This is a genomic window from Oceanobacillus alkalisoli (genome assembly GCF_021556485.1).
In the GTDB taxonomy this organism is placed as follows: domain Bacteria; phylum Bacillota; class Bacilli; order Bacillales; family Amphibacillaceae; genus Oceanobacillus; species Oceanobacillus alkalisoli.
In genome coordinates, this window is the sequence record NZ_JAKGBW010000014.1 from 57,672 (window position 1) to 109,749 (window position 52,078).

Annotated in this window: 43 protein-coding genes and 3 pseudogenes; 8 read left to right on the forward strand and 38 right to left on the reverse strand. The window is 38.2% G+C overall.

Annotation, left to right across the window (positions count from 1 at the left end):
- Positions 1 to 97: 97 nt before the first annotated feature.
- The 13 genes and pseudogenes from LZD48_RS13470 to LZD48_RS13530 form a co-directional block, all read right to left on the reverse strand.
- A complete protein-coding gene (locus tag LZD48_RS13470) occupies positions 98 to 1,879 on the reverse strand; it encodes a hydantoinase B/oxoprolinase family protein (protein WP_235763250.1) in 1,782 nt (593 codons plus the stop codon).
- Between the two features lie 2 nt (positions 1,880 to 1,881).
- A complete protein-coding gene (locus LZD48_RS13475; RefSeq protein WP_235763251.1) occupies positions 1,882 to 3,954 on the reverse strand; it encodes a hydantoinase/oxoprolinase family protein in 2,073 nt (690 codons plus the stop codon).
- 418 nt (positions 3,955 to 4,372) lie between these two features.
- Positions 4,373 to 5,704 (reverse strand): cytosine permease, encoded by a 1,332-nt coding sequence (locus LZD48_RS13480; RefSeq protein ID WP_235763252.1) that lies wholly within the window; start codon positions 5,702 to 5,704, stop codon positions 4,373 to 4,375.
- Between the two features lie 225 nt (positions 5,705 to 5,929).
- On the reverse strand, positions 5,930 to 7,351 hold the full coding sequence (gene hydA, locus LZD48_RS13485) for a dihydropyrimidinase (RefSeq protein WP_235763253.1): 1,422 nt from the start codon (positions 7,349 to 7,351) through the stop codon (positions 5,930 to 5,932).
- Between the two features lie 275 nt (positions 7,352 to 7,626).
- The gene (locus tag LZD48_RS13490) at positions 7,627 to 8,874 is read right to left on the reverse strand and encodes a Zn-dependent hydrolase (RefSeq protein WP_235763254.1); all 1,248 of its coding nucleotides are present in this window, start codon (positions 8,872 to 8,874) and stop codon (positions 7,627 to 7,629) included.
- 298 nt (positions 8,875 to 9,172) lie between these two features.
- Entirely contained in the window at positions 9,173 to 10,840 is a 1,668-nt protein-coding gene (locus LZD48_RS13495; RefSeq protein WP_235763255.1) for a sigma-54 interaction domain-containing protein, read from the reverse strand.
- Between the two features lie 779 nt (positions 10,841 to 11,619).
- A complete protein-coding gene (gene rbsK, locus LZD48_RS13500) occupies positions 11,620 to 12,531 on the reverse strand; it encodes a ribokinase (RefSeq protein ID WP_235763256.1) in 912 nt (303 codons plus the stop codon).
- A gap of 15 nt (positions 12,532 to 12,546) precedes the next feature.
- Entirely contained in the window at positions 12,547 to 13,521 is a 975-nt protein-coding gene (locus LZD48_RS13505; RefSeq protein WP_235763257.1) for a LacI family DNA-binding transcriptional regulator, read from the reverse strand.
- A gap of 316 nt (positions 13,522 to 13,837) precedes the next feature.
- Positions 13,838 to 15,088: a NupC/NupG family nucleoside CNT transporter gene (locus LZD48_RS13510; RefSeq protein ID WP_235763258.1), complete on the reverse strand. Its 1,251-nt coding sequence runs from the start codon at positions 15,086 to 15,088 to the stop codon at positions 13,838 to 13,840.
- 138 nt (positions 15,089 to 15,226) lie between these two features.
- Complete coding sequence (locus LZD48_RS13515; protein ID WP_235763259.1) at positions 15,227 to 16,240, reverse strand: phosphotriesterase family protein; 1,014 nt, start codon at positions 16,238 to 16,240, stop codon at positions 15,227 to 15,229.
- A 349-nt stretch (positions 16,241 to 16,589) separates the two neighbouring features.
- A complete protein-coding gene (locus tag LZD48_RS13520; protein ID WP_255771046.1) occupies positions 16,590 to 17,333 on the reverse strand; it encodes a glutamine amidotransferase in 744 nt (247 codons plus the stop codon).
- A gap of 224 nt (positions 17,334 to 17,557) precedes the next feature.
- Positions 17,558 to 18,586 (reverse strand): linear amide C-N hydrolase, encoded by a 1,029-nt coding sequence (locus tag LZD48_RS13525; RefSeq protein ID WP_235763261.1) that lies wholly within the window; start codon positions 18,584 to 18,586, stop codon positions 17,558 to 17,560.
- A gap of 227 nt (positions 18,587 to 18,813) precedes the next feature.
- A pseudogene (locus tag LZD48_RS13530) lies at positions 18,814 to 20,169 on the reverse strand (IS1182 family transposase).
- A gap of 476 nt (positions 20,170 to 20,645) precedes the next feature.
- On the opposite strand from LZD48_RS13530, the gene LZD48_RS13535 reads away from it, so the two are divergent.
- Both LZD48_RS13535 and LZD48_RS13540 read left to right on the forward strand, forming a co-directional pair.
- Entirely contained in the window at positions 20,646 to 21,056 is a 411-nt protein-coding gene (locus LZD48_RS13535) for a DUF6932 family protein (protein WP_235763262.1), read from the forward strand.
- 12 nt (positions 21,057 to 21,068) lie between these two features.
- On the forward strand, positions 21,069 to 21,509 hold the full coding sequence (locus tag LZD48_RS13540; RefSeq protein WP_235763263.1) for a helix-turn-helix domain-containing protein: 441 nt from the start codon (positions 21,069 to 21,071) through the stop codon (positions 21,507 to 21,509).
- A 470-nt stretch (positions 21,510 to 21,979) separates the two neighbouring features.
- On the opposite strand, the gene LZD48_RS13545 is transcribed toward LZD48_RS13540, so the two are convergent.
- From LZD48_RS13545 to LZD48_RS13595, 11 genes are all read right to left on the reverse strand, one after another.
- Positions 21,980 to 22,495: a TRAP transporter small permease gene (locus tag LZD48_RS13545; RefSeq protein ID WP_235763264.1), complete on the reverse strand. Its 516-nt coding sequence runs from the start codon at positions 22,493 to 22,495 to the stop codon at positions 21,980 to 21,982.
- A gap of 30 nt (positions 22,496 to 22,525) precedes the next feature.
- Positions 22,526 to 23,857 carry a TRAP transporter large permease gene (locus tag LZD48_RS13550; protein WP_235763265.1) on the reverse strand — a complete coding sequence of 444 codons (1,332 nt, stop codon included), beginning with the start codon at positions 23,855 to 23,857 and terminating at the stop codon, positions 22,526 to 22,528.
- A gap of 43 nt (positions 23,858 to 23,900) precedes the next feature.
- A complete protein-coding gene (locus LZD48_RS13555) occupies positions 23,901 to 25,031 on the reverse strand; it encodes a type 2 periplasmic-binding domain-containing protein (protein WP_235763266.1) in 1,131 nt (376 codons plus the stop codon).
- Positions 25,032 to 25,162: 131 nt separating this feature from the next.
- Complete coding sequence (locus tag LZD48_RS13560) at positions 25,163 to 26,623, reverse strand: NAD-dependent succinate-semialdehyde dehydrogenase (RefSeq protein WP_235763267.1); 1,461 nt, start codon at positions 26,621 to 26,623, stop codon at positions 25,163 to 25,165.
- Between the two features lie 55 nt (positions 26,624 to 26,678).
- Positions 26,679 to 27,677 (reverse strand): zinc-dependent alcohol dehydrogenase, encoded by a 999-nt coding sequence (locus tag LZD48_RS13565; protein WP_235763268.1) that lies wholly within the window; start codon positions 27,675 to 27,677, stop codon positions 26,679 to 26,681.
- Positions 27,678 to 27,745: 68 nt separating this feature from the next.
- Entirely contained in the window at positions 27,746 to 28,504 is a 759-nt protein-coding gene (locus LZD48_RS13570; protein WP_235763269.1) for an SDR family NAD(P)-dependent oxidoreductase, read from the reverse strand.
- Complete coding sequence (locus LZD48_RS13575) at positions 28,491 to 29,666, reverse strand: iron-containing alcohol dehydrogenase (RefSeq protein WP_235763270.1); 1,176 nt, start codon at positions 29,664 to 29,666, stop codon at positions 28,491 to 28,493. Before LZD48_RS13575 ends, LZD48_RS13570 begins: the two co-directional genes overlap by 14 nt.
- Positions 29,667 to 29,783: 117 nt before the next feature.
- Positions 29,784 to 30,998 (reverse strand): L-2-hydroxyglutarate dehydrogenase, encoded by a 1,215-nt coding sequence (gene lhgD / locus LZD48_RS13580; RefSeq protein ID WP_235763271.1) that lies wholly within the window; start codon positions 30,996 to 30,998, stop codon positions 29,784 to 29,786.
- Positions 30,999 to 31,015: 17 nt separating this feature from the next.
- On the reverse strand, positions 31,016 to 31,684 hold the full coding sequence (locus LZD48_RS13585; protein ID WP_235763272.1) for a GntR family transcriptional regulator: 669 nt from the start codon (positions 31,682 to 31,684) through the stop codon (positions 31,016 to 31,018).
- 713 nt (positions 31,685 to 32,397) lie between these two features.
- A complete protein-coding gene (locus tag LZD48_RS13590; protein ID WP_235763273.1) occupies positions 32,398 to 32,568 on the reverse strand; it encodes a hypothetical protein in 171 nt (56 codons plus the stop codon).
- A gap of 368 nt (positions 32,569 to 32,936) precedes the next feature.
- Positions 32,937 to 33,905: an ROK family glucokinase gene (locus tag LZD48_RS13595; RefSeq protein WP_235763274.1), complete on the reverse strand. Its 969-nt coding sequence runs from the start codon at positions 33,903 to 33,905 to the stop codon at positions 32,937 to 32,939.
- Here LZD48_RS13595 and LZD48_RS13600 point away from each other — a divergent pair.
- Entirely contained in the window at positions 33,866 to 34,033 is a 168-nt protein-coding gene (locus LZD48_RS13600) for a hypothetical protein (RefSeq protein WP_235763275.1), read from the forward strand. The two genes, LZD48_RS13595 and LZD48_RS13600, sit on opposite strands and share 40 nt — an antisense overlap.
- Here LZD48_RS13600 and LZD48_RS13605 read toward each other — a convergent pair.
- The 7 genes from LZD48_RS13605 to LZD48_RS13635 form a co-directional block, all read right to left on the reverse strand.
- Positions 34,030 to 35,064: a Gfo/Idh/MocA family protein gene (locus LZD48_RS13605; protein WP_235763276.1), complete on the reverse strand. Its 1,035-nt coding sequence runs from the start codon at positions 35,062 to 35,064 to the stop codon at positions 34,030 to 34,032. The genes LZD48_RS13600 and LZD48_RS13605 overlap by 4 nt on opposite strands.
- A 28-nt stretch (positions 35,065 to 35,092) precedes the next feature.
- Positions 35,093 to 36,052 (reverse strand): ABC transporter permease, encoded by a 960-nt coding sequence (locus tag LZD48_RS13610; protein WP_235763277.1) that lies wholly within the window; start codon positions 36,050 to 36,052, stop codon positions 35,093 to 35,095.
- Entirely contained in the window at positions 36,033 to 37,532 is a 1,500-nt protein-coding gene (locus tag LZD48_RS13615; RefSeq protein ID WP_235763278.1) for a sugar ABC transporter ATP-binding protein, read from the reverse strand. Before LZD48_RS13615 ends, LZD48_RS13610 begins: the two co-directional genes overlap by 20 nt.
- A gap of 58 nt (positions 37,533 to 37,590) precedes the next feature.
- Entirely contained in the window at positions 37,591 to 38,754 is a 1,164-nt protein-coding gene (locus tag LZD48_RS13620; protein WP_235763279.1) for a levoglucosan dehydrogenase, read from the reverse strand.
- Between the two features lie 21 nt (positions 38,755 to 38,775).
- Positions 38,776 to 39,936 carry a substrate-binding domain-containing protein gene (locus LZD48_RS13625; protein WP_235763280.1) on the reverse strand — a complete coding sequence of 387 codons (1,161 nt, stop codon included), beginning with the start codon at positions 39,934 to 39,936 and terminating at the stop codon, positions 38,776 to 38,778.
- A 22-nt stretch (positions 39,937 to 39,958) separates the two neighbouring features.
- Complete coding sequence (locus LZD48_RS13630; protein WP_235763281.1) at positions 39,959 to 40,765, reverse strand: sugar phosphate isomerase/epimerase family protein; 807 nt, start codon at positions 40,763 to 40,765, stop codon at positions 39,959 to 39,961.
- A gap of 212 nt (positions 40,766 to 40,977) precedes the next feature.
- On the reverse strand, positions 40,978 to 41,970 hold the full coding sequence (locus LZD48_RS13635; RefSeq protein WP_235763282.1) for a LacI family DNA-binding transcriptional regulator: 993 nt from the start codon (positions 41,968 to 41,970) through the stop codon (positions 40,978 to 40,980).
- A gap of 188 nt (positions 41,971 to 42,158) precedes the next feature.
- Here LZD48_RS13635 and LZD48_RS13640 point away from each other — a divergent pair, with 188 nt between their 5' ends.
- Positions 42,159 to 43,127, forward strand: a complete 969-nt coding sequence (locus tag LZD48_RS13640; protein ID WP_235763283.1) for a sugar phosphate isomerase/epimerase family protein — start codon at positions 42,159 to 42,161, stop codon at positions 43,125 to 43,127.
- Positions 43,128 to 44,012: 885 nt separating this feature from the next.
- Here the strand turns inward: LZD48_RS13640 and darG are convergent.
- The 7 genes and pseudogenes from darG to LZD48_RS13670 form a co-directional block, all read right to left on the reverse strand.
- The gene (gene darG, locus LZD48_RS13645; protein WP_235763284.1) at positions 44,013 to 45,047 is read right to left on the reverse strand and encodes a type II toxin-antitoxin system antitoxin DNA ADP-ribosyl glycohydrolase DarG; all 1,035 of its coding nucleotides are present in this window, start codon (positions 45,045 to 45,047) and stop codon (positions 44,013 to 44,015) included.
- A 15-nt stretch (positions 45,048 to 45,062) separates the two neighbouring features.
- Complete coding sequence (darT, locus tag LZD48_RS13650; protein ID WP_235763285.1) at positions 45,063 to 45,680, reverse strand: type II toxin-antitoxin system toxin DNA ADP-ribosyl transferase DarT; 618 nt, start codon at positions 45,678 to 45,680, stop codon at positions 45,063 to 45,065.
- Positions 45,681 to 45,841: 161 nt separating this feature from the next.
- Positions 45,842 to 45,997 (reverse strand): annotated as a pseudogene (locus tag LZD48_RS18805) (DUF7686 domain-containing protein); the annotation flags it as partial.
- Positions 45,998 to 46,464: 467 nt separating this feature from the next.
- Positions 46,465 to 47,814 (reverse strand): tripartite tricarboxylate transporter permease, encoded by a 1,350-nt coding sequence (locus LZD48_RS13655; protein WP_235763286.1) that lies wholly within the window; start codon positions 47,812 to 47,814, stop codon positions 46,465 to 46,467.
- A complete protein-coding gene (locus LZD48_RS13660) occupies positions 47,814 to 48,059 on the reverse strand; it encodes a hypothetical protein (protein WP_235763287.1) in 246 nt (81 codons plus the stop codon). The genes LZD48_RS13655 and LZD48_RS13660 overlap by 1 nt, the downstream gene beginning before the upstream one ends.
- A 235-nt stretch (positions 48,060 to 48,294) precedes the next feature.
- A complete protein-coding gene (locus tag LZD48_RS13665; protein WP_255771050.1) occupies positions 48,295 to 49,593 on the reverse strand; it encodes a hydroxymethylglutaryl-CoA reductase, degradative in 1,299 nt (432 codons plus the stop codon).
- A 288-nt stretch (positions 49,594 to 49,881) separates the two neighbouring features.
- Positions 49,882 to 50,177, reverse strand: a pseudogene (locus LZD48_RS13670) (IS66 family transposase zinc-finger binding domain-containing protein); the annotation flags it as partial.
- Between the two features lie 1,075 nt (positions 50,178 to 51,252).
- Here LZD48_RS13670 and ligD (LZD48_RS19080) point away from each other — a divergent pair.
- From ligD (LZD48_RS19080) to LZD48_RS13680, 4 genes are all read left to right on the forward strand, one after another.
- Complete coding sequence (gene ligD, locus LZD48_RS19080) at positions 51,253 to 51,387, forward strand: non-homologous end-joining DNA ligase LigD (protein ID WP_369010266.1); 135 nt, start codon at positions 51,253 to 51,255, stop codon at positions 51,385 to 51,387.
- The gene (gene ligD, locus LZD48_RS19085) at positions 51,384 to 51,578 is read left to right on the forward strand and encodes a non-homologous end-joining DNA ligase LigD (RefSeq protein ID WP_369010265.1); all 195 of its coding nucleotides are present in this window, start codon (positions 51,384 to 51,386) and stop codon (positions 51,576 to 51,578) included. The genes ligD (LZD48_RS19080) and ligD (LZD48_RS19085) overlap by 4 nt, the downstream gene beginning before the upstream one ends.
- 38 nt (positions 51,579 to 51,616) lie before the next feature.
- Positions 51,617 to 51,787, forward strand: a complete 171-nt coding sequence (gene ligD / locus LZD48_RS13675; RefSeq protein ID WP_235763289.1) for a non-homologous end-joining DNA ligase LigD — start codon at positions 51,617 to 51,619, stop codon at positions 51,785 to 51,787.
- Between the two features lie 51 nt (positions 51,788 to 51,838).
- Positions 51,839 to 52,078: helix-turn-helix domain-containing protein (locus tag LZD48_RS13680; protein WP_235763290.1), on the forward strand; the 240-nt coding region annotated here is incomplete at its 3' end.

The following is a 52,078-nucleotide window of genomic DNA, read 5'->3' on the forward strand; positions in this document are numbered from 1 at the left end:
TCATCAATAAAAGTATTGGTTTGGTTTTATGAATGATTCAGGTAAATAGTTTTTATAATCAATAAAACTTTTTTAGATTATTATCCTACAAGTATCCTTATTGTTTATTTGATAGAGAATCTCTTATTTCCTCCGTCTTGAAATAATTAATTTCATTAGCATCATTCAAAACAACTCCATATTGGTCTAGAACCTGTTCTAATTTAACATAACCATCTAAGTAATCTTCGTAGACAGCTTCTGGATCTCTTTCTAACGGATTGCCGTAGCCACCACCGCATGGACCTTTCATTTTTATAGTACTTCCTTTCTTGACAACCATATTAGGAATTTTAGAGGGTAACACCGTGTTTGTTCCATTAGGAGAACTAATTAGAATAGAGCCCACCTTTCCATCTTCCCCTCCATCAAAGCCCCATGGTTCGTATTTATTTCCATCTCCTTCTAATGAAAAGCTACCATCTGCTAGAAAAGTAATCTCCCTTATTGAACCAATACCTCCGCGCCATTTCCCCGGAGAACAGGCATTATTTCTTAATTCATACTTTGTAACACGCAAGGGATAGTGTGACTCAATATCTTCTATAGGATTATTTCTTGTATTTGCGTATAGTGTATCTACTGCATCCATGCCATCTTTTCCAAAACGCCCACCATAGCTACCTTCCATAATATCCATATAAACCCAATAATCACCTTCTCTTTTCCCACTTAGCGCCAAAGCTTTTAAATTCCCTATACCTGCACTTACCTGTCTAGGTATAGCCTGAGCTAACGCCCTCATTAATGTATCGGCTACAACATTTCCAGGTACAAATCTAGCAATTGTTGGGGCAGGAAATATCGGATTACATAAAGAACCCTTTGGTGCTATAATTTTTATCGGACGTATTAAACCTGAATTATGTGGAAAATGCCCAAACTTTTCAGAGTCCAGTAATATCGAGCGTAATGTGAGATAAACTGCAATATCCACTGTACCAATAAAAGGCATATTAATAGGTCTATTATCAAGCTGTGGAGATGTTCCTGTTAAATCCACAGTCAAGTCATCATCAGCTACAGTTAGTGACACTACAATTTTTAGATCTTTCTCCTGCGGGTCAGAACTATCTAGGAAACCATCCATTAATCCTTCCGCACGATAAGTGCCATTCGGAAGTTTACTTATCGCATTCCTCATCATTTTTTCCGAATAATCCATTAACCCTTCCGCTGTTGCTTTGACAGTGTCAAGTCCATATTTTTCAACGATTTCCAGATATCTTTCCGCTCCCATTTTAGTTGTCGCAACCTGTGCCCTAATATCACCTACTACCATATCAGAGGATCTTATATTATCTTTTAGAACATTCCATAAGAACTTATTTTCTTTCCCCTTTTCATAAAGTTTAATTGCTTTAAATTGAAGCCCTTCTGCATAAGCATCTACAGCATCAATTATCCCACTACTTCCGGGTGTCGATGCACCAACATCTAAATGATGTGCAGTAATCACCGAAAAACCGATAAGCCGCCCTTCGCGAAATACTGGAACACAAATACCAAAATCCGGTCCATGAGAGGCTCCATGATATGCCGAATTATGCAAAATCACATCTCCAGGATAAAATTTATCGCCTCTTTCCTCCATTATTTCTCTAATTCCTTTGACGTATCCTGGTATTGGACCCGATTGAAGTGGTGTGCTATGGGAGGATTCACATAGCTGTTGACCACGTATATCCACTAGTGCACAACCATAATCCTCTGATTCTCGAATAATGCTTGAATACGACATTCGTCCGAATTTGTGTCCCATTTCAACAGCGACACTTTCCAAGGCGCCTAATACCACCTGCATGGTGACTGGATCAATAGATTTTGTTTTAGTTGTCACTATTATTCACCCACCTTAATTAATAAATTCCCAAACTTTTCGACGACGGCTTGTGAGCCTGGGGGCACTACAATAGTTGTATCTTTTTGGATGATGATTGCTGGTCCGTCAAGCGCTTTTCCTACAGGTATTAATTCTCGTTGGTAATGTACTGTATCTATCTTCTGAAGTTTTCCCTTACTTCGAAATACCACTTCCTTACTACTTATTTTCGCATCATCTAATCTTTCACTTCTTTCTATTTTTTCTTTTTCCAATTTCGGCATTTTCCCTACACCCGTAACACGAATATTAACAATTTCTATTATCGCTTCTTCAAAGGCGTGCCCATATTCCTTTTTGTGCATTTCATGAAACAACTTCAAAACCTCATTCATATTTTCATTATTCAAATCTTCGTCAGGTAGGGGGACTCGCAATTCATAACCCTGCCCTTTGTATCTACATTCCGCAAATCGATTCATATGAATGGATTCATTTTTCATATTATCTTTCTTCAATTGATCACTTAATTCTTTTTCTAGTTCTTGAATATCTTGATTTAACATTTCAAGATTTAATGAATTACTTAACATAAACTGAGTTTTTACAACATCATATTTCAAATCTGTAGTTAATAAACCAGTTGCAGAATTAATTCCAGGATAAGGCGGAACTATTACTTCAGGTATTTGTAACTCTTTTGCCACATCTACTGCATGAAGTGGACCTGCTCCCCCAAATGCAACCAATGAGAATTCTCTTGGATCAATTCCTTTTTGAATTGTTTTTTCTCTTATAGTATTCGCCATATTATTATTCACAACTCTTAAAACACCTTCAGCAGCCTCATCTTTTTCCATATCCAATTCCTGAGCCAGTTCTTCAATTACTTTGTGTGAAGCATCCTCATAAAACGCCATCTCTCCACCCAGGAAATTATCACTATCCAACCTTCCCAATACAACATTTGCATCGCTCACGGTTGGTAATTTCCCACCACGTCCGTAGCATGCGGGACCAGGAAAAGACCCAGCACTTTGGGGACCAACTTTAAAAAAACCACCTTCATCAACATGTGCTATACTTCCCCCACCCGCCCCTATCGTATGAATATCAATCATAGGCACCATTACGGGATAGCCAGCTATCCATGTATCCCGTGCGGAGGTCTCACCAAACTTACCTTCCATAACAATACCGATATCTGCGCTTGTTCCACCGATGTCAAAGGTGATTAGGTTGTTTTTATTGGATAACGACCCAGCAAATGCACCGCCTAATACACCTGCTGCTGGTCCAGACACTAAAGTGTTAACCGGCTTTGATGCAACACTTTCAGGAGTACCAACTCCTCCATTTGAGCACATAATGTGCAAATCAGCTTTCATATTTATTTCTTTTAACCGTGATGATAGTTTATTAATATAACTTTTAACTTTTGGCCCTATAAACCCGTTAATGCTTGCGGTAGTAAATCTCTCAAACTCTCGATATTGAGGGGATATATCAGATGAGTTCGTTATAAACGCCTCAGGATATTCTTCTTTGATTAACTCAACAATCCTTTCTTCATGCTCTGGATTTATATAAGAAAAAAGTAAACCTACTACAATAGATTCAACACCTTGCTCTTTTAATTCATTTATTGCAGTTCTTACTTCATCTTCATTTAATGGTTCTATAACCTCACCTTTCTTCGGCCCCATACGTTCCGTTACCGTTTTCCGATATCTTCTCTTTACTAATGGACGAGCTTGCCATGGTATATCTTGCATAATCGAATAATTCTCTGGTCTTTGGTGCCGGCCAATGTGGATAATATCGCGATAGCCCTTCGTTGTAATCATTCCTATAATAGAACCATCAAATTCCAAAATAGAGTTCGTCCCTATTGTAGTACCATGAAAAATATGTTCAATATCTTCTATTACTAAGTTATTCGATTGAGCCAGTTCAGAAATTCCTGTTAAAATACCAATCGATGGGTCTTCTGTGGTAGTCGGTGTTTTATGAATAAAGGACTGTTTTTCCTCTGTATCATTGTAAAATATGTCGGTAAATGTACCACCTACATCAATTCCGAGCAGTCGCATAGTGGCCCTCCTTGTATTATTGAGTTTACTAATACATTTTTTTGAATTACTTTTAAAAGTAATTCAGTTCCTTTCACAATATCTTCTTTACTTGCCTATTCTGACTTAGATGTTATTTTTTCAAAATATTGAAGGCTAGTGTAATCAAAAAGAATAAATAGCAACATTGATTATAAAACTAAAAGGTGAAATCAAAGTTAATCCAGTATAGGGTAACACTGTATTCAAATCTTTACATAGTTTTGCGGGTATGTTAGCGTGGCTAGAAATGTTTAGCTTTTTTGGAAAACTGGCCTTCCTAGCGTAGAAATCACACCCGCATGAAGCCCATGTCAAGCCTAAAAGGTTATTACTGATATTTTTATTAGAGAGTTGCTTGAAACTACCTTTTTGCGCTTAAAAGATTGATGTATATTCCTTACTGTGCTTTTTCTAAAGTATCATGTTGAACTTGTGGAAATATTTTATTCCCCACCCAATAGGCAAGTGCACTTATTGGTAGACCTACCATCCATGAAATAGAGAGGAACATTATCCCGAAAATTCCACCTATTATTAATGCGACAAAACCAAGCCATTTATACTTGATGTTTGGATCATATAATTCATCTATATTTAATTTAGTTTTTCTTACAAGAAAATAATCAGCTAACATCACACCAAATAAAGGGCCTAAAAATGCCGAATAAATACCTATTAAGGCGTTAAATGCAGCATTATCAATCAATAGCCATGGAAACGTAACGACACCCAATAATCCTACAATGATAGCAGCTAATCCCCATCTCACATTAAAAGTTTCCATAAGGACAACAGCAGGCGGGATTATATTCAATGTTAAATTCGTCGTCACTTGAGCAACTATTATGAATAACAAAAACACAATTGCTACAAAATCATTAGGAATTACATATACCATTGCCGCAATAGGATTGCTAATTTCTGTTACTATTGTGGCAAACATTCCAGAAAATAGAAGCAATAAATACATTGGTACGATTCCTAGCATATGACCGCCCCAATTATTTAGCTTTGTTGGTTTCAAATAGCGAGTTAAATCAGCGATGTTTACTGCCCCTGTTAAAAGAATACCTACAGCTGCGGTAATTGCAGCAAAAAATGGCATTCCCCAAGTTCCACCACTTCCTACATGATTTAATATGTCTGCACCACCGACAGATACATATCGAGATATAAGGTAAATGAGGAAACCTAACACAACAACCGATAAGGATGAATTAAACCATTTTGCTGTTTCAATCCCATAATAGGTGAGCCCTATCTGTAAAACCACGAAGCCAACAAATAATATACCAGTCATTTCAACTCCCCAAATTAAATTTACAATATAGCCAGCTGCATCTGCACCAATCCATGAACCAATTCCATACCATATAACAGCTGGAAGCACTCGAATTAGTGAAGCAATCCTTGCACCATGAAAGCCAAAGGCAGACCTTGCATGTACAATAAAAGGAATACCATACCTTAAACCAGCATCAGAATTTATGATGTACATTAATGCCACGATCAAGGTAGAGACAACACTCGCTACAGTTGCTTGTAATATATTTAATTGACCGATTGGAGGGACAAAACCTTGACCTACAATAAATAATTGGATTACGATAGTAGAAGAAATCCAAAATGTAAAATAACTCCAAAAGCCAAAAATTCGGTCATTGTTAGAAACCGGTTTTAAAGAATCGCGTCTCGAATCTTTTTTTAAGACCGTTGAATTAGATGCCATCCATTTCACCTCTTATTTTTATTTGATTCCCACTCCAGAAGTGCAGACACTAAACCTATCATCAAGGTTACAATGCTTTGTTAAATTAATGTTCAAGACTGAATTACTAATACTTAAAAAATATTCAGTTTTTTTATAAAACACCACGAGCATTTGTATATTCAATAGAACAGACGGAGAAAAAACATTTTTTCTCCAGGCCTGTTCTAAAACAATAAAGCTAACTTAAATATTTACTTTTGTTTCTTCTATTTTAATGCCCTCGTAGCATGATCCAAAAGGAAGAGCTGGAACAAATTCACCGTCTCCTTGTTGTCCGATAAACTCCCCTTTATCTACCATTAGTTTCCCTCTCAAGAATACTTGCTCCACTTTTCCTTTTGCTGGCATATTTTCATAACAGTTATAATCTACACCATGTAGACTAGTTTCGTTAGAGATTGTCCACTCAACTTCTGGGTTAAAAATAACCAGGTCTGCATCAAGCCCTACCCCAATATGACCCTTTTTATGATCCAGTCCATTGATTTTCGCAGGAGAAGTTGCAAAGACATCCACCAGTCGCTGTTTTGAAATCTTGCCAGTGTTGACACCATACGACCAAAGAATCGACAATCTATCCTGTACTCCTGGGGCACCATTAGGAATATTAGTAAAGTCATCTTTACCCATATGCTTTTGGTATTCCCAATTAAAACCGCAATGGTCAGAGCTAACTGCATTTAGCCATCCTTTATTAATTGCTTCCCATAAAGCTTCCCTGTCTTCTTCTGTACGAAGAGCAGGTGAGAGTACATATTTCGCTCCTTCAAAATTAGGTCTTGCTAGATCTTCCTTATCTAATACAAAATATTGAGTACAAGACTCTCCGTAAACCGGTACCCCTTCGTTATAAGCTGTTCGAATCGTTTCCATGACTTCTTTGGCGCTTACATGAACAATATAAATTGGCGAGTCGGCCATTTTTGCTAAGTTAATTGCCCTTTGCGTGGCTTCCTTTTCAACTAAAACTGGTCTAGTTTCCGCATGGTAGTATGGTGATGTATTTCCTTTTTCAATACTTTCCTTTTGTAGCGCATCGATTACATCTGCATTCTCCGCATGAACCATGACTGTAACGCCAGCATCTTTAGAAGCCTTTAAAGCTTTAAAAACAGCTTCATCATCACTATGGAAAGGTAATCCTTTATAAGCCATGAAAAGCTTAATTGTGGAAATACCTTTGTCAGGAAGAGTTGGAATCTCTTTGAATAATGCCTCAGTAGGATCACATACTACCCCATGGAATGAATAATCCACCATTGCAAATTTTGAAGCCTCTTCTTTATCAAATTTTTCTATTGTCTCGGCCATACCTTTTCCTTGTTCTTGATTTACAAATTCTACAACTGTCGTAGTCCCCCCTACTATTGCAGCATTTGAAGTTTCAAACCCTCGTACTCTTTCGCCCTTATAATCAAAAGAATAATGAACGTGCTGATCTACTCCACCTGGAAGTATATACTTACCTGTTGCATCAATAATAGTATCTGCATTAATAGATAGATCTTTTCCTACTGCCGCTATTTTCCCATTTTCAATGAGCACATCCCCTACAAACTCATCTACCGCAGTAACAATTGTTCCATTTTTAATAAGTTTAGTCATAATTATTTCCCCCTAATATTATTTAATTAATTAATAAAAAATATCAATTGGCAAATTTAACTGATAATAACACATCCCCCTCGATTTTCTCCGCTTTAATGAGATAACTTTCAGTCATTTTAATCGGGAGTCTTACCATCTAAATAACCTAAGTGTGAATAGACATAGGGTTTTTTTGATCCCCCGACTCAAACTCCTCCAACACTTTATTTAAAACTAAAGAAAAATAAACCAATAAATTTACATTATCCAATCATCGAGGGATCTTGAAGATCTTAAACATAACGAAGTACTGTTTCCAATAACACTTCTGTTCCCAATGATATATCTTCTTCGCTTGCAGATTCATCTGGTTGATGACTGATCCCATCCTTACAACGGACAAAAATCATTCCTATATCCGTAATTTCCGCCATAGTCATGGCATCGTGTCCTGCGCCGCTTATCATGTATGGTGCCTCAATTTCCATAGCGTTGCATACTTCATGAATCTTTTCGACAACATCCTTGGAACACGGTACTGGATCAATCTTTATTTCACTTAGCACCTCAAACGTCAAGTCTCTTTTTTCACAAATATCTTTTGCTCTATCAATAATTCTCTGATAAGAATTTTCTCTTCTACTGAGATTTTCATCCCTTAAATCCAGTGTAAACTCCACTTCCGCAGGTATGATATTGCTTCCACCGGGAAATGAGCTGATTTTACCGATCGTACCAACTATCTTGGAATCGGGATCCTCCTTGCAAACCCTTTCAATTTCAGAAATTATTTCACTCGCTCCCGTCATTGGATCCTTACGCAAATACATCGGGACTGTACCTGCATGTCCAGGAATCCCTTTAATACGGAAAGTTGACGATCTGGGACCTGCAATAGCCGTAACAATTCCTATAGGATTATCATTGCTATCCAAAAAAGGACCTTGCTCGATATGCATTTCAAGGAAAACACGTATCTCCTCTGGATATCGAATAGATTCATTCATCTTATCGGGGTCAATTCCAAAACCAAATTGCTTTAGCGCGTCATATCGGGTTATTCCTGCATGATCCTTCTTGGATAAGCTTGAATCGTCAAGATTTCCGACCATTCCTCTACTTCCGTAAAGAATATCATTGAATCTAGAGCCTTCCTCTTCACAAAAGGCCACCACCTCAATCGGGTGATCATGGAGGATTCCTTTCTCTTTCATAACATGAACAACTTCAATTCCAGCTAAGACCCCGATCACACCGTCAAACGACCCTCCATTTCGTACAGAGTCAATGTGTGAACCCAACATAACAGCAGGAAGGTCAGGAATTGCCCCTTCTTTACGCCCTATCATGTTTCCGAAGTTATCGTGTCTGACTACAAGGCCTGCTTCTGTCATCCATTTTTTTACCAGTTCTTGCGCTTTTTTGTCTTCCTTACTTAATGCTACTCTCGTTACTCCACCCGAATCAGTCTTTCCTATTTGACTCAATTTTTTAATTCTGGAAAAAACCCTTTTTTTATTTACCCTTCCGACTTTCAGCATATTACCCTCCTGTACGTTTATTTTAATATCACTTCCTCCTACCGGTTTATTTTGAAGTGCGTGGCTTTCCGATTAAGAAGGTAGCAATATTAATGGCCTCACGTATTAGATGCAATATCCATGCCAACTTTAAAAGTTTGCTATAAAGGGAAAGGTTCAATCAAACAAATTGCAATAATGCATTTTTCAGACAATTAATCGATTTATCCTGTTTTACAAAGAATGATAGACCCACCTGCTGAGCGCATATTTCAATCAACTTCATAATAAATTGCGAAATCGCAATGCTATTGCAGTATCACAACTTTATATTAAGTTTTTTGACTTTACGACCGAGTGTGGAGGGGTGGATGCCTAATTTAATACTTGCTTCTTTTAGATTTTCACTATCTTTAATCGCCTCTAAAATTAAACTTTTCTCGTACTCATCTACAGCAGATTTTAATTCACCCACTTCTTTTAGAGTTGGAAATGGATTGACTTTTTTAATATAGCTTGGAATATCCGTAAACGTTATTTCAGAATCGGGTACGGTAATAACTAATCTTTCCAAAAGATTTTGTAATTCCCTAACGTTACCCGGCCATTCAAACTCAACAAATAAATCGATCACATCTTTACTAATTGTTTTTGATTGTCCATATTTATGATTAAATTCCTCCAAAAAATGATTGATTAAAAATGGGATATCCTCTTTTCGTTCCGTGAGAGGGGGAATGGTTATTGGAATAATATATAATCGATAAAACAAGTCTTGACGGAAATCCCCAGCCTTGACCATCTTTTCGAGTTCACGATTTGTCGCAGCAATAAATCGGACGTCGACATTTACTGGTTTAGTTTCTCCTATGGGGATGAACTCCTTCTCTTGCAACACCTCTAATAACTTTGTCTGTAAATTCAATGGTAATTCACCAATTTCATCTAAAAAAAGCGTTCCTGAATCGGCTGCTTGTATGAGACCTTTTTTTCCTTCTTTTTGGGCTCCAGTGAAAGCCCCCTTAGAATATCCAAAGAATTCCGATTCAATCAGACTTTCAGGTATGGCCCCGCAATTAACCCTCAAAAAAGGGGACTTGCGTCGATTACTCATTTCATGTATTTTCTGGGCCAACACTTCTTTACCCACACCTGTATCACCCTGAATAAGAACCGTCGTATCAAATTTTGAAACTCTCTTCACTATTTCAAGTACTTTTTCCATGGATCTCGACTTAAAAACCATTCGATTGTTATTTTCTTTCTGTTTGTTTAGCTCTTCTTGATAATAAAGAAGAAGACTTTTTGTATCCTTCAATTTCTCCTTTAAATCGGATACTTCTGTTATATCTTTGGAAAAATTAACCACCTTTTCAATCTCACCATTTTTATCTAAAATAGGATATCCATTCACGATAAGACTCCTATCTGACTTCGTAACTTGTTGAACGGTCACTCTTTTCTTTTCAGTTAGCACTCTAACACTGGAAGAAAAGCTAACAATCCCTTCTTTTTCGAGATTATATACACTTTTACCCACAAATTCTTCTTTCTTCATTCCCATAATTTTTTCACACGCATTACTTACCCTTTGAATAATTCCTTCTTTGTTAATAATAGTTACTAATTCTCCACTTAAATTCATAACCGCTTCTAATTCTTGTTCTACTATTAATTGTTTAGAATTACTTGCTAAAAAACGCTGCATATCCGATAATGGAAAAATTATTATCAGACCACGATTATTATCAAAATAACACTCGTAGAATACAAAATTAGAATACTCTTCATAAGAGACAAATCCCGTTTTAAATGTTTCGGTAGTCGATAATATTGTGCTACTAGGAAAATAATATCTTATAGATTTATAGGTCTTAGTTATATTGAAATGTTCAATGCTAAAATCATTAGCATATATAATCTCACCTTTCATATCTATTAGAATTAATCCAAAGTCATTAATTGACTGTAAGTGTTTTGATAACATAATTTAAACTCCTCCTCTTCGGAATATTCATTATTTATAGCCAGTAAATCCTTTTACCATGTAATTATTAAGTTCATCACTACCTTTTCTATTATCACAAACATAGGTGTTACTATCTGGAAGTCCATAGCGTAGAAGCCCTCCTCAGTTAAGTATTTGTTTCATTTATAGCTGGTATAGGCAGATTTTCCCGCCCCTTATATACCGCTAAATATAAAAAGGGAGCTCGGCTCCGATGCCCAGCTCCTTCTATACATCTATTATTAACATTTTTTCTCGCTCCGTCAATCTATATTTACTTATAATTCCCATAATTTAAATAAGAAGAAATTCCAAATAACTTTTACCCTCAGAATTTGTCTAATTTCATCTTCAATAATATGATTCCTTCAAAATAGATTTCCTTCACGATGTTCTTTTCAATCTTAAGTTTTCTACAGGTATGTATTTACGGTTGCCCTGGAGCCGGAGCTTGTTTAGGTAACTCTATATAAAAAACCAACACTAGGAATCGGTTAAGACTACTGGTGTTGGTTTTTTATCTTTCGAATCATCGTTATTCGTTAATAATGAAGTCACTTAAGAAAGTAAAGTTTTATCGCATAGGGCTGTTCTTATCAACCTTTATGATAAAAAGCTTTGGACTACTTTACATGTGCTAAACAACTACGCTCTTCCATAGTTTAATGTATAATAATAGAAATGCTATGTAAATACAAGACTTAGATCCTACATTTTTAATACTTTCATTTCATTAATTTAGATGGACTATAAGCATTTCAAGCAATTACTATATCCTGTTTTCCGTTTTTATAAAGAAAGTTTCTGATCTCATCGATAGTTGGCATTCCACCTTGTGCCCCTAGCTTTGTAACAGACAAGGCTGCTGCTGCATTTGCAAATTCACAAGCCGTTTGCAAATCATATTTTTGACTTATTGCATAACCCAATGCTCCGTTAAACGTATCACCGGCACCGGTTGTATCTACAGCTTTAACCGGGTAACTAGATATTTTAATCGTATCATTTCCATCAAAATAGAGAACTCCATTTTTTCCTTCTGTTACGATTAGTTTCTGAGGATATTGTTCTAAACTCATTTTTCCATCTGATAATAACTGAGAAAGCTCTGATTGATTAGGTGTAATATAATCCGCATGTTCAACTAATGAAGAGGGAAGTTCTTGAGCGGGAGCTGGATCTAGGATAAATGTAGTACCATGTTTATGACAAAGTCTAGCAGTTTCGACTACAGATTCAACAGGAATCTCTAGTTGGGCAAGCACAACGTCACTTTCAGAAATTTGTTTTTCGAACTTTCGTATATAATCAGGCGTTACATATTTATTGGCCCCTTGCACAACAATAATATCATTGTCTTGGTCCGCTAAAGTAACTACTGCTACACCTGAAGAAATATCGAGTAACGGTTCTACCCCATCTAATACAACATTTTCTTTCTCTAGAAATTTTAATAAATTGGAACCAAATGTATCTTCTCCAACCCTTCCAATCATGTGAACCTCTGCACCAAGACGCGAGGTAGCAACAGCTTGGTTAGCACCTTTCCCACCTGGAATAATTTGAAAGTCTTTTCCTAAGATTGTTTCACCGGCAGCGGGGCGTTTATAAGCACTCACCACCAAATCCATATTTATACTTCCAACTACTGAAACTACTGGTTTCTTCATGATAAATCTCCTCCATTACGATCTAGTCGTACCTCTTTCCATAATTGTCGTTGGCATTTCATATAATAATTTTTCCGGTTTATTACCTTGAATTATTTTTATTAATAATCGAGCAGCTACTGCCCCCATGTCATAGATAGGCTGGGATACCGTTGTTAATTCTGGATATATAAATTCTCCAAAAAACGAACCATCGAATCCGGCAATTTGCAGCTCCTCAGGTACCTTAATTCCTTTTTTTAAAGCTACCTTTAAAAATCCAGCTGCAATCGTATCATTACTACAAAAAATTCCATCTACACCCGTATGCGTTTCAAAGAACTGCTCGGCTTTTCTTTCAGCATCTTTCAGCTGAAAATCCGCTTCACTTATCGTATAGTTAACACTCTTCCCTTCCACGGCATCAACAAATCCCTGATAACGCGCTTCAGAAGAAGATATGTTTTTAGGACCTCTAATATGGGCAATATTTTTTACACCCTTTTGCAATAATAATTCAGTCAATTTCTTAGCCCCGTTATAATTATTTGAAACTACGGAAGGAATGGACGTATCTCCAACACGGTCCAGAGCAACGATTGGTATGTTTAGATCGGAATAAAACTGGGACTCATGGGACTGTGTAGCAATAATAATGCCATCTACATATTTTTCTTTAAACAAATCAATATATTTCATTTCTTTTTCCGGCTCTTGGTCTGAATTGCAAAGTACAACTCGGAATCCATACATCATCGCAACATCTTCCACAGCCCTTGCCAATTCCGGAAAAAAAGGGTTAGTTATATCAGGAACAATAAGACCAATCATATTTGAAGTTTTATGATAAAGCGATCTTGCTATCGAATTAGGTTTATAATTTAACTTTTCAATTACACCTTTTACTTTTTTCAATGTTTCTTCACTAACATAACCATTCTGATTAATGACCCTGGAAACAGTTGCTACAGAAACACCCGCTTCTTCTGCCACTTCTTTTATAGTAACCATACAAACCCCCACTTAGCTTGACCCTGCATATACATGAAGTAAAATAGGGTCATTGTTTATCCTCTATTATAAGCTATATATAATTATAAAACATTATTGCAATTCTCTATCTTATGAATACGTTTTGATTCAAGATATATTTAAATTTCTTTTCATGTTTTGAGTGATAATCCCTATCACTTTGATTAGGTAGTGATAGGGATTTGTTAAAACCGTACAATTCACTCACTGGGTAAGTTTGGTTTTTAAGATTGTGTCAGAGTATGACTTAAAAAGACAAAATACTTTTCGCCTAGCTATGGTGCAATTGTTTCTCTTAAAAAAGAAACATACCTGCAATCGCACCATTTAAACAAGTTGCTAAACTACCTGCAATCATAGCTCTCATCCCTAACTTTGAAGCATCTTTTCTACGTTCCTTAGCGAGTCCGCCAATTGTTCCGATTTGAATAGCTATAGACCCAAAGTTACCGTAACCAGCTATTGCGAAACTCAGAATCATCCCAGTTTTAGCTGAAATATCATCAAACATTGGACCTAGTCCAGCAAATGCAACAAATTCATTAATCACGATTTTTTGCCCGATAAATTGTCCGGCTAGTACCGCTTCTTCCCACGGCACTCCTAAAAGAAAGGCGAATGGGGCAAGAATAAACCCTAAGATCGTGTCCATCGTTAAGTTTTCAATACCGAATATATTTCCTACTAAACCAAATCCGGCATTAATTAAAGCAATGAGGGAGATAAAAGCCAACAACATCGCTGTAACAGAGATGATAATATTCATTCCTGTCGCAGCACCACTAGCAGCAGCATCAATAATGTTAGATGGTTTTTCTTCTCCAAATATTCCATCTCCCGCTTTTGCATCTTCATGATCCGACCCATTTAGTATTTCTTCCATTTTTTCTTTTGTATGTGGCAGCATTATTTTTGACATGATGAGACCGGAAGGCGCTGCCATAAAACTTGCCGCCAACAAGTATTCGAGTGGAATTCCTAATAAGGAATACCCAACTAGCACTGCACCAGAAGTAGATGCCATACCCCCGACCATTACTGCGAATATTTCCGAGTTACTCATCTTATTAATGAATGGCCTGACCAATAATGGTGCTTCCGTATGCCCAATAAATATATTCCCTGCAGCTGAGATGGATTCTGGCTTCGATGTATGCAATAGCTTAGATAAAAAGCCTCCAATAACATTAATAATCCACTGCATAATTCCTAAATAATACAAAATAGAAATTAAGGAAGAGAAGAACACAATTACCGTTAACACTTCTAGCACAAAGATCGTATCAGAAGCATTTTGGACGATTGGGCCAAATAGAAAGTCAATTCCTTCATTTACGAACGAGATAATACTTTGGACACCTAATGATAGTTCTGTTAATACAGTTCGACCAATCGTAGACTTCAAAACAATGTAAGCGAACACAAATTGAATGATTAAACCAATGATAATTGTCCTTTTATGAATGTTCTTTCTATCTTTACTTAAAATAAAACCGAATCCTAAGATACTGACTACGCCTAGTAGACCCCACAGTATATTTAACAAGTTTCTCACCCTTATCATTTTTTTATATAAAAGGTTGTCCAAAATTCTAGCTCTTCTATTTGTATCTCTTAATCCTCCAAACGATATAGTACAATAATTATTCCAAAATGAAGCAAAGACAGATAAGAGGAAGATTGATTAGCTAAATATTCTCTTTGGATTATTCTTTAGTAGACAATCTATATCTTCCACGCTAACTCCTTTTTCACGTAACCTAGGGACAAAGTTTTCCAAGATATGTGAATAACCATAGCCACCGTATCTTTTCAGTAACATTTTTATAAATACATCTTGTGATAAAAGTAACTGATCTTTTAACCCCTTATCCAAGAGTCGAACAAGCGCATTTGCATTATCTTCATCAGATGGGGACTGACCTTCTGGAAACTTGACTTCTATACCAATCATGTCATATTCTAAATAGCATCCCCGTTTTGCTAGAGACAATTGATAATCCATATCTACCATACTTGGATTCATATGGCATAAGATTGTCTTCTGTAAATTTCCTCCCTCTTCTTCCACAATATCTAAAATCTTATGACAATACCTCTCCCATCCAGGAGTATGGATTGATAAGACCTTTCCAGTTTCTTTTTGAGCTCGAGCAGCCCCTCTTAGAACTTTAACCTCCAAGTCTGTCATATTTGGGCCAATCCCTATTTCACCGATTATCCCAGCTTTAATTCCGGTATTCTCTACTCCTTCCGTTAAATCACGAACAATAATTTCCTTTATTTCATCAATTGACATCGATTCAACATAAGTTGGAATCGTATCATGCAGGTAAAATCCGCAGCCCATAATAATGTTGAGGTTTGTTCTTCTGGATACTTCCAATAAGGCTTTCGGGTCTCTCCCAATTCCTATAGGCGTTACATCAACGATTGTGTTTCCGCCTTGGTTATAAAAATAGGAAACTTCTTCACAAGCTAAATCTTTATCGATCATTAACATATTGTCATAATTACCATAAGGATCTAAGCGCAGTTTACCAAGGATATCCATTTGTACTTTTTTATTAGCAAAGTCTTTTTCAGGACCTACCGGATCCTTCCACAATCTGGATCGATCGGTAAATAAGTGTTCATGCATTAAAGTGATTCCTAATTTTTCAATAGAAATTGGCCCCTGAACCGTTTCTACAGTCATTAATAAATCTTCCCTTCTTATATAATATGGTTTTAAAGCTTCTTTTGGCTAAAGGGATAAGTATTAAACGAAGCTGATATTTCATCCTGTGTTTCTTGACAATAACTAATGAACAATATATTTTTAAAAATTGCTTCCAATCTATTTCAGTAACCGGTTACATGTTATACAAAAATGAAATGCAATCTTCGTTATCACTGCATTCACGTCAATCTAACAGAATACTTCCTGAAACACAAGAATCATAATTCTTGTTATAACAAATTCCTAATAGAGACCGATAGTTGTGAGAGGTCTTAAAACTCATGGTTTTGAGACCTCCCGATACATTAATCTAAAAGTTCTCTAATTAATTAGCATCCGCCACATACTTAAGAATATTGACCCATAAGTCTTTATAATGTTCCCACTCTAAAGACTCCTTAGGCCACCAATGCGGAGCACAGTCACTTGCAAAACAAGCAGTTTTTCCACCCTTATATTCTCCTAAAACTAAAAATGGATCATTCTCCGTTTCAACTAAGACCTCTGCATCTGGCTTTGCTTTAAACCGGTTGTAACCTAGGAAAGCTGGCCACTGGTCTATATTTTCTGTTATAAAATGTTTCGTATCTGTATTACGTGGACTTACTCCCTCCGGCGTTTCAACCCGGTCGTCTCCTTCTTTCATAATGACAGGTAGTATGTCTGCGATTACCGTGTTGCTATAATTGGCTTTTCCTTCTATTCCACTAAAGGATAGATAGCCACCAACCATTAATAGTCCGCCACCTTTTTCAACATACTCTTCTATGAGAGATAGAGCATTTGGAATGGACTCCATTTCATAAAAGGTTGCGTTTTGCAGTAAAAATGTATTCGCTCCTATATCACTCATTACAATAGCATCGTATTTTTCTAACTCACTAACGCTTCTAGGGAATCGCACTTGTACTTCATGGGCAGGCATATAGTCAACATCAACCCCGCCCTCACGTAAACAGTCTAGCAGGTGTGTCGCTCCCTCCTCATATTTCGTACTCTCGAAACTATCAAAACCTTTCGTATGAATCATATGAATTGTCCAGGAATCTCCGATAAAAAGAACTTTCAATGAATTCAACTCCTTTTTTATTTTAGGTAACCGGTTACACATTGAACATAAAGATACCGCATAAAGATACCGGTAATTCCCAAGGTACCTAACATTCGGATATGTAAAGGGTTACATAACGTATAGTAATATATTGAAAAGAATATGTCAAATAGAGATATTACACTTTTTTAGTAAAGTAACATTTATTTGGAAATACATACAACTATATATCTGTTAATCTGCTAATTTTCCGGAAGTAGATCGACAATCACTTCATCTTTACGGAATGAATAATATTGAACTTCTTTCCGATCAACGTCTTCTGGATTAAACTCTAACTTTTGTAAGTTCGTATTTTCATACAATTTAATATAAAACGTCATTTCACTCACATCATAATATGATGTATATTGCGTCCAAGGCAGCACGACTTTATTTTCCTTCAACAAACGCAGGGATCCTTTGGGGTTTGTTACCGCTCCGAGTAAATGTATAAGTTGATGAAGGGCATCATCACGTGTTACATCGACAGATAAAAGCTTGTGATAAGCAGCCCGTAAAAACCTTGCGTCAGGACTCAAACCAGAGGGAACCCCTGATAAACCTGTATTAAATTCATCAAGTTTAAATGGTTCGATTGGCTCCTCAATTGTATATTTGTATTTTCTACGTGAACTCCTTTCTAAATGTGTTTTTAAATTGGTTACATGCCAGTCAAAACCAGGTTCATTTGTAAAGACGCCAACCGTGTTCTCGTAAATATCAAACCCATTTTCACGAGTAGGCTCAACAACAATGGAACGTCCAGACTTATCTTGAAAGACGGAATGTTGGGGAACTGACTTGCCCATCATTGGACCACTTTCAGAAACTACGCCAACATCTTTATTCAAATTTTCCTTAACTTCGTCTAGATCTTTATAATTCGTTAAAATCCAAGTTACAACTTCCTCGCCTCTTAATCCAATCTTTCCAGATCTTTCTACTTCATCAGCTGGAACATACTTATAGAAATGATCAAAATAGAATGAACCTCCGCATAATCCATGTTCATTGATTCCGTCTAAAACAACTGGATTTTCCTTCACATCATGCTCGGCCCATACAATACCCATTACTGCATACTTGGTTTCAAAAGGAGTATAGGCAGTTTTAAAATCCCAATTCCTAGGGATTTTTATTCCAGCATAATCGAAATCCTGTTCAAAGTCTTGGGTTCTTCCCCAGAAAACTTCATTTTCTTCTGTTACCAATTTAATTCCTGTGCACATTACTTTTATTCCTCCTGTTCAGCTAATCTTTGCAATAGACTACTGTTCTATAATTAGAAGTCTCCCTCCTTCAAACTATATGTAAACGGTTACCTACCTCAAAGTTTAGCAACCCTTCACATTTATGTCAATAATTAAATTTATTTACTAGAGTCAATTTCATAATTGCTCTTTTTAAAAATCCAAAGATCTACAGAATTTTAAAATTGAATTTTAAAAAACAGAAATTATGCGACTTGTTCCTGATTTAATTGTGCATTGATCCGGTCTGCAGTTAGTTTTGAAGCGTTATAAACAAGTGTTACCATGTCAAAATGGACTTTCGCACGTTCGCCAGTACGATATCGGACATTGTTGAGTTGAAAAAATTCCTTGAGATAGGCATTCACACGCTCTACGGCAGTACGGCGTTTGTAAATATTTTTCCATGCTACGGATCCTCGTGCTGGTGCGGTGTATTTTCGTAAATCATGCGTGATTTTTTGTTTGTAAACCTTTTGACAGATACCTTCATTCGCTAAAGGGCAGTCACTACATTCTTTTGGCCTGGTATATTTTAATGTCTCATATTTGGAATCAAAGCTATCATAACGATACGAATGCTCACGAAAACAGGTTGGGGCAAAGTGTTTATCGTAACCCAGAAGTTCTCCTTCATTACGTTTGTTGTATGCAATCACAGATTGTTGGCCCATCCGGTGGACTTGTTCGTAAATCGGTTCAAAGTCATAACCTGCATCCGCTGTCTGATGACGTAAATTCAGCTCAGGAAAGCGTTCATGAACGCCCTTAAGCAACGGGATGGCAGCCTTCCCATCATTTAGATTGCCTGATGAAAAAAGGGAATCCAAAATATATTGACTGGATGTGCCAACGATTAAATGAGCCTTGTAGCCAAACCAAAAAACATTTTTTCCTTCCGAGTTCTTCTTTACACCCCATTTTGGATCTGTGGGAACTTCGGAACGTAACGCAGCTAAAGGAACATCCAATTGTGCTTCTATTTTCTTTTCATATAAAGGCATATTCTCTTCCTTTTCGACCTGGTCTTTTAGCCATTGTTCCCGTTCTTCTTTTGTTTTGCGCCCACGTTTTTTCGGCTCAGGCTTTGGCTTTTCTTCTTTCGGTGGCGCTTGATCACGAGCTTCAAAGTGAGTGGCATCCATGGCAGCTGTATCGTCTGTGATAAAGCCCCCTTCTATGGCTTGAAGCACAACCTTTTCTTTTTGTTTCTCCAATATGTCGCATTCCAGTAATTTCGTCACAAGCCGAGAGTAAGAGGCTTCTGAAGGAATGGAGTCCGATACAAGGAATCCGCAATTTAGTTTAAAAGCAATATCCTTGTGGAGTCGTTTAATCAGATCTTTAATGGTTGGAATTCATTCAACGTATCTCACAAAACAGGAAATAATCATAGCGGCATAATTTAGCTCTTCAGGTGCGCCAAGACGTGATTTCTTAGTTACTGCATAATAAATTGCGTCCAAATCTATCGCCGAAATAATCGCATCGTACTTTTCGGTAGGTTCCATGTCATATAATTCCTGGATGCCAAATAGGCTTGGTTGTCGTATAATGGTTATAAGAAGCACTCCTTCAGTCTTTTTATGGTTGTATAGTCAACTACCATTATACAAGATTTGGGGAGGTGCTTCTTTTTTCATCTCTCAAAACTGTTGGGAGACAAGCGGTAAGAATTATGAAATTCATTCATCCCTCTAATTTTCTTGATTCTGATTGAGAAATAAAATACAATTAATTATTTTAACTTTATTAGAAAAGTTAAAATCCACCGAGTGTTAAGCCTTATTTTATTAACTACCCGTTGACAAAATGAAGAATATCGCACATTATATAATTAACTTATATGTTAACACAACTATATTGTTAACTTAATTAGAGCGTATAGTTTACATTATCAGGGAGAGTGTAATAAATGTCGCTACAATTTAATGACAATGGGGTCTTACCCCCTCAAGATTATCCAATGACAATCGAACAATAAAAAAACTCATTATTGGTACATGGGCCAGGAGAAGATTCTCCATGGAATTCGCAAATGCGTTTAATGTTAGTGAATAATTTGGATGTTTTAGTAAATCAACTATACACAGTGGGAATTGATGAAATCTTTATTGACGGTTCCTTTGTTGAAGATAAGGCCAATCCTAGCGATATTGATGGTTATTTTGTTACTGACCCCAATAAACTTCCAGATATAGTAACAGAATTAAATAAAATAGATCCGCATAAAGTATGGACTTGGGACTGGAATGACAGAATTTATGATCGTAATTCAGCAAAAGCTCAATTACCAATGTGGCATCGATACCGGGTAGAGCTATACCCTCATGTAGGGCAGGGAACTGGAATTTTAGATGAATATGGAAATGAACAAAAGTTTCCAGCTGCATTTAGAAAAACCCGTGATACATTCCTTCCAAAAGGGATTATTCAAATAATCAAGTAAGGAGTGGGAATAATGATTAAAAATGAATCTGCATATCAAAAAGCTGTCGACAAATTAAAAGAGGATCAAAAGTTTATTGCCAGTGAAAAAAAACGCTTCAAAGAAATGGGTTTAAACTCTGATCAAATTAAAATGGCAATAGATCCTTTACTATCATTTCATGAACAATTGAAAGAAGAAGTCGAGCATTACGAAAAGATAAAACGTGGTTCATTTAATCCAATTTATAAATTCACTGATATTGGAAAAACCCTTATTGCATACAGGATATATACAGGAATGACACAGGCTGAATTAGCTGAAAAATTAGGGGTTAGTAACTCTCAAATATCAAGAGATGAGAGACACGAATATTACGGGGCTACCGCAGAGAAAATTGAATCCGTAATGGAAGCAATGGGAATGAAGGCTACTATAAATATTGAGGTTACTGGAGAATTAGGAGCTTCATAATACTCTTTCAATACTATACCAGCACTGCTAATTCCGATTAAAAAAACAGACAACACCGGCCTTCTCCATCGCTCGTGTTGTCTGTTTCAATATACATTCAACTTATTCTTCATTATTAATCGATTGGTGCTTACTACTTATGGATTTCGTTTTGTAATCATAATGGCAATATGCTTTACACATATTTACATCCTTCTTACTCCTTCTTACTCGTTCTAGATCTTTCCAAGCCAAAATATCTCCAACCATCTATGATAAACTACAAATATAAGCCCAATAAACCCATCCAGTCATCACAAACTCTAAATAAAGGAAGTGCTCCCACCAATGAACAATATAAAATTACTCTCACCCCAGCAGTTCTCCGGTACAGCGGAAGAATTGAAAGATAATCTTGAAGAAATTAGAAAAAGCACAAAAAAGGATCCACCCCCCTCATAAACTAATCGCATTTCTGAACACCACTAACTTTATTCAGCTTCCGCGAAGAACGCTGGTTCCTTTTTCTCCCGAACGCAACTTATAATCGTACGAATCAAATAATATGACGGCAAACCAAAGGAAAGGCTGACTAGGAAGAACATCGGATACAGAGGCAGACTGTTTATTCCGGCTAAAAACGTAATATTAGTTGTGGCACCGAATACCCCATACAGGAAACTATAGTAGAGTATGATGATGAACGAGATAACCTCGATAATCAGTATTGCCACTACTACCTTTAGACGTGTTGAATGCTTCCACCGATTGATCAGCATATCCAGTCTCGGGAAGATGCCTGAATAAAGGGCATATGGTATCCCACAGAAAATAGCAATCGGCATCAGGTAATTTTGTATATATAAATAGTTGCCTGGAATAGCAGAATTAAATAAGTTCTTCAGTATAACGTCCACTACGGTCAGCAGCATCATGAGAAGAACCGCAAGACCGCCAACATACATGCCAACAATGAATGTTTTTGGTTGATTTGGATGTTGTTTCATACATATTTCCCCCTTTCATTTCAAAAATCATTACATCCTATCCGGTAACCACGTCACCAGTTCTGGGAACAATAGAAGAATTGGTACCGTGACTAGGACAATGATAAACGCATAAATCGTGCCGTAAAAGAATACTTTTTGAGAAGGGATACGTGCTACCCCGGCTGCACTGAATACACTTAAACCAACCGGCGGAGTCAACAGTCCCGCAGCACATACAATCGTGAGCAACACACCGAAAACAATTGGGTCAAAACCTGCTTCCGTTACGATTGGCAGAGCAATACTAACCGTCATTAAAATCACCGCTGTACCTTCTATAATCATAAATAAGAAGAAATAAATAACTAATAGAATCGCCATCAGTAGAATCGGTGTATCCATTAATGGAGAAATCCAATTAATGACATTTATCGGTATAAGTGAGATGGTTACGAATTTACCAAAAATACTAGCTCCTAATATGATAAACATGACCATCGCAGATATATTGATTGTACCAATTAATGAATCTTTCAAAAATTGTACGTCCACTCGCTTCAGCAATGCAGCCATGATTAAGCTTAAGAACGCTCCAATGGCTCCTGCTTCCGTCGGTGTAAAGATTCCAAGGAATATTCCAATGAAAATCGTTCCGATAATGATCAAGAGACTTCCAATTGAAATAATATAGTTTTTCTTATTCGGCTCCATCCCTAGTTCTTCTTCTGCAGGAGCCACTTCCATCATTCCTACTGTCGTGTCATCTTTTACATAAGTAATACGATACATGACAAAGACAGCTATAGAAACGGTTACTAAGATTAGTATAACGGGAACTACCATCGCGATAAATAGCTCTCCAATAGATGTCATCGTTGCTGTCCCATAAACGATTAAAATAATGGAAGGAGGGATAATCGTCGATAAAGATCCTGCCATAGCAATCGTCGCTGTGGCAAAGTACTTATTATATCCATGCATTCTTAGTTGCGGCAGTGAGATTTGTGCGAGTGCAGCACTAATCGCAGTCGGGGACCCTGATAGGGCACCTAAAAATCCTCCCAGCATCATGGTGAATACCCCGAGCATGCCGCCGTTCTGTCTTGATATCTGGAATACAAAATTGTATAGAAGACCTATGATATTCGATCGTACGATGAATTGTGCCATTAATATAAATAATGGAATGGTCGTTAACGAATATGTAGCTACACTGTAAAAACTAGAATCCTGCACAACTCCAGGCAATGAAGCAAATCCATCAATTAGGATTGCTCCTACAATCCCAGAGACGATCAACACCGTTCCTATATGCATCCCTAATGCCAAAAGGACGGCAAAGAGTACAATTACTATAAGAAAAGCTAAGGTTCCATCCATTGTTCCACCTCTTTGCAACTTTAGTCATATTTTGCTATAGATATTATTTCATTTCTTCAATTTCTGTCGGGACACTTCCGCCATGTTTTATGATCAGGTCTCTCCACAATAATGCCGTTTCTTTCCCCGGAAAGCCCTTTTCCTCGTTCATTTCAATCCAATCCTTCCATGTATCGACGATGGCTCGGTCAACTGCTTCTTGAATTTCTTGTGGTTGCTCGTCAATCATTGCAATCATTCCACCAGCTGCTTCCATCGTGCGTAAGGAATCTTCTGTCCGTTCCTCATAAATTTCATACGTATCAGGATCATGCAACAGTTTCCTAGCCTGCTCATCCATTATTTGTTGAACTTCTTTTGGAAGGGAATCCCATGTTTCCTGTGTCATCCCATACGTATGGCTGAAATGCCCCAGGTTCACTCCATCAATCGTATAATTAAAGAGCCCCCCTATCCCATAACTCGGCCAGTCCGGAATCGAGAAATACAATCCATCGATGGACCCCCTCGATAAGGAGTCATAGATATCCCCTGCCGGAATCGAAATCGCATTTATCCCTATATTCTTAGAGAATATCTCGGACATGCGCCCAGAACTCCTGAATGTCACGTTAGCGAATTCGCTTATTGTTTGGGGTTCGCTAATATCTGCATAACTGAACTTATACCCTTCTGTCGTTGGGCTCGTCCATTGCTTCAACCCTTTACTTCCATGTTCCATTTCATAAAACGTCTTGCCATTTTCAAATACGTAATCACCCAACACGAGTTCTTCATACGCTTTCGTTGCGATATATACATCAGATTCCATCACCGGCAGCATACTGACTTCCGACAATGGAAAGCGGACTGGGTCATACATTTGAAACATCGGGAGGACAATGTCGACGATTCCGGATTCCAGCGCATCGTATTCTCGACCCATCGCAACAAGGCTTCCACCGTAATGCGTTTCAAACTGGACTTTCCCATTCGTTTCCTTTTCGACCGCTTCAAGCCACGGGGTAAAATAAGCCTGATTGATAATATGTGTGGTAGGGACACCCGTACCGACTCTAAGCTCAATCACTTCGTCGTCACCCATTCCTTTTTGCGCACTGCTTATTCCACAACCGACTAGTAATACTGTCAATATTAGAAGCATAGCTATAGATTTCCATGATAGGATTTTCATAGAATCACCTTCCTTGTCAAAGTAACCGATTACATTTGGTGTAAATAACACAGGAGCTCGGGTAAGCCCCTGTGTTAGATTTGAAATATCAACTATATGACTTGAGTCTTGTAATATCTATCCCCCTGGAATTACAGTCCCAGTGAAATGTATTTTACGTTAAGATATTCCTTGATTCCTTCTTTTCCACCTTCTCGTCCGTAGCCACTATGTTTATTACCTCCAAATGGAGCTTGAGCAACACCAGGCATCGCATCATTCAATCCGATTACACCAAAGTCCACTGCTTCCGCTACTTTTACGGAAAGGGAGATATCCTGGGTGTAAATGTAAGCGGCCAATCCATATTCCGTATCATTCGCTTTACAAATCACTTCATCTACATCAGAAAACGCTGTAAGCGGAGCAACCGGCCCGAACGTCTCTTCTTCCATAATCAACATGTCATCTGTCACATTAGAGAGGACAGTTGGTTGATAGAAAAAGCCATCCCCTTCGACTCTGCTTCCACCGTGCAGCACTTTTGCTCCTTTTTGCACGGCATCTTCCACATGTTGTTCCACTTTGTTTAAACCTTCTTCATTGACTACTGGTCCAACTTGCACGCTTTCATCCAAGCTGTTTCCAACTTTCAACTCTTTCACCTTCGAACGGAAAATCTCGGAAAACTCATCGATTACAGTTTCATGTACATAAATCCGGTTCGCACAGACACAGGTTTGTCCAGCATTTCTGAATTTACTTGCTAAAGCACCTTCAGCGGCTAACTCCAAATCGGCGTCTTCAAAGATGATGAATGGCGCATGTCCTCCCAATTCCAAGGAAAGCTTCTTAAGTTGTGCTGCGGATTGTTCCACCAACTTCCTCCCAACTTCAGTTGAACCTGTAAAGGAAACCTTTTTAACAATTGGATTTTCAAAGATCTCATCCGATATCTCCCTTGTAGCACCTGCGACGATATTGACGACCCCTGCTGGAATTCCAGCCATTTCAACTAACTTAGCGAAAGCCAATGCAGATAGAGGTGATTGACTAGCTGGTTTTACCACGCTTGTACATCCAGCAGCCATAGCAGGACCGAGCTTTCTTGTCATCATCGCTAACGGGAAGTTCCATGGAGTGATAGCAGCAACTACTCCAACCGGTTGTTTCACTACAAATAAACGCTTATTGGAAGCAGAACCAGGAATCGTTTCTCCGTACAATCGTTTCCCTTCTTCCGCATACCAAGTAAGGAAGGAGGCAGCATAACTTACTTCACCGACAGCTTCAGTATATGCTTTCCCCATTTCAAAACTCATGATGGAAGCGAGTTCCTTGTCATGCTCCAGCATCAAATCTCTCAATTTTAATAAATAATCCGCACGCTCATAGGCGGTAAGCTTCGACCATGCCGGAAACGCTTCATTCGCAGCTTCAATCGCTTGCTTTGCCTCTTCTCTCCCGCCTCTTGGCACCTCTGTAACGACTTCTCCGGTAGATGGATTGTTCAACGTGAAATGGGAATTAGAACTTGCCGTCACCCATTTTCCGTTAATGAATAGTTTAATATCTTCTAAATCGATTAATGAAATCTCTTTCAGTTTGTTCATGTTCCTTCCTCCTAATCGTTGTATAGAATTAATCGGATCTTCTTTTATATGAAGCTTATATTTCCAGTACTGCTTTCAATACACTTTGGCTTAAACTATCCTTGAATGCCTCATTAATCTGCCCCAGCGGATAATAAGAAATAATTTCCTGAAGTTCATGTTGATTTCTTTTAAGCACCTCCAATGCAGTTTCATAGTCGCTTGGGTTACATCCATAACTTGTGATGATCGGCCACTCATTGCGGACTAAATCAGTTAAAAACAATTCTACTGTCTGTTCATACAGCGCGACGAAGACTGCTTTCCCGCCTTTTTTCAACTGCTTGAAGCCCTCTGTAACAGCTGCAGGCGAGCCGGAACATTCAAATAATAAATCTACTTTTTCCGGTAAGACATCCACATTCGTCCGGTGAGGAATCATCCCAAACTCTTCCGCTTTGGACAATCTGGTAGAATAGTCTTTTTCAAGTCCGGAAAGGATAACCCTTGCACCTTTTGCCAAACAAACTAATCCGATAAAGAAACCGATGATTCCCGGACCTTGTACGAGAATGAGCTGATTTTCTTTGATTTCCCCTGCCTTTTCTACCGCATGGACCGCTACTGCCATCGGTTCACTTAGGCTGGCCAATGTCGCTGGCAGGCCATCTGGAATCTCTTTTACATATTTTCTTTTTGTTTTTACATATTCGGACATTCCGCCATTAAAATGGAGACCGATCACTTTATTAGTTTCACAAATAGAAAATCGACCGGAGTTGCAATTCTCACATCTCCCACAATAATGCATGGACTCTACAATTACTCCTTTGCCGATGAACGAGTCTTGAAGCCCCTCACCGCTGCCTACCACTTCCCCAGCAATTTCGTGACCAAGGATAATTGGCTTATCAACAAACTCATAGCCCCTGCTGTGGACAAATGCATGGAGATCACTCCCACAGATACCACAGGCTTGCACTTTTATGAGAAGCTCATCTTCCTCTAGCTCAGGAATCGGCTTATCCTCCAACAAAATCTCTTTGGAGTTCTCTGTTTTTACCGCTGCTAACATTCATACACCTGCCTTTCAAAGGTGTTGTTTTTTGTCACATCCGTTAGTGACATATATTTTGAAGTCTTTTAAGAAATTAACCAACCACCGTCAACGTAGATGGTTTGCCCCGTAACATAATTGGAAGCTTCAGATGCTAAGAACACTGCTGCACCTTGAACATCTTCTGTATTTCCGGTTCTTTTGAGAGGAATACGGGATTCCATCCAGCCCACTTTTTGTTTATCTTCAAATAACGATGCTGTCATTTTTGTTTTAAAGTATCCTGGTCCTACCGCATTCACAAAGATTCCATCTTCTGCAAACTCAACTGCTAAGGCTTTCGTAATTTGGGATACGCCCCCTTTACTAGCGCTATAAGTAGTCAGGTTTTTCATACCTATCTCACTTGTCAATGAAGCAATATTGATGATTTTTCCGTAGCCTTGTTTCTGCATATAGGGAATGACTGCCTGAGAAGCGAAGACGACGCTTTTCAAATTAATTGCCATAATAGAATCCCATTCCTCTTCCGTAACTTCAAGAAATGGAGATCTTTTATTCGTCCCTGCCCCATTAACAAGAATATCAATCTTCCCTTCTTGTTCGACAAGTTCTTTCACAAACGATTGAATCGCTGCCTTATCAGTGATATCTACAGATTTAAAATATACTTTTCTCGAAAGTGCTGTAATTTGATCAGCAACTTTCTCCAACTCACTTTCGGTCCTGCTAATTACGGCCACATTCGCACCGGCTTTAGCTAACGCGAGGGCAATTGACTCACCGATCCCCCGGCCACCACCTGTTACGAGTGCCGTCTTCCCCGTGAGATCAAACCCTAGCAAGCTCGGCACCTCCTATCGCCTTCTTGTATAAATTCACTACGTCCTCATACCTTGTAATCCTCGGATTAACGGCAATATTGCCGCTCTTCATTGCGTCGATTGCCATTCGGTCTATCTGACTTTCATCCATATTGAAAGAACTGAAGTCACTTGGTATCTTAATATCCTTTGATAATTTCTTCACTGCTTGCACGGCAGCTTCAGCTCGCTCCATCAAGGTTAAGCCTTCCATGTTTTCTCCCATATCTTCAGCAATATCGCTGAACAGTTCTGGAACTGCAGGCGCATTGAATTCCATGATATGTGGAATTAGAATGGAGTTAGTCACCCCATGGGCCACTCCATAAATCGCACTGATTGGATGGCTTAATGCATGGCAATTTCCTAATCGTGTATTGTTAAAAGCGAGACCCGCCAATAGACTTCCCATTAACATGTTGTCCCTAGCGACCAGATTGTCTCCGTTGAAGACAGCCTGCCTTAAATTTGCACTGATTTTTCTTATTGCTTCCCTTGCAAGTGTCTTAGAAATCGGAGTTGCCATTTTCGATGTATACGATTCAATTGCATGAACCAATGCATCGAGGCCCGTTTCGGCAGTAATGCTAGGAGGAAGAGATTTTGTTACGAGCGGGTCGACTAATGCCCACTTGGGAGATAATCTGACTCCACCGACTGTCAGCTTGTATTGACGTTCTTCATCAGTAATCACGGTGAAGTTCGTAACCTCGCTTGCAGTTCCTGCTGTCGTTGGAATGGCAACAAGTGGCAACAGATCATTTTTAAATTGATCGATCCCTTCATAATCATTAATGGAGCCATCATTTGTAGCTAATAAGCATACGGCTTTCGCTACATCGATGGAGCTTCCTCCCCCGATTGCGACTACCACATCTGCATTTATTTCCATTAAATTAGTTTTTGCTTCTTCACAATTTTTTACCGTCGGGTTCGATTGGGTTTCGTCGTAAATGGCATAATTCAAATCCCCTAATTGGTTTGTAATCTGATCAACCAGGCCGGCTTTTAAAATTCCTTTATCCGTAATGATGAGGACATTTTTAAATTGATTCCCGTCGATAATCCCTCTTAATCCTCGCTGGATAGCACCCATTCCATAAGTAATTTGAGTGGGATTTTTAAAGAAACCTAATTCATTCATTTGTTATCTCTCCTTTTCCAATTCTCCCTAATTGATGTTAAATAAAGCTTATCGAAAGCGCTTTTATTCTTTCTAAAAATAAAATTCAGTCAAATTGAGTTAAAAAGTTTAATTTGACTAACTAATGATTGCCTCTTTAGAAACTGGTTGCTCTGCAAGTTTGTCAACGATTGATTCCCCTATTTCGATAGCTGCAGTCGCTGCAGGTGACGGCGCATTACAAACGTGTACCGTTCGTTTACCCATGATAATATGAAAATCATCGACCATCGCGCCATCACTACCTATAGCTTGGGCTCGGACACCAGCCGGCGCTGGAATTAAGTCGTCTTCCCCAATTTCCGGAATTAACTGCTGAAGGCTTTTGGTGAAGTGCTTTTTACTGAAAGAACGGACATATTCATCGATTCCTTCTTTCACAAATTTCCTTGCCATTTTCCATAATCCTGGATAGGTCAACGACTCAGCCAAATCCTTCGCACTGAAATCCGTCATTTTATACCCTTCTCGCTTGAAGCTAAGTACAGCATTCGGGCCTGCATCGACTTCCCCGTTTATCATGCGTGTAAAGTGAACGCCAAGGAAGGGAAACTTTGGATTTGGCACTGGATAAATCAAATGCTTCACAAGGTGACGCTTTTCCGGCTTTAATTTAAAATACTCCCCTCTAAAAGGCATGATTTTCATATCCGTTTTATATCCTGCCGCCTTAGCCACCCGATCACTATGTAAACCGGCACAATTAATTACAACACCAGCCTCGAATGTGCCCTTGTTCGTTTCAATAATGACTCGATCCGATTCTTCATGGATTTTCATAACTTCCGTATGTAAATGAATTTCTCCGCCATTCTGCTCGATAATTTCGGCAAACTTCCCGCTAACTTGTTTGTAATTGACGATTCCTGCCTGAGGGACATGTATGGCACCGAGCCCCGCAACATGAGGCTCTATTTCATTCAATTCCTCAGTGCCGATTTTTCTTATAGCAAGTTTGTTTTCTAGCCCTCGATTATACAGGTTATCAAGGAGCGGTAATTCCTCTTCCTTTGTCGCAACAATTACTTTCCCGCAAATATCATGATCAATTCCATGTGTTTGACAGAACTCCGTCATCGACTGGCTCCCTTGACGCGCAAACCGCGCTTTAAAGCTTCCCGGTTTGTAATAAATGCCTGAATGAATTACCCCGCTATTATGTCCCGTCTGATGTTCCGCAAGACTGGACTCTTTCTCAATAATAGCAACTTTACTATCCGGATAACGCTTACAAATGGACATTCCCGTCGACAGCCCGACGATGCCCCCACCTATGACCGCAAAATCATACATGATTCACACACCCTCTTTTATTCTGGATCATTGCAATGAAGCAGTTCCATGTAATTTATTAAATTATTCTTCGTCCGCAAAATATGATATTCCACCGCAGCCCGAAGCTCATTAGGATCTCCACGTAAAGCAGCGTTATAAATATTCCTATGCTCCTTCTGGGTTTCGGAATAATGGTCTTTGAGAAGGCTAGGTGCGATTGGTGAAATTCCAAGTGTCTCCACCATCTTCTTCAGCCTTGGCCAAGGACATCCTTTTCTAAGGAGGCCATGGAATTCCCTATTTAATTGGATATATTGTTCATCTGTTTCATCAGAAATTCGAAGCTCTTCCATTTGGATCAATATCTCATGCAATTGCTTTTTATCTTCATCCAAGAGGAATGGAAGTGATTTCGAAACTGCAAGCCCTTCCAATAATACTCGGGTTTGATAAATTTCTTCTACATCATCTCGAGTAATCGGAGTAACAACCGTCCCCCTATGCGGGATGATTTCTACGAGGCGTTCCTCCTGTAGCCGCACGAACGCTTCACGAACAGGCATTCTGCTGACATTCAGTTTTTCAGCCCACTCTTCTTGAATCAAACGGTCGCCTTTTTTCAATGTACCTCGTAGTATCTCTTTCCGGATCATCTTCGTTACATAGCTGACAACCGTCGATTTGCTATCATTTGAAATAACCAACCTTGTATCCACCTCCCTTTATTTTGGATACATTATTTAGAGAATAACACTTTTTTCTAATTATTTCAATAGGTAAATTTAAATAATATCAGCGTTTTTAATTATAGCGGAATTCACTTTGGATACAATTGATATTCCTTTGGATACAAAGTGAGTTGACATAATCGTAACAAAGGCTGGAGTTTCTATCGCTGTTGCAGGTGATTCGGACTATTTGATTAGAGCCAGCGCTAAGTAAGAACATAAAAGCAAAAAATGCACATCAATTTTGGATGAGAGTTTTTTGCTTTTAGATTTTTTACACTAAAAAAAGGAACAGGGTCATTCCCTGTACCAAGGATAACCTCTATACTGCCTAAGGGCCTCTCCTTTTTCACCAATTATTTCAACAACGCTCCCCTTTTGATCGTACTCTTTTTTCCAAAGCGATTCATATTCTTTCCCGCAGCGGATCGCCAATTCAAATGTCGCGCGCTCTTCTCGATTAGTCTATTAAACAGTAACTAAAGATACATATAATATCGAAAAAATATTGACAATGAATTTAATAGATTATATAATCAGAATAATATAAAATACCAACAGCAGGGTATATACGTCCGCATTATGCAATAATTTTATGCTTTAGTTCTAGTGCCTCCCCACTCAGCACTTACCCACTTGCTCATGTCCGCAATACTCACTTTTTATAAGAGAACTTGTAGACCGACATTTCAATATGTACCTAGTAATTCTTTCAACACAGTTCTCCCCGCGATTTTATTCAGCGGGTTACTACGAAAATCGCTTAAGACGGCAGCAATCTGCTGCACTCCATCTTTACCCTTCAATGTTAAAGAAACCAAATCCTCACGATAATAGCCATATGTCTCATATAGCTCCATTACTCCTTCATACAACCTCTTATTATTAGCCTTATAATAAGTTGCGACTTCTGCACTCAACAAACAAACCTGTACCGCATCCTTCTCCCGGACAAGCTCACCAATTAAATAGCCACCATCCCGAAGTCATCTGACACGTTATGTATAAGACCTGGATTGACTGTAATTCCCCTAACTTGTGTGACATAGCAGCTTCCTTAACCGTATTCAACCATGCAATCCATCCGCAATAATCCACTTATTGAAGAAAGTATGCTGAATAATTGGTTTCCTCTTCACTAAATAAGCTTAACCTACCGAATACGCTGATACACCCCCTGCACAAAAAAAGCCCTCCCCCCCATTACATCCATAATGAAGGTGAGGACCTACTTCTCCATCCCAAGATAAAGCTGACTTGCCCGAACGGCTCCTATAATTCCTGCATCATTTCCTAACTTGGCAACCTTGATTTCACAACTATTGCTGATTCTGGGAAGTGCATTGGCTCTAAAGCTTTTTTCAATTGCATAAATCAATCCTTCCCCAGCTTTCGATAGGCCGCCGCCTATCGTAATAATGGATGGATTAAGGGCTACAGATAAGTTAGCGAGAGCGAATCCAAGCGTAGAGGCACTTTTTTTAATTATTTGCTTTGAGAGCGGCTCTCCCTGATCTGCTAAATTAAAGATATCCTTCGCAGTTATGTTCCCTCTCTCGTTTATAAGCCGAAATAGCTCTGTTGAGCGATTTCCTTTTATTATTTCATGTGCCTGACGAACAATACCAGTAGCGGAAGCAACCGTTTCTAAGCAGCCAAATCTTCCACAGTTGCAAAGAGAACCATTTTTTTCAACTGTTATATGCCCAATTTCCCCAGCAGTTCCGTTGACACCAGATACAATTTCTCCATTCAGAATAATACCTCCGCCTACCCCAGTGCCAAGGGTAACGTGAATCATATTCTCCGCTTCGGTTCCCGCTCCTTTCCAGTTTTCTCCTAATGCAGCTAAATTAGCATCATTCTCGATAAAAACTGGAACATTCGCTAATGCTTCTAACTCATCCCCCAAATGGTAATTTTTCCATCCAATGTTGATAGCCTCGTATATATTCTTGGACCTTCTATTAATAAAACCAGGAGCACCGGCAGTGATACTTAAGATATCCTTGCAATCCATATTCATTGAATCTAATGTGAGCAATATCTTGTTCCATACTTCTTTAACGATATATTTTCCATTTCCCTCCTTATTCGTAGGAATTTCTGTTTTCTTGAGGATTTTCCCATCGCTTGTAAGGAACCCTATTTTTACTGTTGTTCCACCGATATCTAAACCAATTACAAGCTTTTCCATCTAGTAGCTCCTCCTGGTTTTTTATTAATATTGTCGGCTATTCCATCACCATATGTAGTTGGGAACGAACCAACTCAACTACATATGGTGATGGTGAAGCATTAAATACGTATTATGAAATTCATTAAATAGTGATTACACGATGTGTTTCAGCAGCCTCCTGTAGTGCTAAAGAAACTTTCAGAGCTAATAATGCGTCTTCCCCAGTTACAAGAGGAGTTTGATCATGATGAACACTTTCTACGAATGCATCTATAACACCGGTATTTGTCTGATTATCATTCGTTTGAATTGTTTCTAACTTATAATTCACTTCTTGTTCATCCATAGTTGTAATAACAATCTGGTATTCTGTATCGTGGTAAATCTTTATAATTCCTCTTTCACAATAAATAATAGTACTATTGTCCTCTTCACCATAATAAGTCCAAGAGAAGGCCGCATTTCCGAGAACACCTTTCCTTGTCCTTAAATTACTAACCACATTATCTGAAACCTCAATCGGATCGCCACTTTCATCTTTCTTGTGCAGTGCACCATGAAATGCGCTAACTTGCTCAATTTGATCATCAAGCAAATAGTGAATCAAATCTACTTTATGAATACCGAGATCACCCAAGACACCGAGCTTTGACCTTTCTTTTTTAAAGAACCAAGTAGAATTTGATTTATTTACACCCCAATATTCAGGTCCTTTATGCCCGAATGAGGTTTTAAATGATAATACTTTACCCAGTTCCTCTTGTTGTATAATTTCTCTTGCCTTCTGATGAGCTGGAGTAAATCTCTGATTATGATCGATCATCAGTTTCTTCTTTGATTTTTTTTGTGCAGCAATCATCTGCTCCGCTTCTTCGATTGTTAAAGCTATCGGTTTTTCACATAACACATGCTTTCCATGAGCTAGTGCTTTACTAGTGAAATAACTATGATTTTCATTCGATGAACAATCACTAATCATATCAATCGATGGGTCTTCTATTAGCTCCTCAAACGTTTCAGCTACACTACCACCAAATTCCTCTGCCAACGCTTCAGCTCTTTCTATATTTCTATCATAAAAAACAATTTCTTTTATATAAGGGTTTGCCTTATATTCTGGCGCATGACGAAACTTTGTAATAGAGCCGCACCCGACAATTCCTACCTTATATTTCAATTTATATCCTCCTATATCAGTACTTAACTTAAGTTGACTTAGACTTTTTACCAAAAGTAACTGCCAGTATTAAAATAATACCTAAAACAATCATCTGCTGGCTAACATCTAACCCCATTAAAATCAGCCCGTTGTTAATCGTGCCGATCATAATCGACCCAATTACAGTACCAATTACACTCCCTACACCGCCAGCAAGACTTGTACCACCCAAAATAACGGCAGTAATAACAGATAATTCATCACCCTGACCAAACGTATAGCGTCCCGCCTCAAGTCTGCCTGCGTATAACATACCAGCTAAACCCGCCATTGTTCCAGTGAATATAAATACAGATAATTTGATCCGCGCTGTCTTTATTCCAGTAAATAAAGCTGCTTTTTCATTTCCTCCTGTTGCAAGGGTTTGCCTGCCAAATGGTGTTTTATTCAGCAAGATGAATCCTATAACCGCAATGATTATTGTCCAAATGAGCAGAACAGGAATACCCAAAATATCACCGGAGCCGAATAAAAAGATATACGTATCATGCAAAATCGGCACTGGTGCTGTACCAGTAATCCACATTGCTATTCCGCGGCCTACTTCCATCATTGCTAGCGTTACTAAAAATGAAGGAATTAGAACTTTCGACACTAACAATCCATTTATTGCTCCAATGATAAACCCGGTCGCTAAGCCCACAATAACAGCTGCAACGATGCCCATCCCAGCTTGCAGAGTCAGTGCGGTTGTCATTGCCGATAATGCTGCAGTGGAACCAACGGAAAGGTCGATTTCCCCTGTACTAATTACAAATGTCATGGCCACCGCCATAATAGTGATCATCGCTGTTTGACGGGCAATACTCATTAAATTACCAGCAGTTAGAAATCCTGCATCCGATAAATAGATTGAAAAAAAGATAAACACAAAAATAAACGCTATATAAACGATGTAATTTCTCCAACTCATATTACGAAAGAAGTTAGACATTTTGGATGGCAATTTCAACATCCTCCTCTGCTTTAAGATTTTCCCGCGGGATAGAATTCGCAATCGTTCCTTGATGATAAATAATTAAACGGTCACTGACGGCTAATAATTCCGTAATCTCAGAAGAAATAACAATAACGGACTTTCCTTGATCAGCTAATTCCCTGATAACCTTAAGAATCTCACTCTTAGCTCCAATGTCCACTCCGCTCGTTGGTTCGTCCAAAATTAAAATATCCGGGCTATTTGCTAACCATTTGGATAATACAACCTTTTGCTGATTCCCGCCTGATAATAAGGATATAATTTTATCCTCGTTATCGGTTTTTATATTTAACCGCTGAATATAATCTTTTACAACTTCACTTACCTTTCTCTCTTGGACAAAGAATTTATTACTGACTTTCTTTAATATCGGTAAAATCATGTTTTCCTTAACAGAATGTTCCAATATTAAACCTTGCTCACGTCTGTCTTCTGGCACTAAAGCCAATCCCAACTTCATCGCATCCATCGGATTATTGACAACAATCTCTTTCCCATCGATACAGACAGTTCCTTGTCTAATCTTATCAATACCGAATAAAGCACGGACGGTCTCCGAACGCCCGCTCCCCATTAGACCTGCAAACCCTAGAATCTCTCCTCTATATAAATCAAAGGAAACATTCTTTACTTTATCTCCGGACTGAAGATTTCTAACTTCCAGCAGCGGGGGTTTAGTATAATCAACTTCTCTTGGTTCCCATACGAAAGTCCGCTTTAATTTCCCGCCGATGATGTGCTGAACAACATCATCCATTGTCAGTTCGCTCAAGCGTTCCGTTATGACGTTTTCACCATCGCGGAGAATGGTAATCCGGTCACAGACTTTAAATATCTCATCCATGCGGTGTGAAATATAAATAATGGTGATCCCTTTCTTTCTTAAATTATCAATCATGTCAAATAGCTTTTCTGTTTCTTTTAAAGAAAGGGTGGAAGTAGGTTCATCCATAATCACGATCTTTGCATTGTTCGATATTGCTTTTACAATCTCTGTCATTTGCCAATAACCGACACTGATATCCTCAACCAGATCCGTTGCTTTGATATGAAGGTCTAATTCATCTAATAATCTCTGCGTTTCTGCATTCATTTTGCTGTCATCGATAAAACCAAGATTCGTCCGGGGCTCTCTATTTAAATAGATATTCTGAGCTACGGTTAACTTCGGAATTAAACTAAACTCTTGAAAAATCATAGCCACACCAGCTTGATTTGAATCGTTTGGATTATTTATTTCAACAGATTTACCATCTATGATAATCTCGCCACTATCCAGTGTATAAACTCCTGTAAGGATCTTCATTAAAGTAGATTTTCCAGCCCCATTACCTCCCATGAGAGCGTGAGTTTCGCCTTTTCCCACCTCGAAGTTTACTTTTTTCAGGACTTTTACACCGGAAAATGCTTTATTAATTCCCTTCATTTGTAAAGCTATCTGTGACATGGCTATCCTCCTTTTAAAGAGGGACCCTTTTTTTAAAAAGGGTCCGTAATTTTATCTATTACCCCTCTATTTTAACCCACTCGTCTTTCTCAGCAGATTCTAGGATTGCATCACTGATCAATGCAATTCGGTGACCATCCTCAAAACTCGGCTCACATTCTGTATCATTAGCAATCGCTTGAATAAAGTCATTTACTTCGATAATTTTCGTTTCGCTATATCCTATACCAAGCGCAGGTATTGGCCATAAAAACTCACCGTTTGGATGTGCTGGGCCAGTGTAAATTGTTCTGAATCCTTTTTCTTCTGCACTATCGTTAGCAAAGCAAACTTGTAATTCATCACGTCTCTCGTAATTAAAGTAAATAGAGCCTTCCTCACCATGGATTTCAAATGTAATAAAGTTATTACGCCCCCATGCATTTCTAGTAGCTTCAATACTACCAATGGCACCGCTATCAAAACGGACTAGAGTAGAGATTTCATCATCTACATCTACCGTGCCCATTTCCGTATTTTCACTTTTTACGGTGCCTAAATTATCAAGCGGACCCGAAGAGATGGGTCTTTCTTTAATATACGTTTTACTTAAAGCCATGACTTCACTGATATCGCTCACTAGATAACGTGCGAGATCAATCACATGCGTTCCGATGTCTCCCAGTGCACCAGACCCTGCTTTTTCTTTGTTGAATCTCCATGATAACGGTGACTCAGGGTCTGCTGACCAATCCTGTAAATATGTACCTCTAAAATTAAGGATTTTCCCAATCTTTCCTTCTTCAATAAATTTCTTCGCTAAAGCAATCGCAGGCGTTTTACGGTAATTGAAAGCAACCATATGTTTAACCCCAGCTTCTTTAACTGCTTTAAGCATTTTTTCTGTTTCTTTAGCATTTCTTCCCAATGGCTTTTCTGAAATAATATGCTTACCGGCTTTAGCTGCAGCAATTGCCATTTCTGCATGTAGATGGTTTGGTGTAACAATATCGATGACATCAATTTCCGGGTCATCAAGTAATGTACGCCAGTCTGTTGAATAGTTTTCGAAACCAAAGCGCTCTGCGGCATTTTTTGCTAATTCTTCATTCACCTCTACTACAGTCTTACGATAAGGAATTATTTCTGTCGGCCAGAAGAACATAGGTACAGATGCATATGCCATAGAATGTGCTTTTGCCATAAATCCTCCGCCAATCATACCAATGTTTAATCTTTTCATTTTAAATCTCCTCCTGTTTTTTTATTCCATCTTGCTTTTGACTTCGCTAGGTGCTTCCTGGTTATAAACAAGCTCCCAAGTTTCGAGCAGATTGTCTCTGGTCACCCGTGTTGCTGGAACCGCTACGTAAGATGGCGCCTCTTTTCCAAGTAAAGAGTATCCGGCTAAAATTGCTTCCGCTACTCCTTGCTCATATGGAAGCTGGGCACCTAATCCGACAATATTGCCTTCACCGGCTATGTCAATTGCTACGTTAGTTCCAAGATCAATCGTAGTTACTTTCATATCATCTTGACCTGCACTCCGAATTGCAGCAAGCGCTCCTTCTGCTGGTACATCCCAAACAACAAACATACCATCAAGATCCGAATCCTTTGTTAACATTGCTGAAGCTACACTTTCACCGTCTTCCGGATTAGCAATACCATTACGCGCTTGAATATTAATGTTTGGATAGTTTTCCTCAATCGTCTTCTCAAAAGCTTCTACTCGTTGTCCTGTTACGAAAAAGTCCGCGTCGTGATAGATAACTCCAATGTCGCCTTCCTCACCTAATTCCTCTGCCAATATTTCCGCAGCAAGAACTCCATTTCCATAATTGTCTGCTGAAACCACGCTTACATAATCATCGCCCGGCTCAAAACCTTCTGGCACGTTATCCATAAATACAACATGAACCCCTTCTTGTACAGCTTGTCTATAGGCACCTGCTGAAGATACAGGATCAACTGGAATACTAACTAGAATATCAGGTTGTCTCGCCAAAATAGTTTCAATGTCTGCCATTTGTTTTTCTACACTAAATTGACCATCTGTTACTGCAAGAACTTCAATTCCCATTTTTTCAAAAGTAGCTTCTAGTCCTTCAATTTGAGCCCTTGCCCAGTCATTACCCGCATAGTGCATAGCTATCGCTGCTGTATAATCTCCTTCTTGAATCTCCTTTACTTCTTCTTCAGTCAATTCTAAACTAGTTGCAGATGTTGCTACTTCTCCTTTTGGTCCTTCACTTTTAATTTCTACTTCTTCCGAGATATTTTCATTTATCTTTATAGAGCCAGTAAAATTTGTGTCCCCACTTTCACTTCCACCTTCACCATTTGTTGAATCGTTTCCGCTTCCACAAGCTGCCAAAACTAGGATGCTTGTTAATGCTAACAACATGATTAATAGTCTTTTCATTTCATGTCCCCCCCTTATAAATTTAACTTAACTTATTATCTAAGAACTCCTTGCCTACACGAGCTGCATATTCTGCATCCTCAAAAGAATCAAATTCTACGGTTATCCAACCGGAATAATCTTCGAGGCTTTTCAACTTAGTTAGGATACTATCAAAATCTTGGTGACCTTCACCTAAAGGTAAAAATTTTCCATCTTTAAAGTCTTTTAAGTGAATATATTTTACTTGATCAGCATAAGTATTTACTATTTCTACTGGATCACCACCACCCGCCTCCAGATGGGCAGTATCAGGGCATAGATTTATAGAAGTGTGCTTAAATAACTTCTCTATTTGTTCTGGTGATTCAACCATCGATCCTAAATGTGGATGATAATGGGATACCAAGCCGTGTTGTGCCGCCAAGTCATTGATTACATCTAACCTCTCTCCAAGAATTTTGTAATCCTCATCCAGTATACCTGTACTTCTTATCGCCCCGCCGCCGATTACAAGGTTCAGGCAATTTAAGCTGGAGGCCCGTTTGATAACACTTTCAATTTTAGACTTTTCTTCTTCCCATATTTCTGAGTAAATAAAATTAGCTCCGGTGTATACTCCCACCAATTCTAAATCGTATTTCTTCATAAGGTTCCTAAATTCTTCTTCTTCAAACTCCATTAAGTTCCCCTCAAATATTTCAATCCCGCTATAACCTAATTTACTAATTTCTTTGATGGCTTCTTCTGTTGATCCACTAGACATATAATAACTATCTTTGATAGAAGTAACTCCTCCAGGTGTACCCCATACACTGCCCCAACCATTCGTTAAGCAAGCTAATTTCATAATTGTGACCGCCTTTCCGTAATTTGGTTTTTCAGTAATTTAATAAATGAGCGCTTCTATAAAATCCTACTCCTATAAACGATTTAATAATAATTTATATAGTAAAAAGGATACCCCCCTTTTATTTTAATGGACTTGGATGTAATCGATTACAAACCAGCCACTACTTGACTCTTAAATTCACATTTAAGAGCCTAGTACTAACCTCCATCCTATCTTCCAAGTGTTGACTCCCTTATTACTAACTCAAAATCAAGTGTGACATTTTCTACTTCCTTACCTTTAATCTTGTCAATAAGCATTTTTGCTGATAATTTACCCATTTCATACATCGGTTGAGCAACAGTGGTTAATGCTGGATATGTCATATTAGAAAATGCTATTTTATCGAATCCAACCAACGCAACGTCATTTGGAACATTTAATTCGGCATGATGTAACTCTTTTAATGCGCCTATTGCAAGTAAATCAGAAACGGCAAACACTGCAGTTGGCCGGTTGTTACCGCCTAATATTTTTCTCATAGCTAATTGTCCATTAATAAATTCTAATTCCTCACATCTGATTATCCATTCCTCGTTAAACGGTAAATTATCTTTTTCAAGCGCTCTCTTATATCCGTTCTCTCGTTTTCTTGAATATAGAAACTTCTCGTGGGAATTAATTAATGCTATTTCTTTGTGCCCGAGCTGAATTAAATGTCGAACCGCCTGATAAGCTGCTTCCTCATGATCAATCGTGACATACGGGATACCACTTTCCACTGCATATTCACTACATTGAATAATCGGATGTGATGCAGCCAATTCAATTAAAGAATCTACTTGAACAGCTGGATCCATTGTAATAATTCCATCTGCCATCTTGTTCCTGACTAGGTTAAAATAAATATCCTCCCTCTCTGGATTAGAATCTGTTTCGCAAAGTAGAATATTATAACGATTATTTATTGCGACATCTTGGATTCCATTTATGATTTCCGAATAAAAAGGATTTGAAATTTTAGGTATTAATACGAGCAATAACCTACTTTCCGTTTTCCTTAAATTTCTAGCCAAAACGCTAGGTTCATAATTTAATTGCTTAATTGCCTCATCTACCTTTTTTCTTGATTTAAGGGAAACAGCACTTCTATCATTGAAAAATCTTGAAACAGTTGCTACGGATACTCCTGCCGCTTGAGCAACATCTTGAATATTAGCCATTTTGACATCCTCACCATTTGTAATCGATTACAAAATCTATGATAATTTAATTAGGATTATTTGTCAACATTAAAAAAGAATCTTTAAATTAACTTGATTTTTCCTTTTATACTAACTATATTGAAATGTAATGGATTACATTTTTTTAATTTTATCAGTTTGAAAATAATTCATCGGGAGGATATCATATGAAATTAGGCGTTTTTACAGTTTTATTTGCGGATAAGAAATTTAAGGACATGCTTGAAATCGTTTCCAAGTCCGGGCTAGATGCTATCGAAATTGGAACCGGAGGACATCCAGGTAATCATCATTGTAATTTAGATGAATTACTAGAAAACGAGGATAAACGTAAATCTTATTTACATGAAATTGAATCGAGTGGACTAATGATAAGTGCATTCAGTTGCCATGATAACCCAATTTCGCCAGATGCTGAACATGCTAAACAGGCTACAGAAACGTTAAGAAAAACAATTAGATTAGCGGAATTAATGAATGTTCCAGTGGTTAATACTTTTTCTGGAATACCCGGATCAGGGGAACATTCAAAATATCCAAATTGGCCTGTAACACCATGGCCAACAGAATACTCAGATATATACGAATGGCAATGGGAACAAAAATTGATTCCTTATTGGAAAGAAATGGGGAGTTTTGCAAAAGACCATGGAGTAAAAATCGGTTTAGAGCTACATGCCGGATTCTCTGTCCACACACCCTATACAATGCTAAAATTAAGAAATGCAACGAATGATGCAATAGGTGCAAACTTAGACCCAAGCCATCTATGGTGGCAGGGTATTGATCCAATTGCGGCCATTAAAATTTTAGGTAAAGAAAATGCAATACATCATTTCCATGCAAAGGATACGTACATTGACCAAGAAAATGTAAATATGTATGGGCTTACAGATATGCAAAATTATACAGATATAAAGACGAGAGCATGGTCATTTCGTTCAGTTGGCTATGGACATAGCATAAAAGAGTGGTCTGATATTATAAGCGCCCTTAGAATCAACGGCTATGATTATGTAGTTAGCATTGAACACGAAGATCCAATCATGTCTATAAATGAAGGATTTAGCCAAGCAGTCAAAAATTTAAAATCCGTAAGTATCAATGAACCAGCTGCAGAAGCTTGGTGGGTATAAAGTAAAGGAAAAAAGTCTGCACCTTTTAGGTGTGGACTTTTTTACCCTGACGATCATAGGATCAATCCACTGTCCTTAACCTTGGAAGTGTCCGTCATTAGCAGTATTAGATGACGCATCTGTTTATTCGGATGGTTGTAATCAATCATCTACGGTGAGATAGGTTACTTAGACAACCTGATAATCAAGATATTTCTATCATTAATCCCTACTACACACAACCCGCGTATAAACCTTCTCTTCAGCATCCAGCATAAGTCCATAGATTTCTATCTCCCTTTTGTATTTATTATACCTCTTTAATCTGTAATCTAACTTTCATTGCTCAAATGGTTGATCATATTCTCTACGAACCACCACGACAGCTTCATCTGAATCTGTCACTGGAACAATTCCGAGAAGGATATTTTCTCCTCTTATTAACCGATCAATATAAGCAGTTCTTGATTTAACGACCTCCTGTTGACTTAGTAATTTACAAAGTTTCCTTTCTTCTCTTCCTCTTAACTCAGATGGTTCTACAATATCAATTGTTAGAGCTAGTTTATTACTATACTCAAGCGTGTTAGCTTTCTAACTGTCGGTAAGAAATTGCAACACCTCTTTCAGTTCAAAAAAGTTATTAGTTCATAAATACCTAACATTTTCCGTGTGATTATGTAACATTGTCGATGAATAAAGAAATTGATTAGCTATTTCTTTCTCCCTAGTTGAATGAGAGTCGAATTCCATTTCCATTTTGGAGAACTTAATCCGTTTCAAAGGTAACATTGTTATAATGTGAGCGAAAAAGGTACCAAATATAATAATAATTGATGTAAGCGTACCTAAAACCCTTTTGGACAGAGAAAAAGTGACCGTCGATTGAAGACGATCACTCATTTTTCACCATGTAAAATTCACTTCATGTACAAGATAGTCCCAGACCTGCATGATATGATCTTCTGGAAATATTCTTTTCTTTCTTTCATTCCAATTCATTACCGACTCTACTACAAAATGTTTATTGTCTACTTTCGTTGGTTCTTCTTTTAGAATCCATCCAACTGTAGACAGCAACTCTAGATCATAAGGGGTTTCGAATCCGTACATCAAATCGGCTACTTGCTGCAAGTAACTTTTCGCTTCATCATCCGTTGATAAAAATTGCTCCGCTTCTTCTGCCGCACCATCTAATAAATAAATCTCTGCACCTTGCGTTCTATCTCCATACCCTCTAATATAATGGCCTTCCATTGCTTGAAGTACATGATTTAAATTGTCCGCATATGGTCCAAATTTGCCTTTCTTATATTTCAGTTTTGGTAATGCGCCAATTTCATACAAGAAATAAGCAATCTTTTGTACTTCTAATAATGACATTCGATAGCCAGGACCAGCATAACGAGACATTGCTGCTAATAATAAAGCTCTACCCATTGTCATTTTTGGTTTTTTTGTTCGAACGATCATTTTATCTAATGGTGGTGCACCCGCTGGTTCATATAAATGTACTTCTACCTTTAATGGTTGAAATGCCTCTAAAATCAACGGACGTACTTCACTCCATTCCAGGCCGCCATTTCCACATCCAAGAGGAGGTAATGCTATCGATTTAATTTCTAAATTCCGGACAACTTTTACTAAATCGATTAAACCTTTTTGAATATATTCAAGCTTTGATGGATGACGCCAATGTTCTTTTGTGGGAAAGTTAATCACGTACTTTGGTGCGGCTAACCCTTGTACTTCCGCTACATGCATTACCCCTATTTGTACAAGCCCTTTTTTACAATCTTTCACATATTGGTCAAATACATCAGGGAATGCTTGCTTAAATTGAAGTGCAATTCCTTTCCCCATAACGCCCACTGTATTCACTGTATTTACATATGCTTCAGCTGAATCTTCAAGCAGGTTTCCTTTTACTGATTGAATCATTTCATCCACCTCCCTTTAGAAATAAAAATGACGACGAACAGCAACTGGTACCGTTAGACCAGCAATTTCAAGCATTTCTTTAACCCTTTGTTTCGTTTGATCACTATATACCGCAAACCCTAAACATGCTGATAATGGAACTTCCTTATGTACTAAAAATTCAGCTTGTCTTCTAGCTTTTCTATTGGGGTCATCATCTGTATCGGTCCATACTGACGCTTGCATGACATCCCAATCAATTTGGCTAATGTTTTCCAAGTTCGTATAAAAATTTGTTAGTCTTCGGATTGCATGTGCATCGGTAAAAACATAAGATAAAGAATGCTGTTGAATGGATTCTATATTTGTCATAAAGTAAACAATATCATCTTGAAGAATTGGTTGCATTTTTAGTACATACAACATAGGTGAGCGGGGTGCAAAATAGAATGGTACATAGTCATGTAAATAGCCACCCGCACCTACTGGTATTATGGTACGCTCTCTACGTGATTGTATATCTTGATTTGCAACATCTTTATAATTTATTATACATTTTTTAATGTGTGCATGAGGTAACAAACTATCTTGCCTAAAAATCGACTCTAAGTTGTTAATATGTGTGATATGGTATAATAGTTTACTCTTCGGCATACTTGCCACCTCATCCGTTACCTTCTATGCTCATTTTAACATATACAATATACAACTAAAAGAAGTAGCTACGAATTGAGTAGCAGCTCACCCTCTTGTTCATAGCCATATTTTAAAAGAATTCAATTAGGGCAACTTCAAACAGCATACGTTGATGGATATTATTTCTCGTACAGAAATTGGACAACGTAAACATTTTGTTCGAATAGTACCTGCTGGTCACAATCCAATTCACTCCCAACCTCAAATGTATAGCCGTATTCATTATCTTCTGCAGGTTCCATACGCATCCCCATCGGGTGCAACTTTCTTGATAAATTGAATTGTCTTAATTCAACCTAGTTATCGGAAAATTGGAGCTTTGTTTCTCCCCCGTGACGCTACTTTAATATATCCTGCATCCACAAGCTCCGTCCGCGCCCGTTTAAAACTACTTGCGGAGAGGCCTGCCTTACTTTGGAGTACCGACCCTGGAGAAAATAAAAGGGGTTACTCCTGATAAATTAAATAAACAAGAAATGGAACGCTTTTTAGTTCGATAAATATAAAGAAAGAGAGCCTATTTTTTTATAATATGCTCTCTTTTTGTTTATGGTATTGACTTACTGGAATATCCCGACAAGATCCTCTTGGACAGAGAAAGAGTGTCATCATTTGTTGCTAAAATTGCTCCGCTTCTTCTGCCGCACCAGCTAATAAATCAATCTCTGCGCCTCACATTCTATCTCCATACCCTCTAATATAATGGCCTTCCATTGCTTGAAGTACATCTTTTACATTTATTTTAAAACAATCCAAGCATCCATGGCGCAGCATATAAAACCATAAACATAACACCGTAATTAACACCATTTCTATACAGTAAACCAGCTACAAGTGCGACAAGAATAGTACCGAAAATATTCATAACACCAGCATCCATGTAGGCAAGCATAACAACAAGACCTGCAAATAATCCAATTAATGCTTCATGGGGAATATATTTAAAAACAACCGCACAGATTTGCGTAGAAAACTTAATCGTAATAAAAAAGGTTATCGCAAGTGCAATTGCTGCGCCTATAATCGTTGCTGTCATAATCTCTCCAATGGATAGTAAATGATGAATATTATGTTCCGGAGTAAATACCGGCGGTGCATTAAAGAGACCTGCAGCAGGACCAATCGCCATTGGTGATAACGGTAGCCCAATTGCAATCAAAGGAATTAATGTTCCCGCAATATAAGTTGCATTTGTAAGGCCATCCATCGTCGATATTGCTCTAGAGGCGCGTTGAACAGGATCCTTAATATGCCTTGTGATTAATTCTCCCCAGAAAACCGTCATACCGACAGGGGTAAGAAAAAATGTTATCGTTCCAAATAAACTTCCGATTGCTGAGGTTATCGATTCTTTTTTCGTTAAAATTTTAAATGGATTAGGGAATCCCTTTTCCTTCCCCGTTTTTCTCATATCAATTTCCTTATATCCTACACGAGGCATATTTTTGCGCATCTTTTTATTTAATAGTTCAAACAGTGTAAAGGCAATCGGTCCAATTGTAATTCCTAAAAAGAATGATACAAAAACATTGGTATCTTCCGGAACGATGCCAAGTCCCCAGTATAGATGACGTAGTCCCATGATAAGCATTGCGAATGGGACAATGATAGCAAGTGATAATATTTTATTTCTTGTTAATAATGCTAGGAAAATCGCTCCTAATGTGAAAATTAACCCAGCGTACTCGGCTACTGTATCTGCAACTGGTAAAATCAAATAGGCGATTAGTAAGCTGACAGGGAGGGACACTAGTGTGCCTATCACAGATCCCGATGCCATTTTTCGAATACTTACATCTGGTAATCCATGCTGTTTCAGTACCATGGCATGCTCTACCATCGGAGCAGCCATTACACCTCCAGGTATTCCCGCTATAGCAACAGGGATGGAGTCCGTAAGTTTTTTAGCTACAATTGCTGAAATAAAAAAGGCTAGAATAACATGGGGAGATAATCCAAGAAGTGCAAGTGCAATGGTTACTGGGGCAAGTACGGCGGTTTCATCCGTACCGGGTGCAATACCGATTATCGTATATAATATAGCTCCAAGAACACCCGCAAGAATCATCTGCATAATGATGGTCGGATCCATTATTCCTCACCCTCTTTCAACATAGTTAATTTTCTTTTAGGTTTAATAAGAATACTAGAGATAATAAATCCAATTACGCCACCACCAAGACCAAATATTAATGGTGGTGTCTCACCGAATGCCACTACATAACCACCGAGTGAAAAACCAACACAAAAAATCATTGCAATAAGTAAATCTTTGATATCAACATTATCTTCCCATATCTCAACTAAATTTCCTCGCTCCTTGTTATCGCCTTCCATAGTAACCCTCCTCCTGAAATATATTTTTAATTTTGCACAATGAATCACCACCGGGCCCTTTCTTTTATTTGGGTATATGGATTTCTACAAGTTTTTGTATCTAGTAATGAAATGTTGCCGTTTCGAATAGGCTATGCTTGTATACGATCATTCAGAACCGTTTTCATTATGGTATAGCATGGATTGGTACCACTTTAAAGTCATTAGTAATCTATTGAAACATTCAAGCAAGTAATTAATGATTACTGTTATTTTTTTGCAATGATAATAAAATTTCCTTTATTTTATCGTAACTTATTTTTCCTTGTTTCATTGCTAATTCTACAACCTTATCCATTTCATCATTTTTTGCACCTAACTGCATAGCTATATTTCTAGCATGTAACTTCATGTGACCTTCTTGTATTCCTTCTCCTGCAAGTGCCTTCAGTGCAGCGAAGTTTTGCGCAAGTCCCACTGATGCAATTATTCCCGCTAGTTCTTCCACTGATTCCACATCAAGAATTTTTATTGCCACTTTGGCAACAGGATGAGATGCTGTCACACCACCAACCAAACCAACAGGCATGGGAAGTTCAATACTTCCAATCATTGAATCATCCTCACCAATTTCCCAGTGAGACAGGGGGCGGTACCTTCCCGTTATGGCTGCATAGGCATGTGCACCAGCCTCCACTGCTCGCGTATCATTCCCTGTTGCTAAAGCTACTGCTGTAATTCCATTCATAATTCCCTTATTATGCGTTGCGGCACGATAGGGGTCGGCTTCGGCAAGTTCCGCGGCACGAATGAATTTTTCTTGAACATTTTTATCTCCTGAGAAAGGATTTTCAAATACACCACGCGCACGCACAATACGCTGGTCAGCGAGATTGGATAATATTCTCAGAATAGCTTTGCCACCAGTAATTTTCTCAATGAAAGGAGCAACAGCTTCCGCCATCGTATTCACAGCATTTGCTCCCATCGCATCTTTCGTATCAACCAGCAGATGGGTAACGACCATTTTCTCTGCCACTCCATCAATAACGTGTACATCCAAATCCTTTGCTCCCCCGCCAAGTGATACAAGTGTAGGGTCTTGGGCATTACATCGATGGAGAATTTCCTCTTTATTTTCATATATACGAGCAAGTGCACCATAGGGATCGATCACATTCGTTAACTGGATTTGTCCCCGCATGATTGATCCAGTATAAGAAGTGAAAAAACCCTTTGCACTTTGCTTTGCAGCATTACTTGCAGCTGCTATGACAGATGGCTCTTCCGTTGCCATAGGCACAAAAGCGTCTTTTTCGTTCACCTTAAAGTTAACAGCGATACCTAATGGAATAGGAAAAGATCCAATAGCATTCTCCACCATATGATCAGCTACATTCACTGAAAGTCCTGCGTTACCAAGTAGAGTATTTTTTTCTTCTGTAGAAAGATTCAATTGTTTCGCAATGATTTCCAGTCTTTCTTCAGGTGAATTTTTATAGAAACCCGAAATTCGTGTTACCATACAATCGCCCCTATTCGAAGTATTCAACATTGTTGAATGTATTATATGCTGCGTTTTCAATAAATATTATTTAATACTTTAGAGATTATAGACCTTTATGCTTCTATTATGACGAGTCAGGCGAGAATCCCAGTGAAAATAATAAATGCTTTGTAAGATTTTGGAGGTTTATTAAACGTGAGTTAAATAGATTAAAAAAAGACTAACCCAAGAATTGTATTTTTGGGAGTTAGTCTCTTTTTTAATAACTCAACTTTCGCAAAGTAATGGATCTACGTCCTTAAATAAATTGTTTAGTTTAGTGTTGACATACCAGTTTTTTGGAAAAACAGGAGCTGGCATTTTAGATGTGACAATGAGAGTCTCTATTTCATTCCGTTCATAATGACGGCAACCATATACATACTGTACATGTTCCTTCAGTTTATTTGTGCCGGGATGACTTCTACTTCTCTGCGTACTTGCTTACTCATTTCATGCAGAGACCCAGCGCAACACAAAAAGACCTGTTCCTCAGCTGATAAACGATATTCAATCGTTTCAGTAGGCAGGTTTTCAAACTTATCATCCCGACGATCTCGCTCTTTGCGTGTAAACGTAATTGTTTCTATCGTATTCGCAGTATCCTCAGGTGTATATGACAAACTAATAATTGCTCTTACGTACATTAGTTGAATAATACCATATGTTGATTCCGCACAACTTCAGTATTTTTATTGATAATAAAGGACTCACTGGCATAGCAACTCAAGATTGACCTGTCCATACATCTTCCGTTTTATTATTTTAAGCGATTCACGTGCCTTTCCACAAAAACGTTGTTCATCGTTAAGCCGCAAGCATTCAAAGTCGAATTTAAATCACTGAGAAGCCGATTGAGAAAGTCACTAGTCAGTTTATCATTTCGGTTCTCCTCATACAGAATCAGCTCTCTCATCCGTTCTTGATCCTGACCCACTCCTGTTTGAAAATGACTATTCCATATATGTCGGGAGATTAAGGGCTTCAAACACTCCAACCAAGAATATCTGGGAGGATGAAATTAATATGGCTGAAAGTTTATTAATCCACGTTCATGCCCCAGCTTACAATACAGTGAATATAAACTCTATTAATTATTTAATATTCTAAACTTAGGAAAGTACAAAAATTTCCTCCCTGAATTACCTGGTAATAGATGGATAAAGAGTTTTTTGATTCAGATGATATTGATAGATTATATAAGGGGAGATACGTTAAAGAACAAGCTGCCCCTGTTCACCGCGGCAATCCGAGATATGGAACCCTGTATTATTAATTAAATTGCACCCTATTCTCCTGGCTTAAAATCCACATCCAAAGATCACCCCATTCAAGCGCAAAAAAAGATGCATCCCCTTCTCGATCAAGGAAACACATCTTTACTCATCAACTCAGTTCATCTTTTATACCGCTCAACATTTTCCTAACTGTAAAGTCATGATAAATAGTCAATAAAATAATAATAAAACCAAATATACTGGATAGATTTCTAATCATTGTACCACCTCTATAATCAGTGATAAATACTTGTACCCTTTAAACAAACAAGCCCTCTGAGGGCTAGTGTTCCAGCTTCCAATTGAAGTGACGAACACAGATAAATTTTTATGGCCGGCTTTTTTTAAAAAGAAAGATCTCCTCACGTATATGATAGAAATATCACCCTGGATGCTGCCATTTTTAAAACAGCGTGCCTTAACCATTATCCGATGCCCGGATGGAATTGATAAAGAATCCTTTTTTCAAAAAAGTCTTCCAGATTATGCACCGGGATTTTTGTCATCTGAAGCACCGAAGACTTGATTGTATGCAATCATTTAGAAGGGCTCATATGGTTAGCAAATCACGGAACAATCGAATATCATGTTCCCTTCGAGCGTGCCAGGCAAGTTACACCGTTAGAAATTGCATTTGACTTGGATCCGCCTGATCGAAAGCATTTTTCCCAAGCCATAAAAGCCGCGCAATTAATAAAGCAGATCCTAGATGTTTAGGTCTTGATTCTTTTGTGAAAACATCCGGAAACAAAGGAATGCAAGTATATATCCCGATCAAGGCGGGAAGCATGACATACGACGAAACTTCTATCTTCACGGAGGCTGTTAAGAAGACATTAGAGCGGGCTTACCCGAACGAATTTACGACAGAGCGATTAAAAAAGAAAAGAATGGGACGCTTATATATTGATATGCTCCCTTTATAGTAGACAGAGAAATAATAAAAAATCTCTATTACTATAAAGGGAGCATTTATTATGTCTAAGCGAGTAATGAAACACACATTAGATGAAAAGATTCAAGCTGTATTGTACGTGATTGAGGGAAAAATGCCCGATAGTGTTGTTGCAAAAAAATACAATGTTAGCCCCACTACCATTCATGCTTGGATGCGCAAATATCAACTACATGGTGTAGAGGGCTTAAAAGAATCAACGAGCCCGAAAACGTACCCTAAAGAATTGAAGATGCAAGCAGTCGAGTTTTACTTGAACCAT

Coding starts and splice junctions, on each gene's coding strand:
- LZD48_RS13655 (WP_235763286.1), bottom strand. CDS start 47,814: ATGGATCCGACCATCATTATGCAGATGATTCTTGCGGGTGTTCTTGGA.
- LZD48_RS13545 (WP_235763264.1), bottom strand. CDS start 22,495: ATGAAACAACATCCAAATCAACCAAAAACATTCATTGTTGGCATGTAT.
- lhgD (WP_235763271.1), bottom strand. CDS start 30,998: ATGTATGATTTTGCGGTCATAGGTGGGGGCATCGTCGGGCTGTCGACG.
- LZD48_RS13620 (WP_235763279.1), bottom strand. CDS start 38,754: ATGAAAAGATTAAACATTGGTATGATTGGCGGAGGATTTATGGCAAAA.
- LZD48_RS13640 (WP_235763283.1), top strand. CDS start 42,159: ATGAAATTAGGCGTTTTTACAGTTTTATTTGCGGATAAGAAATTTAAG.
- LZD48_RS13630 (WP_235763281.1), bottom strand. CDS start 40,765: ATGAAATTAGCTTGCTTAACGAATGGTTGGGGCAGTGTATGGGGTACA.
- darT (WP_235763285.1), bottom strand. CDS start 45,680: ATGCCGAAGAGTAAACTATTATACCATATCACACATATTAACAACTTA.
- rbsK (WP_235763256.1), bottom strand. CDS start 12,531: ATGAAGAAACCAGTAGTTTCAGTAGTTGGAAGTATAAATATGGATTTG.
- LZD48_RS13495 (WP_235763255.1), bottom strand. CDS start 10,840: ATGTTATCAAAACACTTACAGTCAATTAATGACTTTGGATTAATTCTA.
- LZD48_RS13525 (WP_235763261.1), bottom strand. CDS start 18,586: ATGTGCACAGGAATTAAATTGGTAACAGAAGAAAATGAAGTTTTCTGG.
- LZD48_RS13555 (WP_235763266.1), bottom strand. CDS start 25,031: ATGAAAATCCTATCATGGAAATCTATAGCTATGCTTCTAATATTGACA.
- ligD (WP_235763289.1), top strand. CDS start 51,617: ATGCAAGTATATATCCCGATCAAGGCGGGAAGCATGACATACGACGAA.
- LZD48_RS13550 (WP_235763265.1), bottom strand. CDS start 23,857: ATGGATGGAACCTTAGCTTTTCTTATAGTAATTGTACTCTTTGCCGTC.
- LZD48_RS13490 (WP_235763254.1), bottom strand. CDS start 8,874: ATGCTGAAAGTCGGAAGGGTAAATAAAAAAAGGGTTTTTTCCAGAATT.
- ligD (WP_369010266.1), top strand. CDS start 51,253: ATGCTGCCATTTTTAAAACAGCGTGCCTTAACCATTATCCGATGCCCG.
- LZD48_RS13635 (WP_235763282.1), bottom strand. CDS start 41,970: ATGGCTAATATTCAAGATGTTGCTCAAGCGGCAGGAGTATCCGTAGCA.
- LZD48_RS13505 (WP_235763257.1), bottom strand. CDS start 13,521: ATGGTTACTATAAAAGAAGTGGCAGAAGAAGCGGGTGTTTCTGTAGCA.
- LZD48_RS13660 (WP_235763287.1), bottom strand. CDS start 48,059: ATGGAAGGCGATAACAAGGAGCGAGGAAATTTAGTTGAGATATGGGAA.
- LZD48_RS13540 (WP_235763263.1), top strand. CDS start 21,069: ATGATTAAAAATGAATCTGCATATCAAAAAGCTGTCGACAAATTAAAA.
- LZD48_RS13615 (WP_235763278.1), bottom strand. CDS start 37,532: ATGTCACAGATAGCTTTACAAATGAAGGGAATTAATAAAGCATTTTCC.
- LZD48_RS13575 (WP_235763270.1), bottom strand. CDS start 29,666: ATGAATGAATTAGGTTTCTTTAAAAATCCCACTCAAATTACTTATGGA.
- LZD48_RS13480 (WP_235763252.1), bottom strand. CDS start 5,704: ATGGCATCTAATTCAACGGTCTTAAAAAAAGATTCGAGACGCGATTCT.
- LZD48_RS13625 (WP_235763280.1), bottom strand. CDS start 39,936: ATGAAAAGACTATTAATCATGTTGTTAGCATTAACAAGCATCCTAGTT.
- hydA (WP_235763253.1), bottom strand. CDS start 7,351: ATGACTAAACTTATTAAAAATGGAACAATTGTTACTGCGGTAGATGAG.
- darG (WP_235763284.1), bottom strand. CDS start 45,047: ATGATTCAATCAGTAAAAGGAAACCTGCTTGAAGATTCAGCTGAAGCA.
- LZD48_RS13515 (WP_235763259.1), bottom strand. CDS start 16,240: ATGACTGTAGAAACGGTTCAGGGGCCAATTTCTATTGAAAAATTAGGA.
- LZD48_RS13665 (WP_255771050.1), bottom strand. CDS start 49,593: ATGTTGAATACTTCGAATAGGGGCGATTGTATGGTAACACGAATTTCG.
- LZD48_RS13565 (WP_235763268.1), bottom strand. CDS start 27,677: ATGTTAGCAGCGGTAAAAACAGAGAACTCCAAAGAGATTTTGTTGGAG.
- LZD48_RS13535 (WP_235763262.1), top strand. CDS start 20,646: ATGCGTTTAATGTTAGTGAATAATTTGGATGTTTTAGTAAATCAACTA.
- LZD48_RS13590 (WP_235763273.1), bottom strand. CDS start 32,568: ATGGAGCTATATGAGACATATGGCTATTATCGTGAGGATTTGGTTTCT.
- LZD48_RS13475 (WP_235763251.1), bottom strand. CDS start 3,954: ATGCGACTGCTCGGAATTGATGTAGGTGGTACATTTACCGACATATTT.
- LZD48_RS13560 (WP_235763267.1), bottom strand. CDS start 26,623: ATGAACAAACTGAAAGAGATTTCATTAATCGATTTAGAAGATATTAAA.
- LZD48_RS13595 (WP_235763274.1), bottom strand. CDS start 33,905: ATGGAAAAGCTTGTAATTGGTTTAGATATCGGTGGAACAACAGTAAAA.